Here is a 55,951-nt window from a genome sequence, read left to right as displayed (position 1 = left end):
ATGGCAATTGTGCTTCGCCATGAACATGGTGTTTCTGTAAGCGAACGAGGCGAGGCTTACGCCCCTTCCCCGGTAAGACGCTTCACCATACCGTGACCGCCGGTATCGCACAGGTGCTCCTTGAGCAAAGGCATGGCCTGAGCCATATGCTGGGCCAGGGTGTAAGGCGGGTTGATAATCAGCATGCCGGACCCCGTCATGCCACGGCCAGAGGCGTCCGGGCGCACGCACAGTTCCACCCGCAACAGATCCGGCATTTCCGCCTTGATGAATTCACGCACAAAATGCTCCGTGCGATTCCGGTCCAGCACCGGGTACCAGATGGCATAGGTCGCCGTGGCCCAGCGCTCCATGGCCATCTGCAGGGCAGGCAGCACATCCCGGTAATCGCGTTCCAGCTCATAAGAAGGATCAATCAGCACCATGCCGCGGCGATGCTGGGGCGGCATCATGGCCTTGATGCCCTGCCAGGCATCCAGCTTTTCCACCCGCACCCGCTTGTCGCCGGCGAAACGCTTGTGCAGCAACTCGAAATCCGTGCTGTGCAGCTCGGTACATTGCAGACGGTCCTGCTCACGCAACAGGCTGGCGGCAATGCTCGGGGAGCCGGGGTACTCGCGCAGTTTGCCCACCGGGTTAAGCTGCTTCACCAGCTTCACATACTGGTCGATCACACCAACCTCTGTGCGCTTGTCCCACAGCCGCTCGATGCCGTCCCGGTATTCCCCGGTCTTCTGCATGTGATCACTGTCGATCAGGTAATTGCCTGCCCCACCGTGCGTGTCGTGCACCGTGAAGGGCTTATCCTTCTTTTTCAGGTACTCGATGATGGCGATCTGCACGATGTGCTTGAGGACATCGGCAAAGTTGCCGGCGTGATAGCTGTGGCGGTAGGAAAGCATGGGCAACAGGCCTGGTGATGAAGGTAATGGCATGGGTGAAGGCTTTGGCGTGATTGTAAACCATGAGAGGGCAGTTGACAGTTGATAGTGGACAGTTGACAGCGTCGCGGCCAGTACGCGGTGCAGCTTGAAGGCATGATGCCGCGACCAGGTGATGGGGGCGGGCTCCTTGGGTGGGGAAAAACCGATGCCCGTTCGCGTAGCTGTCAACTGTCAACTCATCCTCATTCCCCTGTCACCGCACGGTCTATCTGCATACAATATCCTCTCAAATCACGTACTGCTGGATTGTTATGAACCTGCGTTTCACCAAAATGCACGGCCTTGGCAACGATTTCATGGTGATTGATGGCATCAATCAGCCACTGCCCGAGAACGGCCTGCCGTTTCCTGCCGACGAAATCCGCCGGCTTGGCAGCCGCCATTTTGGCGTGGGCTTCGATCAGATGCTGATTGTCCAGCCGGCACAGGGCGAGGCGGATTTCCGCTATCGCATTCTCAATGCCGACGGTTCCGAGGTGAGCCAGTGCGGTAACGGCGCCCGCTGTTTCGCCCGTTTCGTCCGAGAGCAGGGCCTGACCCAGAAACAGGACATTGTGGTCGAAACCGCCGCCGGACAAATGACCCTGTCGGTCACCGACGACGAACAAGTCACCGTCGACATGGGCGCGCCTCGATGGGCCCCGGACGCCATCCCAATGACCGCCAAGGGCGAAGCGGACAGCTACTTCCTTGTCTCCGGCACTCAGGCATGGGAAGTGGGCGCGGTGGGGCTGGGCAACCCTCATTGCACCCTGCTGGTGGAAAATGTGGATACCGCGCCAGTAGAGAGCGCCGGTCCGCTGCTGGAATGCCACGAACAATTCCCCGAACGGGTCAATGTGGGCTTCATGCAAGTGGTCAGCCGTGAGGAAATTCGCCTGCGGGTCTACGAGCGCGGCGCCGGGGAAACCCTGGCTTGCGGCTCTGGCGCCTGCGCGGCCGTGGTGATTGGCCAGCGACGGGGCTGGCTGGATAACGCCGTCACCGTGCATCTACCCGGTGGCTCCCTGCACATCGAATATCACGGTGAGGGCGGCATCCGGATGACAGGCCCGGCCAGCCATGTCTATGATGGCAGCATTGATATCAAGACTGACTGATCAGCACAGGACGGACAGATGACGGATCACAGCCCGGCGAATGCCGACCAGGTCGCCGCTTACCTGCGGGACAACCCGGAGTTCTTCGAGCAGCGGCCGGAACTGCTGGAACTGTTGCGTCTGCCTGACTCTAAAGGCGAAGCCGTCTCCCTGCTGGAGCGTCAGGCCTCGATCCTGCGTGAACGCAATACCGAGTTACGCGACCGACTCAACGGCCTGCTGGATGTGGCCCGCGAAAACGACCACCTGTTCGACAAGACCCGTCGCCTCACCCTGGCCCTGCTGGAAGCCCGCGGCGCCGAAAAGCTGTTCCGCAATCTGCTTACCAGCCTTGGCGACGACTTCCGGTGCGACCGGGTGTCGCTGATGCTCTATGACCGGGAAGTGCCGATTCTCGGCGATCTGCGCAACCAGATCCGATGTGTCGACAGCAACGCGTTGCCTCAGGCACTCAATCACCTGCTGCGCAATGGCAAGGCCGTGTGTGGCGCCATGCGTCAGGAAGAGATGGAAGCCCTGTTCAAGGAACATGCGACCGACATCCGCTCCGCCGCCATGGTCCCGCTGGAGTATCAGGGCCGTCTCGGCCTGCTGGCGATCGGCAGCAAAAGCGCCATGCACTTCCGCAGCTCCCTGGGCACCCTGTTCATCACTCACATCGGTCAGGTACTCAGCCGCCGCCTGCACGAAGTGCTTCGTCAGTACCCGCATCAGGCCGCCAAGAAAATCAGTGAACAGTGAATAGTTAACAGTGAACAGCGAAAAAGACGAACCCCAAAAAGCTGTCAACTCTCAACTGTCCACTGTCAACTCGTTCCTTACCCACCTTGAATCGGAGCGGCGGCTTTCGCCGCATACGGTCAGCAATTATCAGCGTGATTTGAAAGAAGCTTCGCGGGTGCTCGGTCAGCAAGACTGGGCCGCTGTCACTGTGCATGACATTCGCTCGCTGGTGGCCACGCTGCATCGTCAGGGCAAGGGCGGCAAGACGATTGCCCGGCTGCTTTCCACCCTGCGTACTTTTTACCGCTACCTGATGCGCGAAGGCATCGCCAGGGACAACCCGGTGGTGGATGTGCGCGCCCCCAAGAGCGGCAAGCGCCTGCCCAAGGCGCTGGATGCGGATCAGGTGACACAGCTGCTGGATGCCGGGGTCGACAAGGGCGACCCGCTCAGCCTGCGTGACCAGGCCATCATGGAACTGTTCTACGCTTGTGGCCTGCGGCTTGCCGAACTGCTGAGCCTGAATATGGACAGCATCGACATGACCGCCGCCCAGCTGCTGGTCACGGGCAAGGGTAACAAGACCCGTCAGCTGCCCATGGGGAAACCGGCCGTCACCGCGCTCAAGCGTTGGCTCAAGGCGCGCCCCCTGTTCGTCAAGGACAGCAGCGAAAAGGCCATCTTCCTCAGCAAGAACGGCAAGCGCCTGTCACCGTCCAGCGTACAGCAACGCCTCAAGCGCCATGCGCTGGAGCGCGGCCTGGATGACCATCTTCACCCGCACAAACTACGCCACTCTTTTGCCACGCACCTACTGGAATCTTCCGGCGACCTGCGCGCGGTGCAGGAGCTGCTCGGCCACGCCGATCTCGCCACCACCCAGGTCTATACCCACCTGGACTTCCAGCACCTGGCCCAGGTGTACGACGGCGCCCATCCCAGAGCACAGCGCCGCAAGGACGATGACGAGTCCTCGTGAGCCTCGACTCCGCCCATGCGCTACAATGTCTCCCATGAGCAATCTCAAGCTGATTACCTTTGATCTGGACAACACCCTGTGGCCGGTGGATGAAGTGATTCGCCAGGCAGAGAAGGCGTGCAGTCTGTGGATCGCCGAGAATCACCCCGATGCCGCCGCCGCTCTGAGCGCCGAGCGGGTGCGGGCGGTTCGCACCTCCTTGCTCAAGGAAAAACCGGAGTATCTCGACAACCTGACCGCCCTGCGCCAGGACGCCATGAGTCGTGCCTTTGTTGAGCACGGTTTCGGCAAAAACGAAGCCCGTCGCATTGCCCTGGCGGCTTTTCAGGTATTCCATGAAGCCCGTAACCGGGTCAGTTTTTTTCCCGGAGCCCTGGAGGTACTGGAGCAGCTGGCCGACAGTTATGTGCTCGGCGCCCTTACCAATGGCAATGCCGATCTGAGAATGATCGGGATCCATGATCTGTTTGCCTTTCACCATTCCGCGGAAACCATCGGCAAGCGCAAGCCCGCCCCCGACATGTTTGCAGCAGCGTTACGTTCCGCCGGCGTTAGTGCCAGCCAGGCCGTACATGTGGGTGATCACCCGCTGGAAGATGTGCACGCAGCCCGGGAGCACGGCATGCATACGGTCTGGGCCAATCTGGTCGACATGGACTGGCCGGTTGAACTGGCCAAACCCAGTCACCATATCCATAACCTCCGCGAAATCCCTGACTTGGTGCCCCTGTTCGATGAATGACGCTACGACGAAAAAACACACCGCCCTGCTCAACCTGCTCGATGCCCTGCAAACCGAGCTGGATGCCCGGGATCTGTGGTCTACCCAGCCGCCCGCGCCGTCCGCCTTCGAGAGTCAGACGCCTTTCTTCGCCGACACCATGAATTTTAGTGAGTGGTTGCAGTGGGTCTTCGTGGCCCGTTTTCGCGCCATTCTGGATGCCGGCACACCCTTGCCCGCCAGCTGTGATGTGGCCCCCATGGCAGAAGAAGCGCTCAAGGAAATGGAGCAGGATGTCAGCGAAGTGATTCGTCTGCTGAAAGCCTTCGACGACCAATTCTGAACACCAAACTAATCCGCGATGAACCCAAAAAAGGGGGCCTTCCCAGCCCCCACCTTTTCGCCTTTCAGTCCGTCGCTATCGAATCACGCTATCGCGTAACAACTCCCGCCACGAGGCCTCTCCCTCGCCGGCGGAGAGCGTCCACAGCCAGTCACCTTGTTCATCCAGCGCTTCCAGCGCCGTCACCACCTGACCCTCACCCGGTTTACGCAAGCGCCACAGGCTGTGCATCTGCGACATATCCAGCGATACCAGCGCACCATTGTGGGCAAGGTGGCAGTGATTACCCTGCCAACGCGGCGATGACCAGGGGGCCGTCATACATAAGCGTACGCCCTGGTTACCGATACACAAGGTGGTCGCCGAATCCCGGCTGGCGGCCTCCCCCAACACGGCGGGCAGGGTTTCCGCCCGCACCTGACAGGCGAAACTGTCGCGCACAGACTCATACAATACCGAACGTTGATCGTGGCAGCGCGCCAGCAACTGGGTGAAATCTTCATCGTCATGGCTGCCGGCCCAGTCGCGCTCCAGCTCACTCAAAGGGCCCAGCTTGCTGCGCAGCAGGCGCGGAAACCCGCAGGGCAGATTCAGGGATTTCTGATCGGGGTGCAGCATGGCGCAGACCAACTCTTCAAATGCCAGGCCGCCACTGTCTGGCGCCACCGCCACCTGCTGGAGCGGCTGGCCCTGGCGATCAAGAAACAGCAGGCTGCGCGCCGGTAACGGCCCCGTGGGCTCCAGCACCGCCAACACCGAGTGCCATTGGGCGGGCTGCAGGCTCTGGCGAAGGCGACATCGATCCCCCACCGATTCCAGCCACCACTCGCCATCACTGAACGCCGGGTAGTGCATATTCTGGGAGACTTTCGAGCCCGCACTGAAGGTGGTCACCACCAATGCGCCCAGCCGGTAAAGGGCTTTGAGAATGGCCAGCGGTTCATCCTGTAACCGCAGAACCCGGTCGCCGAGAGCGGCGCCGCACTGTCGTAGCAGAGGAGAGGCCGCCGGCGCCGAGGGCCACGTCATCACTGACATGCTGCCTCCAGTTCGCCACCCGGCGGAGCGTCGTGTCCGTCCGGGCATGATATTAGGTGTGGAAAGCTGGCGGCGGCTGGCGATCCACGTCAGGGAGAAAGGGTTGAGAGTGGCGGCACACCACCACCCCCGTGCCGGGCCCCAACGGGGGGCCCAGCGACATTCACTTGGTCAGGATCAAACGGTTGTTGGACGTGCGACGCAGCAGGTAACGTTCACCGGCGTGCTCGATCCACAACTTGCCCTGATGGTTCAGCAGCAGACTGCTGGCAACGCTACTTTCCGCATTGATGGAAACACGACGGGTGGTAGTGGTCACATTCTTCTTGAGCTGGGACATGCTGGCCTCCTTGTCTGTATATGAGAATCATTATCATTATTGATTGGACAGACGTCAACGGTCTTTTCTGTTTTTCTGAACCGGGTCGCATTTCTGTGTGCAAAGGCCGCAAAAAAGAGAACGTAAAAGGTAACGAAAACCTGACCGGGGTTTGCATTCCCGACACTCGAAAGCCCCTGTTTTTGGGGGTAGACTGAAAACCATGAATACCGCAATGGCACAACCCATGACCGAAACCCCGCAGGAGCGTCTGGCCGCTATTCTCGACAGCCACCAGCCACGCTCCATCGTCTCTGTCAGCCTGAATCCCATCCCCGTCGTCAGTCAGTGGTGCAAAGACCACGACTGCGAACTGATCGAAATCCAGGAACAAAACCCGTTCAAGGCGCTGGAAGACATCCAGCGGATTGATATGGCGATTGTTGCCGATCAGCTCGAATACATGACGCACCAGGAGGGTGAAGCGCTGATGGGATTGCTGCGTAACCTGCACACGGATTCCGTGGTGGCGGTGTACCAACCCGCCCTGGCCCCGCAGAAACTGCGCTGGCCCAGCAACGGTTTCCTGGCACTGGGCTGCCGGCAGCAGGGACACTTCGCTCAGGACGGCCGCTCCCTGGACATCTACAGCTATGACCTGGACGACTACAACTTCCAGCGCAACTGGAATAACCCCCGGTTCTGGGCCAACCCGGAGAACTGGGGCAAGTACTGGTGGTAACCAGGCCTCAACCGCGAGGCCGGTAGTCTGGTAAAGGCTTCAACGCTGTCGTATGGTGGCGCCACCTTTTCTGTCGACTGAATCGGCGGCGAACCATGCTTGGTCAACGTTTTCGTGAAATCCTCTATTTCTGGTGGCACAACCTTGGGCCACTGTTTCTGGTCACCGCCCCCTTTGCCTTGATGGGCGAGGCGGTGCAGTGGCTGTTTGGGGTCACCCTGGCACTGCCGGAAACCGCCGACGGCGCTCTGCAAGTCAGCGGTATCAGCTTGGCGCTGGTATTACTGATGCGCCCCTTGGCAGAAGGCACCGTCATCAGCCAGATCGCCGCTGCCCGCACCGGCAAACCGGCCGGTCTGGTCGCCTGCATGGCTCCTCCCCTGCTCATGTTCCCGGCTCTGCTGGCCACCTACGCGATCATGGCCATTGGCGTCGCACTGGGCTGGATGGCCTTCTTCTTCCCGGCACTGTGGGTCTACACCCGCCTCAGCTTTGCCCCGTATCTGGTGGTACTGCACCGGCACAACCCGATTCAGGCAATCCGGCAGTCCTTCATCATGACCGAGCGCCAGCAATGGCCCCTGCTGCTGATGGTCGTGGTGGTCTTTCTGGCATACCTGCTAGCCAGCAGCAGCCTGGCACAACTGATCAGCGCACTGGTCAGCCACAGCGCCGCGGCCAACCTGCTGATTGCCCTGCCCGTCAGCCTGCTTGCTACCGGCATGAATGTGGCCGTTTTCCGCTACTGGGAACTGTCTGGCACCCCCGAAGCATAAGGACGCACCAAACCGTTACCATTGCGCACAATTGCGGCCATGGCATTCCCCCGGATTAGTGGCATACTTTCAGGAAATGCATTAACCGGGGAAGATTCGTGCCGCAACATACCATGCACCTGAGCTGGAGCGATCACGGCGACCAGGACCACTACCAGTGGCACTTGGCCGACGGCAATGAGGTACGGGTGGTGGATGGCCATCATGGCCAGCAGGAATTCATGGAACCGGAAGAAGCCTTCATCGCTGCACTGGCGAGCTGTCATCTGCTGTCATTCCTGACTGAAGCTGCCCGTGAAGGGCTGGCCGTAGCCAGCTATGATGACGATCCGCAGGCCATCCTTGGTCAAAATGATCAGGCAAAAATCTACGTGAAGCAGGTCACTCTGCAACCGCTGGTCACATTCAAAAACGCCCAACCCGACAGCGCCACCATTCAGGCGCTACATCAAAAAGCCCATGAGAAATGCTTTATCGCGCAGTCGATCAAGAGTGAGGTTGTGATTGAACCTCGGGGGTGAAGGCAGGAGGGCCCGGGGCAGGAGTGATGTTGGGTTTGGGGTTTGAAATAGGGTTCTGGGATCCGGGCCTCGCTTAGGCTCGGTTCGCCATGCAAGCATAGTTATTCGCTTCGCTCACCCCTTCGGGGCCGCCCTGCGTGCGTTACTCCGCTTCGCTACGTTCCTACCTGGTGCCCCGGTTATTGATTGGCGCCGAACTCAACGATCTGACAGTCTTTTCTGTTCTTCGGGAAACCGGGGAACCTTTTGACCTTTCCCATTCCAATCACTTGCGTGTTGCTATTGTCTTTCGTAGACGACAAACGAATAGTCGTAGGGGTTGGGGCCTTCGGCGGCGAAGTCTTCGCGGGCGATTTGCTGCCACTCGGACGCATCGTATTCCGGGAAGAATGTGTCGCCCTCTACATTGGCATGTACCTCGGTGAGATACAGACGGTCTGCCTGCGGCAAGGCCAGTGAGTAGATCTCCGCACCACCCATGATCACCGCCTCTTCCTGGCCCTCGATGAAGGCCACGTTTTCCGCCATGGCCACTGCGTCATCCAGGGTCGCGACCACCTTGGCGCCGTCGGCCAGATAATCCGGCTGGCGGGTAATGACGATGTTGGTCCGGCCGGGCAAGGGCCCCTTGAGGGATTCCCAGGTCTTGCGCCCCATGATCACCGGCTTGCCAAAGGTGACCTGCTTGAAATACTTGAGATCGTTGGGCAGATACCAGGGCAGCTTGTTGTCCCGGCCAATCACGTTGTTACTGGCCTTGGCCACCATCATGGAAAGTCGAATGGACATAGTGAAATCCGTCTGACGTCTGACGTCTGATGTCGGACGTGGAGAGTGTAGTCGTCTGACGTCAGACCTCCGACGTCAGGCCCGCCTTAGATCGCCACCGGCGCCTTGATATGGGCGTGAGGGTCGTAATCACTCAGGGTGAAATCCTCGAAGGTGAAGGCAAACAGGTCTTTCACCCCGGGATTAAGAGTCATGGTCGGTAGAGCACGGGGCGCACGGGCCAGCTGGGTATCGGCCTGCTCCAGATGATTGGAGTACAGGTGCGCATCCCCCAGGGTGTGCACAAAGTCACCGGGCTCGAGGCCGCAGACCTGCGCCATCATCAAGGTCAGCAGCGCGTAAGAGGCAATATTGAAAGGCACGCCCAGAAAGATGTCTCCGCTGCGCTGGTATAGCTGACAGCTCAACTTGCCGTCCGCCACATAGAACTGGAACAGGCAGTGACAGGGCGGCAGCGCCTGCTTGCCCGCCGCGGCATTGGCATCCGGGGAAATGGCCGGATCTGGCAGCACCGCCGGGTTCCAGGCGCTGACCACCAGACGACGGGAATCCGGGTTGCGCTTGATCTCGTCCAGTACCTGGGTGATCTGGTCGATAACCTGTCCATCCGGGGTTTTCCAGCTACGCCATTGCTCGCCGTACACTGGCCCCAGCTCGCCGTCGGGGGTCGCCCACTCATCCCAGATAGAGACGCCATTTTCTTTCAGGTAACGGATATTGGTGTCACCGGACAGAAACCACAGCAGCTCGTGAATAATCGAACGCAGATGCAGTTTCTTGGTGGTGAGCATGGGGAAACCCTCGCTCAGGTCATAGCGCATCTGGTAGCCGAACACCGCATAGGTGCCAGTGCCGGTGCGGTCTTCCTTGAACATGCCGTGGTCACGCACATGGCGCAGTAGGTCAAGATATTGCTTCATGCCGTCACCCTTTCACCATCGCCTGGCGATCGTCGGTTCGATACGCCCATACCATCATGGCGATACCGAGAATAATCATCGGAATGCTCAACAGCATCCCCATGGTCAGCCACCCGCCGGCCAGATAGCCGATATGGGCATCTGGCTCGCGGAAGAATTCCACAAAGGTCCGTGCCGCCCCGTAGCCGACCCCAAACAGGCCCGTCACCGCCCCGGCCGGGCGCGGTTTTGCCGAGTAGACCCACAGCACGATAAACAGCACCACACCTTCCAGCAGGCACTCATAAAGCTGGGAAGGGTGCCGGGGAAGACGATCCGGGTCGGTCGGAAACACCATGGCCCAAGGCACGTCACTGGTCCGGCCCCACAGCTCGGCATTGATAAAGTTGCCAAAGCGGCCGGTAGCCAGCCCGATCGGCACCATGGGCACCATGAAATCGGCCACGGTAAAGAAACGCTTGTCGGTCTTGCGGGCAAACAGGGCAAACGCTACCAGCACACCGATGGCGCCACCGTGGAAGCTCATGCCGCCATCCCAGACCTTGAACAACCACACCGGGTCAGCCAGAAACTTGCTGAAATTATAGAAGAATACGTAGCCCAGACGACCACCCAGAATGACCCCCATGGCGCCATAGAACACCAGGTCGCTCACCTGATCCCGGGTCCAGCCCGAGTTCGGCGCCTTGGCACGCACGGTGCCCAGCCACCAGGCCGCCGCGAAGCCGATCATGTACATCAGCCCATACCAGTGGACCTTCAACGGGCCGATGGCGATGGCCACCGGATCAATCACAGGAAATTCCATAGCGTCCTATCCAAAGGCCAGATTCACACCCAACACAAACAGCACCACCGCAAATACCCGCTTCAGGGTCGCGGACGGCAAACGGTGACTGAGTCGGGCAGCCAGCCGGGCAAACGGAAAACTGGTGAGCACTATACCGGCTGTGGCGGGTAAAAACACATAACCGAGCGCCCCCTCAGGCAGATGACGCTCATCCCAGCCGGCCACGGCAAAGCCCACCGTCCCCGCCACCGCAATAGGCAACCCGCAGGCCGATGAGATAGCCACCGCCTGCTGCATTTTCAGGCGACACCAGCTGAGAAAAGGCACCGTCAGGGAGCCACCACCAATACCGAAAATCGCAGAGCCCGTGCCGATCAGCACCCCGGCGATCCCGAGCCCCACCGCCCCGGGGACTCGCTCCGGCAAGGACGCATCGACCGCCTTCTGCCCGACCAGCAACATCTGCAAGGCGATCAGCATGGCAAACAGACCAAACAAGCGGGTCAGCAGTTCCCCTTTCATGGCATCAGCAATGAACGCACCGGCAAACGCCCCCAGCACAATCCCCACCCCGAGCCGGAACGCCACCGGCCAGCGGACAAAGCCCGCCTTGTGATGAGTACGCACCGCGCTGATGGAGGTAATGATGATGGTGCTGAGAGAGGTCGCCACGGCCATCTTGGCGACCAGATCATCTGCAAAGCCCAATCCGTGGAACAGGAAAATCAGCGCCGGCACGATCACCACCCCACCGCCCAGCCCCAGGGCTCCGGCCAGCAAGCCAGCCCCCACCCCGACCCCCAGACAGATCAGAAACAATTCCAGCACCCGCTCTCCCATTCACTGCCAATGATTTTCGAGACAGGTATGCTAGCAGGCCCGAAACCGGAAGGCCCGACTATGTGTATCGTGCTATTTGACTGGCAGCCCGACAGCCCGACCCCGCTCAGGGTGGCCGCCAACCGCGATGAATTCCATGCCCGCCCTGCACAGGCGGCACGCTGGCGAGGGGATATTTTTTGCGGCCTGGACCTGACTGCCGGGGGGACCTGGCTGGGCATCCATCGCAACGGTCGTTTTGCCGTGGTCACCAACTATCGCGAGCCCATCACCGACCGGCAACCCGGCGAACGCTCACGGGGTCTGCTACCCACCGCCTTTCTGGAATCCCGGCAAACACCAGAGAATTTTGCCCACGCCCTGGCGTCAGAACAGGCCCATTACGGCGCCTTCAATCTGTTGGTGGGTACACCAGACAGCCTTTGGTATCTGGGCAACCGCGGCGCACCACCCCAACCTGTGGCACCCGGCCTGCACGGCCTCAGCAACGGCCTGATGGACGACCCCTGGCCCAAGGTGCTACGAGGCAAACAACGGCTAGCAGACGCCATTGCCTCTGGCGGCACGCTGGAGCAGCTGCTGGGGGTGGTTAACGATCGACATCAACCGGACGATACGGTGCTACCGGACACCGGCGTGGGCATGGAACTGGAGCGCCTGGTCGCCCCTGTCTTTATCCAGTCTTCCGCCTACGGCACCCGCGCCAGCAGCGCCGTGGAGATCAGCCGTCAGGGCGAACCGGCCATGCTGGAGCAGGTCTGGCAGCCAGACGGTCAACCGGCCACAGCGGTGAACTCCTCCTTCGCTAGCGACTGATCACCAGCCATACCCCGCAGGCAAAGGCGAACAGGCCTGCGGGAATCGCCACCACTGAAATCCGGTCGATCACATTCGAATAATGGATCACGCGCGGCAGGTCACCACGATCAGCTGCCAGCTTGCGGCACATAACCGGCCACAGGCACAACAGATTGCCACTCACCGCTACCAACCCTGCCAACACCTTGAGCAGATACACACCGGAAAGCTGTTCCACATCCAGCAGCAACAACCCGGTTACCAGCACCAACAGGAAGGCCGGCATCTCCAGGCACAGGTCGATGCGCTCATGCAATCGCGCGACCAGATAGCCATGCTCACGGCTTAGCGCCCGGCGTCGCTCCAGCAAAAACTCCACGCCGACGACTCCCAGCCAGAATGCCACCCCGAACAGATGCAGCTTGAGAACGATTGCGCTATTCATGGTTTCTTTTCTCTCCTGAAGGAACAGAACCGGACGGGAGCCGCTCCGGGGCCAGCCGGCAGTAGCAGCCTTCTGACAGCCAGTTATACACTCTGCCCGAGGCCTGCCCCTGATAGGCGGCGAGCGGCGGTGAAAAGTCCGCTTCCTGTGAACACAAATTACCTGTGACCAACGGCCCCACATAGATCAACTCTCCCGCCCTCACTACCAAGGCGGTCGGCAGCGCCGGCATAAACCGGATCAGAGAGGAAAGTTGATATGTTTCCTGCTCAGCCATCACAGGACCGTAAGCGTCAAAAACTCTGACAGGCACCGTCTCCGCCAGCGCCTGATGCAGTTTCGCCAACACTGGCTTGGCGCAAGGGCACTGGCTATCCGTCATCACATACACTGCGTCGCCCTGCGCCTGCACCGTCATCAGCCAGCGTTTCGCGGCATGCTCGAAAGCCTCATCAAAGTAATCGCTGCGGGTCTCCCCCCATGGCACATACCAGGTATCCAGAGAGTAGTACCACTTGTAGAGCAGCATCGGCACCAGAGGCACCACCACAATGCTGATCAACAACAGTCGATCGTAATGGCGGGAGAACCAGGGCATCAGCGCGGATACAGAATCATCTGCGTACAACGAAACAGAGCAATGGTCTTGCCGCTCTCACGATGACGCACTTGCGCATCCCAAATCTGGGTAGTACGCCCGCGGTGTACCGGCGTCGCTCTGCACTCCACCTCACCCTCCCGGGCGGTACCCAGAAAATTGGATTTCAATTCGAGGGTTGTAAAGCCGGTCGCGCCTTCCGGCAAACTTGCCATCGTGCCATAACCGCAGCACGAGTCCGCCAAGGCAATCACCGAGGCGGCATGCAGAAAACCATTGGGCGCCATCAACGCCGGAGTCACAGGCATTACCGCATCCACACCGCTCTCGCCTATGGCGTGAACCGTCATTCCCACCAGCCCCGGCAAGCCGCTCTCGCCGGCCTGGTTAAACCGTGCGGCATTCTCTTCAGGCGTCATCATTCAATCCTTCCTTATCGCGTTCTTAATCAACATTTCCAGCTGCCGTGACACCTGATCCAGAGGCTTGACGCTGCGCTGGGCTCGGCACAGGGCGATCGTGCCTTCCACCGACGCCACCACCAACGTGGCAATCTGCTCGGCCTGTGCCTTACTGACACCCTCTTCCCGCAACGCCGCCGCCATCAGATGCATCCAGTCATTAAACACGGCGTTCGCCACCAGCAAGGCGGCCATTTCGTCCTCACCCGCCGGTTCCTCAACCGCCACAGACAGGACAGGGCACCCCGCACGAAATTCGGAACGCACCACCTCTTCTCGCCAGATCGCCAGAAAGCCACGCAGCCCACTGACCGGACCCGCCTTAAGGGAATGAGCCAACCCCGCCGACACCTTGTCGCCAATAAACTGTATGGCCTCGGTTATCACCTGCTGTTTGCCGCCCGGAAAATAATGGTACGTGGACCCCAGCGGTGCCCGGGAGTGTTTGGCCAACTCCCGGATACTGGTGCCATTCATGCCTTTTCGACTCAACAGATCCGCCGCTCCTGCCACCAACCTTGCTCTTGCCACCTTCTTGTCTGACTGGCTCATTTCACACCCTTGCTATAACGACTGTCATAGTCTAGCATCCCCTCAAGATTTATAACAACCGTTATAGGAATTCACATGGAAGCCACACAACGTCACTACACCGTGTTCAAAATGCTGCTCTGGCTGACACTGGCAGGCTGCACCCTTCACTTCTTCGACAATGTCATTTTCTTCGATCAGTACCCGGAACCAGCCTGGCTTAATGCCCCGATTGTTGCCGCCCTCTGGTTTCCGCTGGCGCTGGCGGCACGGCGGGCGCACACCACGCTATCGGGCAGCCAGCCTGATCGGGTCTACACACTGATTCAGGGATTTGTGGTGGGTAACTGGCTGTCTTTTGGCCATTACCTCTTTGCCAACCCCGTGGATGTTCTTCCGCGCATCAACGCCATCATTGCCATCCAGACCGTGCTGGCTTCCGCCTTGTTCGTGTACTCCCTATGGATGCAAGTGCGCTTCCATCCCGACTCCCTGCCCTATTTCCGCAGAATCTGGATCAAGCTGGTGGCGTTCTACGGCATCACCATTTTCGCGCTGGAGTGGGCATGGCCCTCGGACTTTCAAACCTGGTGGCTGTAAGAGGACGTAGAACATGCGCACTGCAATAGCAAACGACGCGAGCCCCTGCGTAGAGGTCAAACAGACCGGGCCTGTCACCGTAATTGTCATGAAACAACCGGAACGTCTTAATGCCTTGTCACCACAGCTGCTGATCGATCTGCATCAGTCACTGTCCATGGCCGCGCAGGATCCGCATTGCCGCTGCCTGATATTGACCGGTAGCGGCAGGGGATTCTGTGCTGGCGCAGACCTGTCCCACTTCAATGGCTCAGACAATCAGGAGCAGGCCACCGACCTTGCTGCCACCCTGCATGAGACCTATCACCCCATCATCCGCCTGATTCGCGGCATGGAAAAACCGGTCATTACTGCCATCAATGGCGTTGCCGCCGGCGCCGGTTGCAGCATTGCTCTGGCTGGCGACATCGTTCTGGCAGGCCGTTCGGCCAGCTTCATACAGGCCTTTATCAAACTGGGGCTGATCCCCGATGCCGGCAGCACCTGGTTTGTGCCACGCGCCATTGGCCGCGCTCGTGCCTTGCAATGGATGATGAGTGGCGAGCCACTGGATGCTCAGACGGCGGAGCAATGGGGGCTGATTAATGCGGTTCATGACGATGACCAGCTAATGGGGGCCGCCATGTCCCTGGGCTGTCAGATGGCCGCACAAGCCACCCGGGCGCTCGCAGGAATCAAGGCGCTGATCGACCACAGCAGTGAACAGGATCTGGACGAGCAGCTGGGTAGTGAAGCCAGGCTTCAAGGCATGCTGGGCTATGGGCAGGATGGCCGGGAAGGAATCAGCGCCTTTCTTCACAAACGCCCGGCGGTCTTCAGCGGAGACTGACCGGATCGCACGACGCGGCCTTACTGCGCAGCACCAGAGGAGAGCAGCCCCAGATAAAAGCGGACCATATCCGGATACTGGTCACGGGCCAGGCGCTCGTTGGGACCGTGGAAACGCGCGATATCCTGTTGCTGCAGCGACACGGGCAGAAAACGCAGCACGTTTTCCGAAAGCGCCTGGTAATGCCTGGCATCACTGCCCGCGATCATAAGGAACGGGGCCGGCAGTGGGTCGCCGGGCAGGGCCTGCGCCAGGGATGCCACCCGCTCAAAGGCGTCACTGTTCGCTGGGGAGATGCGGGATGGCTCGGCGAAGAACCCTTCCTTGATGGAAACAGACACCCCTTCGGGCAAGTGACGCTCTACCCAATTGAGCAAGCTTTCCTGAGTTTCACCCGGAGCCAGCCGGAAGTTGATTACCGCACTGGCCGTGGCTGGCAGCACATTGTCCTTCACTCCGCCACTGAGCATGGTGGGCGCCATGGTGGTGCGAATCAGTGCATGGGTTTCCGGATTCCCCGCCAGCTGACGCACCACCAGTGGCTCAAACAACCACAGGTTGGCAAAGACCAGGCGGCGGGCAAACGCCTGTTCAGGAGCGACGGTTTCCAGCATGTAGCGGGTCGGCAGGCTCAAGCCCGCAGGGCGGGGATTCGCCTGCAGCCGGGCAATGGCAACCGCCAGGTCACCAATGGCCGTCTGCGCGGGCGGGCGCGAGGAATGCCCGGGCTCCCCGTGGGCCTCCAGCGTTACACTGATATAACCCTTCTCGGCGATGCCGATCAGCGCCACCGGCTGCTGGATGCCCAGGGTGGCACCTGACAACACCATGCCGCCCTCATCCAGCACCAATTCAAACCGCACACCCTGCTCTTGCAACCAGGCCGCCATTCGCGCTGCGCCCTGGGCACCGCCGGTTTCTTCATCGTGGCCAAATGCCAGCCACACATCACAGGCAGGCTGCCTGCCTTCTGCCAGCATGGCTTCCACCGCTTCCAGAATCGCCATGACGCTGACCTTGTCATCCAGGGTACCGCGCCCCCAGATGAACTGCTCATCCACCACCCCGTCAAAAGGAGGATGTTGCCACTCGGCCATGGCCGACACCGGCACCACATCCTGATGTGCCAGCAGCAACGTTGGCGCACAATCATGCCCACTGTCCCAATGGTAAAGCAGACTGTGACCGAAGGGCCTCAGTGACAGGGTCTCATGCGTGAGGGGAAAGGCCTCTGCCAGAAAGGCATGAAACGCGTCGAAGGCATCTGGCCGGTCGGCCAGGGTGGGAAACCGGATCGCCTGGGCCAAGCGCTCAACCTGCGCGTCGCGGTCTTGTTCAGGCAGAGACGGCAGCACTCTGGCAGAGAGGGCTGGCGCTGGCAGCACAAGCGCCCTGACCACCAGAACCAGCAGCAGTAACGCCAGCAGCGTCAGGACAGCAAGCAGCCCACGCTTGAACATGTCAGTTGATGGCCTTGCGGTTTCGCAGCAAGTCACCGAGGCCGGCCTTGTCCAGCTGCAGGTCCACGTAGGCGGAGATCACTTCACCGTTATCCATAGCCAGCACTTCACTGAGCAGTTTGCGCACGAAGGAAATCTTCACCCGGCGAATCGCGGCTTTCACTTTAAGCAGGTTGGAGGCGTTCATGGACAACGCATCCACCCCCATGGCCATCAGCAACAATGCCGAGGCAGGCTCGCCAGCCATTTCCCCACACACCGAGACGGTTTTGCCTTCTTCTTTCGCCTGCTCGATCACATGCAGGATCGCGTGCAGCACAGCGGGGTGATAGGAATTATAGAGCGAGGCCACCTGCCGGTTATTACGGTCCACGGCCAACAGGTACTGGGTGAGATCATTGGTGCCGATCGAAAGAAAATCGACCCGCTGGGCCAGCGCGCGGGCCTGGTAGACAGAGGCGGGCACCTCGATCATGACCCCCACTTCCGGCATGGGGATGTCCAGCCCTTCATCGCGGACTTCCAGCCAGGCACGGTGGATAAAGTGCTGGGCGTCCTCCGCCTCGATCACGCTGGTGACCATGGGCAGCATGATGCGCAGGTTATCCAGCCCCTCGCTTGCCTTGAGCATGGCCCGCACCTGCACCATGAAAATTTCCGGGTGATCCAGGGTAACCCGCAAGCCCCGCCAACCCAGAAACGGATTGTCTTCCTCAATCGGGAAATAACTCAGCGACTTGTCGCCACCCACATCAAGGGTGCGCATGGTCACCGGGTGAGGCGCAAAGGCCGATAGCTGTTCGCGGTAAATCACCCGCTGCTCTTCTTCAGACGGGAAACGGTCTCGCACCATGAAAGGAATTTCGGTGCGGTACAGGCCAACGCCTTCTGCGCCCCGCTCCAGGGAACGATTGATATCGGTCATCAGCCCGGTGTTCACCTGCAAGCGGATTCGGGCACCATCTTCCGTTTCGGCGGGTTCATGACGCAGTTTTTCGAGACCGGCCTGCAGCGTCGCTTCTTCGCGGATAATTTCCTCGAACTGCGCCTTGAGCTCCGGTGACGCGTTGGCCACCACCCGGCCACGGAAACCATCCACGATGATTTCCTTGTCATCCATTTGTTTGAGCGGCAGATTCTGGGCCCCCACCACAGTAGGGATCCCCATGGCACGGGCGACAATGGCCATGTGTGAGTTGCGCGAGCCCCGTGTGGTGACAATGCCTCGAATGCGTTCGCGAGGCACCTCCATCAGCATCGGGGCTGAGATATCCTCGCCCAGCAGGATGCACTCATCCGGGAATATCACCTGCCGGCGCCCTTGCCTTTGCAGCTGGGCCAGCACCCGCCGCCCCAGGTCACGGACATCAGCAGCCCGCTCGCGCAGGTACGGATCGTCCATCATTTCAAAATTGCGAACATGCTGGTCTACCACATCCCGCAAGGCACCCTGTGCCCATTGCCCTTCCCGGATCTGTGCAATCACCTCCGCAGGCAGCGCATGCCGATCCAGCATCCGCAGGTAGACATCGAACAGCGCCTGCTCTTCTGCCCCCAGCGACTTTGAGGCGCGCTCGGCCAGATCCCGCACTTCCTGACGAGTGCGCACCAGCGCATCATCGAGGCGGGCAATTTCATCACCCACATCCTCCACCTGGCGGTCCGGCACCGATGCCAGATCCGCTTCGGGGAACAACAGGACACCATAGCCAATGGCAGCCCCCGGACAACCGGGCAAACCGTCATAGAAACTGGGCAGGTCCACCCCACCGGTATCCAGCTGGTCAAACAGCACACCGGAGGCGTGGGCGTGGGCAATCACCGCCGACAACTGGGCCGAGATGGTCACCAGAAACGCTTCTTCACTCTGGTCAAAGCGGCGCACGTCACGCTGCTGGACGACCATGACCCCGAGCACCTTGCCGTGGTGCATCACCGGCACACCCAGAAACGCATGGAAGGGATCTTCCCCGGTTTCCGCCAGGTAGTGGAATCGGGGATGCGAGAAAGCATCTTCCAGGTTAACCGGTTCTTCACGCATGCCGACCTGGCCAATCAACCCTTCCGACAATCCCAGGCTGACATTGCCCACGGCTTCCTGTTTCAAGCCCTCAGAGGCCATCAACACATAGCGCTGGTCATCTTCGTCGCGCAAGTAAATGGAACAGACCTCGGTGCCCATGGCGTCGCGCACGCGCTTCGCCATCAGATCCAGCGCGGTACGAATGTCCGGCGCATTATTCACTTCCTGAACAATACGACGCAGGGTATCAAGCATCAGAGGCCCCTCCGGGTTTCGCCGTCCGGGTACACTGTCGCGTCCCTTTCTTGCCCGACAGCGACCCAACCTCTTTCTTCAGGGCCGGCGCCAACTCACGCAACGCGCGGGCATACACACCGCGCTTGAAATGCACGACCTTGCGAATGGGGTACCAGTAGTTGACCCAGCGCCAGGCCTTGAACTCCGGGCTGTCAGTCGCAAACAGGTCAATCGCCTCTTCGGCAGCCGTCAGGCGCAGCAGAAACCACTTCTGGCGCTGACCAATGCAGTGCGGGCGACTGTCAGGACGGTTGAGCGGGCGACGCAGAAAACGGCGCGGCAAACGGTAGCTGAGCCAGCCTTCGGTGCTGGCAATGATTTCCACGTGCTCCGGGCGCAGGCCAACTTCCTCTTCCAGCTCACGGAACAGAGTCTCTTCCGGGGTTTCACCGGGCATCATGCCACCCTGGGGGAATTGCCAGGCATCGCGATTGCCCATGCGGCGGCCCCAAAAAACCCGGCCGTCCCGGCCGGCAATAATGATCCCGACATTCAACCGGAATCCGTTGTCATCAATAATGCCTGTCATGATCTCTCTGGCGTCAGGCTCGAATCCCCATGCGTTTCATGGGGATTAATCCGAGTGTCATTGCCCCATTAAACCTTGTCGGGCAACCTGCAATCAATTCGCATTACTGCAACTTTCATACCTTTTACGCTTGCCCGCCGTTTTCGGTCGCTATGACTTGTCATCCGCATCCCCTAGAATGAGCCCTCATCTGAGGAGAGGCCATGACACTCGCGATTTTTGACCTGGACAACACCCTTATCGGCTGCGATTCCGACCACCTGTGGGGCGACTGGCTGGTGGAAAAAGGCATTGTCGACGCCGAGCACTACAAGGAAACCAACGACCAGTTTTACGTGGACTACCAGAACGGTCGACTGGACATCATGGCCTACCTGCGGTTTTCCCTGAAAGTGCTGGCGGATAACGACATGGCCCAACTGCACTTCTGGCGCGAACAGTTTCTGGCAGAAAAACTCGATGACATGTGGCTGCCCAAAGCGGCAGAGCTGGTAGAAAAGCACCGGCAGCAGGGTCACACCCTGATGATCATTACCGCCACCAACGATTTTGTCACCGCACCGCTGGCCGACCGCTTGGGCATTGAACACCTGATTGCCACCGTGGCCGAGCGCCGCAAGGAACACTACACCGGCGATATTGATGGCACCCCGAGCTACCGGGAAGGCAAGGTAACCCGCTTACAGGCATGGCTGGAAAGCCACGACGAAACCCTGGACGGCAGCTACTTCTATAGTGACTCCCACAATGATTTGCCACTGCTGGAACAGGTAGCCAACCCGGTGGCCGTGGACCCGGATGCCACCCTGGAACGAGAAGCTCGCGAACGGGGCTGGCCGGTCATCAGCCTCAGATAACGAATAACCAGCGGCTGTTAACAGGCCCTAATACAAACGAAGGAAAAAGTGGGAACCATGCGTTACTTGCTGGCCAGTCTGCTGGCCTTGCTTCTGGTTGCTTGCGAACAGCCCGACAACACCGAAACCGCTGAGACGGAACACCATGACACCCTGCTCCCCGGTATCCCCGTGGCTGACTGGCAACAGGCCAGCAGCGATCAGTTCGAACAGGCCGCCAGCCAATGGCAGCAGACCCTGACCCAGTTTGGGCAGGCACCAGAACAAGACTCGCTGGACGCGCTACGCGTCACGCTAACGCAGTGGTACGCGACCCTGGCAGGGCAATACCTGCTACCCGCCGCCCGTGCCTGCCAGCTGGAGCAACAAATCATTCTCGAACGTCTGGATAGCTGGCCATTGTACCCCGGTTATATCGATGCCCTGCCGGAGTGGCCCGAGTCTGGTCTGATCAGTGACCCGTATCTGGAAATGACGCGCAAGACACTACGTACCCAGCATGGCGCCACTGACAGCGCCGAGGCCAGCCTGGGGTTCGCTGCACTGTTCGTGGTGCTGAACGGCACCGCGGATTCGCCCAAACCGTTGACCGCGTTCACCGGTGAAGAGGACAGCGTAGTCCGCCGCCAACAGTGGCTTGCACTTGCCAGCGAGCAACTGATTGCGGATTACCGGACACTGGTCAGCGACGCCACTCTGACCGCCGCTGATCTGCACTGCGGTGCAAGGACCCTGCTAAGCCGCCATCAAAAACTGGCACTCGCTCTGGAAGACAACGAACTGGTTATTCCTGAGGGCACGAGAAACGGGCTCGACAGCCACTTGCTTACCGGGCTGCAGGCGCTGCCGGAGACCGTCATGGACGAATGGGAAAACAGCCAGCCCGGCATTCGCCAGGCGCTGGAGCAAAGCCACGGCAGCGGCTGGGAGCCCATTATCCAGTGGCTGGAAACCACCACCCTGTAGACGGCTTATGATCACGCCGCCTGCACAATAAGCATAAAAAAGGTTGATCGCAGGTTTGCAGGAAAAGCCCGATTGACTCCTCCTTGCTTGCCGTAGGAGGGTGCTGCAAACCATTTCCTCAGAACCTAAAAAAGCCCGCCGGGGTTACCCGGCGGGCTTTTTTATGCGCCAACAACAACCGGTTTAGAAGTTGTAGCGGCCAAACACACCAATGGAATCACGGTCGCTGGCAACAACAACCCGGGCACCGAGATCCACGGCAGGCGTCACTTTAAACAGACCCTCACCGTAAACACCCAAGTCGTCGTCATACAGATCGATATACGTCAGACCGCCGGACAGCTCGACTTTTTCCGTTGTGGCATGACGTACACCACCACGAATTTCGAACCCCACATCATCGTCATCGCCAACACGATAATCACGGTCATCGTAGATGATGTCAGCACTGGTCACGAAATCCAGGCGTTGCTGCAGCGGGGTGTGAAAACCAATACCGGCAGACAGCTGTTTGCCATCAATGTCGTAGTCACCATCATAGAAACGCAGGGCACCACGCAGAAACAGATGCTCATCCAGGCCGAAGCTACCTTCAGCGCTCAGCGCATCCGCATCCCAATCGCCATCGAAGTCCCAACGGTCATAAGCCAGCTGGCCGTAGGTGTAAGAAAGCCCATTGTCACGCACGGAAGAAGTGCGCTGCTCAGCCATGGCCGGAGCGGAAACAGCCAGTGCAATACCTGACACAAGCAAAGTTTTTTTCAACATAAAAAGTCGTCCTCGTTCGCAATTGAATCAACGGCATCCAAAGTTGCCTCAGTGTAGTGTTTCTATTGAGAGCATTTCCCCGGATCAGTTCCGTTATTTCCGGTGTTTTATAAAAATTTTCAATGCCGGCGCGGCGTTATAGCATGGCTTGACCTTGGGGTTACCCCCGAGTTCGACAATTTGTGACAGAGACCCACTTCATCAGGGAGAACACCCGTGTCACATCACATTCTTCCCATTGCCGGAGCGACCTGTCAGGGGTGCGCCAACAAGATTCGCCGCGCTCTGCAAACCCTGCCGGGGGTTCGGGATATTGAGGTGGACCTGGAGACGCAACAGGTACAGGTGCATCAGCACGACGACCGTACCAGCAAAGCGCAGCTGCAGGATGCCATTGCAGAGGCAGGCTATGCCCCTGCGCAGACTCCGGCATGCCATACGACCTCACAGGCCACCCACCCTCCCGCCGAACCCAGCGACGCTGCCGACATCATTCTCAACATTACCGGGGCGACCTGTGCGTCCTGCGTACGCACCATTGAAAGCGCCCTGCGCAACACCCCCGGTGTCGATCAGGCGGACATGAACTTTGCGGATCGCACTGCCCGCGTCCGCGGCCACGCCCGTCCCGACACCTTGATACAGGCCGTCGAGGCCGCCGGTTATGGCGCCAGCGAAGCCAATGAGGGCGACGATGAGGCTCAAGAGGCCCAGCAACAGGCGCACTACCGCCAACTGCTGCGCCACATGTGGCTGGGGCTTGGCCTGGGCGTCCCCCTGATGGCCTGGGGCCTGCTTGGCGGTGACATGATGGTACGCCCGGGCGAGCCCAGTCAGTGGATCTGGCTGGCGATCGGCGTTGCCACTCTTGCGATCCTGGCAACCGCCGGGCGCCACTTTTTCATCGGCGCCTGGAAAGCCTTCCGCAATCACAACGCCAACATGGACACCCTGATTGCCCTGGGCACCGGCGCCGCCTGGTGGTATTCCATGGTCGTGGTGCTGGTGCCAACCGCCCTGCCTGAGGCCGCCCGGCATGTGTACTTCGAGGCCAGTGCCATGATCATCGGCCTGATCAACCTCGGTCAGGCATTGGAAGTCCGCGCTCGTGGCAAGACCAGCGCGGCCGTGAAACGACTGCTGGATCTGGGCGCCAAGACGGCGCGGGTGATGCGTGACGGCAAGGAAACCGACATCCCGGTGGAGCAGGTGCAAACTGGCGATCTACTGCGCGTGCGCCCCGGGGAAAAAATTGCCGTGGACGGCGAGGTGCAGGAAGGCCAAAGCCGTATTGATGAATCCATGCTCACCGGTGAACCTATGCCCGTGGAGAAGACACCAGGGGACCGGGTCAGTGCCGGCACCCTGAATGAAGGCGGCACCCTGCTGTACAAAGCCACTGCCGTGGGGCGCGATACGGCGTTATCGCAAATTGTCGCGCTGGTAAAAAAAGCCCAGGGCAGCAAGCCCCCCATTGGCCGGCTGGCCGATCAGGTCTCCGCGGTCTTTGTCCCCACCATCATGATCATTGCGGTGATCTCGGCCTTGGTCTGGTTCAACCTGGGGCCCGACCCGCGCATCACCCACATGCTGATCAGCGCCACCACGGTACTGATCATTGCCTGCCCCTGTGCGCTGGGTCTTGCCACGCCCATGTCGGTAATGGTCGGCGTCGGCAAAGCGGCCGAGCATGGCATCCTGATTCGTCAGGGGGAGGCCCTGCAAACCAGCAGCACCCTGGACACCATCGTCCTCGACAAGACTGGCACCATTACCGAAGGCAAACCCGCGGTCACCGATATCGTCTGTGCTGACGGCCAACAGGAAACGTCTGTGCTACAGCTGGCGGCCAGCCTGGAAAGCGGCTCGGAGCATCCGCTCGCCATGGCCATCCTCAACGAGGCCGCACAGCGACAGCTGTCACTGGATAGCGCCAGCCAGTTTCAGGCACTCAACGGCAAGGGGGTCACCGCCACGTTGGCAGGCAAGTCGTACCGACTGGGCAATCGTCGCTGGCTGGAAAGTGAGGGGGTCAGCATCACCCTCGACAGCCAGCCCCTGACCGACAAGGGAGCCACCCCGTTGTTTCTGTCCGAAGGCAACACCCTGTTAGGCATCATCGGTGTCGCCGATCGCATCAAGGACGATTCCCGGGCGGCCATCGCACGCCTGAAAGACGCAGGGCTGACCGTCATCATGATCACCGGCGATATCGAAGCCAGCGCCAGAGCCATCGCCAAACAGGCCGGTGTCGATGAGGTCATGGCCGAGGTACTGCCGGAAGACAAGGCGAAGAAAGTCCTGGCCCTGCAGCAGGAAGGTCGCACCGTGGCCATGGTCGGCGACGGTATCAATGATGCCCCGGCACTGGCCCAGGCGGATGTGGGGTTTGCCATCGGCACCGGCACCGACGTGGCCATCGAATCCGCCGCCATTACCCTGATGGGCGGTTCCCTGCACGGGGTGGCAGATGCCATGGCGATCTCCACCGCCACCGTACGCAACATCAAACAAAACCTGTTTGGCGCCTTCGTCTACAACAGTCTGGGGGTACCAGTTGCCGCCGGGGTGCTGTATCCCTTCACCGGCAGTTTACTGAGCCCGGTGATTGCCGGTGCGGCCATGTCTCTCAGCTCCGTCACTGTGGTCACCAATGCCAACCGGCTGCGTCTGTTCACCCCTCGCAAGGAACCCAAATCATGACGCCCGAACAACTCGCCGCCCAGTTACGCCAGCCCTCAGGCGCCGACGGCGCCACCGTGGCGGGCAACATGAACACCAGCAATCAACCGATCATCGCCAATACTTACGCCGCGTTGACGCTGCAGGGTGCCGAACGGCTGCTGGAAATCGGCCCCGGCAGTGCCGGGCATTTACCCACGTTGCTGGCACAAGCCCCGGATCTTGATTACACAGGTCTGGACCTGTCCGCCGACATGGTGAAGGCCGCCGATGCCCAGCACGGCTTCAGGCCCGGAGTACGTTTTACCCACGGTGATATTCGCCAGGCGCCCCTGCCGGAAAATCACTACCACGGCATTCTGGCAATCAATGTGGTGTATTTCTGGCAACCTCTCGCGCCTGTCCTGCACGCGATTTACCGACACCTGAAGCCAGGCGGCCAACTCTGCCTTGGCTTGCGGGACCGGCAAAGCATGTCGACCCTGCCCGTGTTCGAGCATGGCTTCCTGACCTACGAAGGACCGGACCTGATGCAGGCACTGGCCGATGCCGGCTTTGAACAACCCGCGATGACCCGCCACCCGGAAGACAGCGTCAGTGTTCTCGGCCAGGTCATGCACAAAACCGGGTTGGTGGTCACCGCCCGAAAACCGGAGAGCCAACCATGACCCTGCTGATCAATCTTGCCGGCCTGCTGCTGATCGCCCTGATCATTGGCTGGTTCTGGCTGTCACAACCCGGTGGCCGCAAAACACGCTCGCAGAAAATCGTCAGCGAAGCCACGGTGATCGTGGATAACGGCGTCTATGATCCTGCCGTCATCCATGCCCGGGCCGGGCAACCGTTGACCCTGCATTTCCAGCGCAAGGATCCCTCCCCCTGTGCGGAACAGGTGGTCTTTCACGGGCTGGACGTGAGTGCCTTTCTGGACACCGGCAAAACCACCACCATCACACTGGATAATCCCGCCGCCGGCGAATACCGTTTCACCTGTCAGATGCAGATGTATCAGGGCAGACTGGTTGTGGACTGACTGCAACACGCAACACGCAACACGCAACACGCAACACGCAACACGCAACACGCAAACAATGATGAGGACTTGCCGTGAAAAAAATACTGGTTGTTTTAACTGCTCTGTTGATGGCTGCCTGCGGCGAACAGGAACCCGCCCAGCCAGAAACCCGCGAGCCGGCCAAGGCCCAGCAACACGCGTCCGCCGACGACAAGGTCGGCAGCAAGCTGCTGGAAGTGTACAAGTCGCCCACTTGCGGTTGCTGTGGTGACTGGGTGGATCATATGAAAGAGCACGGCTACACCGTGGAAGTGCACGACACCGACAACATGCAGGCCATCAAGGAAAAAGCCGGCATTCTCCCCGGTGGCGGCTCCTGCCACACCGCCTTTATTGATGGCTACGTGATCGAAGGCCATGTCCCCGCCAGCGACGTGGACCGCCTGCTGGCCGAGCGCCCTGAAGGCAAGGGCCTGACCGTTCCTGGCATGCCCGTAGGTTCACCGGGCATGGAGATGGGCGACCGCGTGGATACCTACGATGTGTTGTTGTTCGATGAAGACGGCATGGCAGTCTTCAGCCACCATCCGGGGAATTAACCCAAGTTAAAAGTTCAAAGTTGAAAGTTCAAAAGCGCGAGAAAGGGCCAGCCCACTTTTATGCCCTGCCCGCGCCCCTATACGTTGAACCGCGAAGTCCCAAGTCGCCAATCAGTCACGGGCATCAACTTCGCGTTTCAACTTTAAACTTTCAACTGCTTGCCGCCCAATCGCATCTCACTGCTGCGCTGCTCTTCAACCTGTCACACCAACCCGTTACAGTGCCCGCTTTCACCTAACGAGACTCTGAATGCTGCCGTTACACGACTGGCTGTTGCTCGCCAGCATTTGCGCCCTTGGCGCCATGACGCCAGGCATCAGTCTGGCGGTGATTACCCGACACACCCTGCATGGCGGTGCCCGGGCCGGCGCGATTGCCGGCCTCACCCATGCCCTGGGCGTAGGCATCTGGGCAGCCGCCACCGTGGCGGGCATGGCGGTGCTGTTCAAACGCTACCCGGGACTGGAATTGGCCTTCAGCTTGCTGGGGGCCCTCTTTTTGTTGTGGATGGCTTGGAAAAGTTGGCAGGCCAGCCGCCAATCGCAGGCTCCGGCACACACCTCACCCCCGTCCAACGTGATACATGGCGCTGCCTGGGACGGTTTTGCCGTGGCCTTCCTGAATCCCAAAGTGGCACTGTTCTTCCTTGCCCTGTTCAGCCAGTTCCTGTCATCGGAGATGGGCCAGCCCGCCCGAATCCAGATTGCGCTCACCGCCATGATCATCGACGGTGGCTGGTACGTGCTGGTCGCCCTGTTACTGGGTCGCAGCCGCTTTTTACCCTGGTTGCGCGAACACCATCACTGGGTGGAACGGGGCACCGCCGTACTGCTGGTGGTGATTGCCTGCAGCGTCGTCACTCAGACGCTATGGCTAGATCCGCCAGCATTGACCTGGGGGTAACCCCCCGGTTCATAATGCCTGCCATGATGTTGTTCCTGCGTTGCCACACCCGCACCAGGGCCCTGGTCGCCCTGCTTGTCACCGCCCTGATGCTGGTGACGGGTAATGCTGTGGCAACGGCAGGGAGCATGGCACCGGGGCCCCATCCGCCCTCCGGCGCGATGATGATGGATCACAGCACCCTGACCCATTGCCACCATCAGGCATCACCCGCCGCTGCCAGCCCCTCGGAGCACAGCCAACACGCCCTGCACCGACCGGCTCCCAAAGACAACCGCCCCCACTGCGAAGACGGCGACACCTGCCAGTGTCTGACGCTGTGTCAGGTCAGCACCGCCTTGCTGCTGCATTTGCCTGCCAGCCAGGAACCTCCCGCCCTGCGTTTTGACTCTGCAACGACCCCAAAAGAGTTTCCCGGCATCCACCGTCTCCCCCTTCGCCCACCGTCCCGGAAAGTTTGAGCCCGTTTTTCCTCAAACCTTCTGGAGACCAACATGGAAAAGAACCGATTTTCCCTGCCGCGCCGACGCTTCGTGCAGGGACTCGCGCTGGGTACCGCCGGCCTGGGACTGGGCCTTGCCCCCCGGCAACTGCTGGCCCGTCAGGGCCATACCGGCGCCCCTGAACTGCGCGGTGACACCTTTCACCTGACCCTGGGCGGCGCCGATGTGAACCTCACCGGCAAGACCCGACCGGCTACCACCATCAACGGCGGCATCCCCGGGCCGACCCTGCGCTGGCGCGAAGGCGACACCGTCACGCTGAAGATCACCAACCTGCTGCCTGAAACCAGCTCTATTCACTGGCACGGCCTGCTGCTGCCCTATCAGATGGATGGCGTTCCCGGCCTGTCTTTCGATGGCATCAAACCGGGGGAAACGTTCACCTACCAGTTCCCGGTAGTACAAAACGGCACTTATTGGTACCACAGCCACTCCGGCTTTCAGGAACAGACCGGCCTCTATGGTTCCATCATCATTGACCCGAAGACCCCGTATCCCCACACGGTTGACCGCGAGCAGGTGGTGCTGCTGTCTGACTGGAGCGACGAAGACCCGCAACAGCTCTACGCCACGCTCAAGAAACTGAGTCACTACTACAACTTCAACGAACGCACCGTGTTCGACACCCTGCGGGACTTTCGCGACAAAGGGGTGATCCAGACGCTCAAGGACCGGCACATGTGGAATAGCATGCGCATGAGCCAGAGCGACCTGGCCGATGTCACCGGCTATACCTACACCTACCTGATGAACGGCCAGACCCCAAACGCCAACTGGACCTGCCAGTTCAATCCCGGTGAACGCATCAAGCTGCGGTTTATCAACGCCAGTGCCATGACCTTCTTTGATATCCGCATCCCCGGCCTGGACATGACTGTAGTTGCCATGGACGGCCAGCCGGTTACCCCGGTGCCTTTTCATGAAGTGCGACTGGGCGTGGCAGAAACTCTCGACGTGATCGTCGAGCCCGACGCTCACCAGGCCTACACCCTGTTCGCGCAGAGCATCGACCGTTCCGGGTATGCCCGCGGCACCCTGACCCCGGCCCCGGGCCTGACCGCCAAGGTGCCGGAGATGGATCCGCCGCCCCTGCTCGGACACACAGAAATGGGGATGGGAGCCATGCATGGCGAAAGCGGCCATGGCGGCATGCAGCACGGCAACGGGGGCAAGATGGACGGAATGGATCACAGCGCCATGGGCCATGAGCATCATGGCGCCAAAACATCAACGCCCCCGCCGCCCCCCTTCGCCGTCGACAACAGCAACCCGGACCTGCCCCCACGGGGTAGCGCCATCGAGCATCCTCCCAGCGAATACGGACCCGGCGTGGACATGCGCGCCATGGCCCCCGGCGACATGCTTGCCGACCCGGGCATCGGCCTGCGCGACCGGCCGTGGAAAGTGCTCACCTACGCGGACATGACCACCCTCGGCAGCACCGTCGATAACCCTGTCGACAGTCTTCACGCGGACCGTGAAATCGTGCTGCACCTGACCGGCAACATGAGCCGCTACATGTGGAGCTTCAATGGCATTGCGTTCGCCGACGCCGAGCCCCTGGAGCTGTACCACAACGAACGGGTGCGCATCACGCTGGTGAACGACACCATGATGACCCACCCCATCCACCTGCATGGCCTGTGGAGCGACCTGGAGCTGGGCAACGGCAAGCTGTTGCGCAAACACACCATCACCGTCAAACCCGGCGAAAAGCTCAGTTATCTGGTCCGCGCCGACGCCCTCGGCCGCTGGGCCTACCACTGTCACCTGCTCTACCACATGGAAGCAGGCATGTTCCGGGAAGTACGCGTGGTACCCGCCCCCCACCCAAACGCAGCAGGCGAGCCGCCCGACGATCCCCACGCCCGGCATGGAGGACACCACTGATGAAACGTTTTACCTCGTTACTGATGCTGGTGGGCTTGAGTGCGACCAGCCCCGCCCTGTATGCCATGAGCGAACACCCCCAACGTTTCGGCCGCGTCATGGTTGATCAACTGGAAGCCCGTGACAGCGACGAAGGCCGCGTGATGGGGTGGGAAGTGGGAGCCTGGTACGGCGGCGACATCAACAAGCTGTTCTTTTCCAGCGAAGGCGAACGGCTCATGTCACCGGAACACGACGACGAGCGCCCCGCCACTGAAAGCGCGGAAACCCGACTGGCCTGGAGCCGCGCCTTTGCGCCCTTCTGGGATTGGCAGCTGGGCGTACGCCGGGACTGGCAGCCCGATGATCCCAACCGGGACTGGGCCAGCATTGGCCTGCAGGGCGTCGCACCTTATCAGTTTGAAATGGACACCAATCTGTTCATCGGCGAAGACGGCCTGACCGAACTAAGGGTCGAAGCCGAATACGAGCTGATGCTGACCCAGAAATGGGTGCTTTCACCCAGTCTGGAGGCCAGTGTCTACGGCAAGGAAGATGAGGAGCTACGTGTAGGCAACGGACTCACCCGTCTGGAAGCCGGGCTCAGGCTGCGCTACGAAATCCGCCGCGAGATCGCACCCTATATCGGCGTTCACTGGGAAAAGCGCTACGGCGACACCGCCGACCTGGCCCGCGCCAGTGGCGAAAAAACCGAACAAGGCATGCTGGTGGCGGGACTGCGCTTCTGGTTTTGAGGGACAGGACACGCTAAGGGGCGGTGAAAACAGCGGGAGATGCGGGATGTCTGGCAACAGCAGCTGAACACGAACAGGCAACCTGCATCGCCCGGCTGATCCCTCCACTATCACCCCGCCGCAGGAGCTATGCTTGCATAGCGATAACGCGTCTCAGTGAGGCTGGCACACCCTCTTGGCATACCCGAACCCGTTCGGTCAGTACCATGTTGCGGTTTTTCTGCGGCATTTTGAGAGGGGGGCGGGAGCTGGAACGATTGCCTCGCTTGGGCTCGGATCGCCATGCGAGCATAGCTCCTACCGGGGGCTCAGGATATTTATTGGCGCCGAACTCAACGAGCTGAGAGGTTTTTCCGTTCTTTGAGGAAGCTCGGGAGGGATGGATTTCCAATCCGTTGGGGTGCAGGGCGGCAGCATTGCCGCCCTGCGGCTTCATCAGCTGGAGCAGCTGCCGTATTCATCTGCTTCCAGGGTACGCAGCTCCTGGTTGCCCTGAATCTGGATATCCAGATCACGCAGGCAGCCATCGCCAATACCGTAGATCCAGCCATGAATGGTCAGCGGCTGATCACGACGCCAGGCTTCCTGGACAACCGTGGTGTTGGACACATTGATCACCTGACGGGCGACATTCAGCTCGCACATCTTGTCCAGGCGCGCCTGGTCATCCGGCAGCTCCGCCAGATTCTTGCGATTGCGCAGGTACAGCTCGCGCACCTGGCGCAGCCAGTTGTCGATCAGGCCGTGAGGGGCGTCTTCCATGGAGGCCTTGACGCCACCACAGCCGTAGTGGCCCACCACCATGATGTGCTTCACCTTGAGCACGTCCACGGCAAATTGCAGCACCGACAGCAGGTTCAAGTCAGTATGGTTGACCAGGTTCGCCACGTTACGGTGAACAAACAGCTCACCGGGCATCAGGCCCACGACTTCGTTCGCCGGCACCCGGGAGTCTGCACAGCCAATCCACAGATACTCCGGGCTCTGCTGCTCGCCCAGCGCCTTGAAAAAGCCAGGGTGCTGCTGCTCAATCTCGTGACGCCACTTTTCGTTGTTGGAAAACAGTTCAGGCAGGGATTTCATGGTCTCTCGCTTATTCCGTATTTAACCGCCGGTCATATTCATGAATCGTACCAGCTGCTCACCCGGATCCAGGGTGAAGTCATGGCGCTCGGGCTTGATGGCCATGGCATCGACAATGGCATTGCGAAGGGGAGTATCGTCGTCCGGGTGGGCTCGCAGCACCGCGCGCAGGTCCACGCTGTGCTCATGACCCAGGCACAAAAGCATACGCCCCTCAGCAGTGATCCGCACCCGATTACACAAATGGCAAAAGTTTTGTGAGTGGGGGGAAATAAAGCCAATGCGACTGTCACTTCCCGGCACCTGCCAGTAACGTGACGGGCCGCCCGTTTTCTCCGCCAGCGGAACCAGATTCAGCCTCTGCGACAAGTCATCTCGCAGCTCCTCGGAGGATACGAACTCCAGCCCCCGATCATGCTCGGTGATCTGCCCCAGCGGCATTTCCTCGATAAACGCGATATCCAGCCCTTTCTCCAGGACGAAGTCTGCCAACGCCGGCACCTCGTCGTGATTGCGGCCACGCAAGATAACGCTGTTCAACTTGATCCGCTGGAAGCCCGCCTGCCGCGCCGCATCAATGCCTCTGAGTACCTGCGCCAGATCGCCGGTGCGGGTCAGCTCGCGAAAACGGTCCGGGTTCAGGGAATCAAGACTGATATTGATACGATCCAGCCCGCCCGCCTTTAGCTCGGAGGCAAACCGGTCCAGCCGCGAGCCATTGGTGGTCAGATTCAGTTCACGCAGCCCAGAAATTGCACCAATATCGCGCACCAGATGCGCTACATCCTTGCGCACCAGCGGCTCCCCCCCAGTGAGGCGAATGCGTTTGACCCCCAGTGCCACCAGCACCCTGGCCAATCGCCCCATTTCTTCCAGGGTCAGCACCTGCGCCCGCGGCACAAAGGTCATATCCTCCGCCATGCAGTACACACAGCGAAAGTCACAGCGATCGGTGACCGACAGCCGTACGTAGTCGATGGTGCGTCCGAAACGGTCCTCAAGGACCGGGGACGAAGGGGAATCCGGATGCGTCATGGCCCCTACTTTAGCAAACCGCATGCCCGACCGTCGTGGCCGCGTTTATCGGTTCAGCGGCCCCCCGGTTGGTCAGCCCCGCCGTGCTGTTGTTAGAATGGCCGTCTTTCCGGGTGTAGGGGCGTTGTCATGGCCCTGCATTCCAAATTCATCTACCCCAAAAGGGTTTCCATGCAAATCTCTGAAAATGCCGTAGTGTCCATCCACTACACCCTGACCAACAACGCCGGCCAGACCATCGACTCTTCTGTCGAGCGTGGTGAACCCCTGGCCTACCTGCACGGTGCCGGCAACATCATCCCGGGCCTGGAAAAGGCGCTGCTGGGCAAGCAGGCTGGCGACAAGCTGGATGTGACCGTCACCCCGGAAGAAGGCTACGGCGAGCGTCACGAACAACTGATCCAGCAGGTGCCGAAAACCGCCTTCGAAGGCAACGAAGACAACCTGCAGCCGGGCATGCAGTTCCAGGCCCAGACCGAAGCCGGTCCGCGCATCTTCACCATCACCGCCGTGGAAGGCGATGAAGTCACCGTAGACGGCAACCATCCGCTGGCCGGTGAGACCCTGAACTTCGCCGTGGAAATCACCGAAGTACGCGAAGCCTCAGCCGAAGAAAAAGAACACGGCCACGTACACGGCCCGGGCGGTCACGATCACTGATCGTTGATGGCTTCGCAAAAAGGCTCCCAATGGGAGCCTTTTTTGTTGAATCCGATCAGCCGAGAGTCTAAACAGAATCAGACTGCCGCACCGTTCCACTAAACACCCCCATACATCCCACCGCTTTTACCGACACAGTGTCGAGGCGACACTCCAGCTCATGTCTGAGGCCTGCCAGGGAATCTCCCGCATTATTGAAAACCCCCTTGGCGTTATAGAGCGCCATCAACCCCTTCGCCATCACCGATCGCTCAACTCCGCCCTGCAATAACGTCGCCCCGAACACCGTCGCTCCCGGGTTCATCAAGGGCAGCAAATTATCCAGCGCGCAGGCTTTATCGCTCATCTCGCCCGGCAGACAATGCAGTAAAAGATTCATGCCCAGCGAGCCAAACCGTTCACCGGGAAACGTCACAGGCTCTAGCACATTGCACTGGTGCGTTACCGGTTGATAACGCCGGATTCGTTTTGCGCACGCAGACAGGCTGTCTGGATTCAGGTCCATCAAGGCAATTCTCGGGGCTCGCCCGGAGAACGAGACCTTGTCCAGAAAATACCCCGTACCTACACCTACATCGAGGTGATCAGGACGAATATGACGCTGATAATTGGCCAAAAACTCGTGAGAAGGGCAGCGCCACAACCCGCGACAAGACACCCCCAACACCGCCTGATCGTAGAGCGCCAGGGTCAGGGGTGTATAAATGGCCTGACCGGCATGTGCAGCATCCTTGTGCATGAAGGTTTCTCCATCCTGAGAAAACCCTCAGCTTAGCTCAGCGCGTCAAACCCTGCCTGCAGCCTTTCTGTTTTTTCCTTCAACAAGGTCATATCCATATGCCCCTCCAGCATGTCGGCCAACCGATCCAGCTGCTGCTCGCGATGCATGGCGTAGTCAACACTCGCGTTTGCATCCAGCCCTGCCCAGGCAAGCATGGCATCGGTACTTTGCGGCGAATCAAACAGGCCATGGAGGTAGCAACCCATGACGGCGCCGTCGTCGGAAACGGCACCATCCTCATGGCCATCCAGCCGCAGCATAGGGGACTGCAGCGCTTCGCCCCCCGTGACGCCGTTATGAATTTCATAACCGCGAATGGGCGTACCGGCGAGCAGGAATTGCCCCTGCACATTGCGTAGCTGCTTGCCGGGTACCAGTCGGGTTGTCATGTCCAGCCAGCCGAGCCCTACGCTACTGCCTGACTCACTCTCCAGTCCGTCCGGATCATCAATACGCGCACCCAGCATCTGAAAACCACCACAGATGCCAAGCAGCTTGCCGCCATAACGAAGGTGTCTTTCGATGTCCCGATCCCAGCCCTGTTCGCGAACAAAGGCCAGATCCGAACGGGTAGCCTTGCTGCCGGGCAAAATCACGAGATCCGCCGGTGGCCAGGCTTCACCCATTTTCACAAAGCGCAGGTTCACGCCAGGGTGCAGACGCAGCGGATCAAAGTCGTTGTGATTGCTCATGCGCGGCAGCATCGGCACCACCACATTGAGCGCATCGTTTTCATGGCCACCCTGTTCATCCACCGCATCTTCGGCATCGAGGGTCAAGCCATGCAGGTAAGGCAGCACCCCGAAAACCGGTTTACCGGTGCGCGCTTCCAGCCAGTCCAGGCCACCCTGCAATAGCGACAGGTCGCCCCTAAAGCGGTTAATGACAAATCCCAGCGTGCGCTGTTGCTCGCTTTCCGACAGCAGATCCAGCGTACCGGTGAGATGAGCAAAGACACCGCCGCGATCAATGTCTGCCACCAGTATCACCGGGCAATCCACCATCTCGGCAAAACCCATGTTGGCAATGTCGTTGTCACGCAGATTGATTTCCGCCGGACTCCCCGCCCCTTCCACAATGATCACATCAAAACGGGACGATAAATCCTGCCAGGCCGCCAGCACCGCATCGCGCGCCGTTTTTTTATAAGCGTGATAATCCAGCGCCTGCATATTGCCCAGCACCTGACCGCGAATAATCACCTGCGCACCCATATCGGTTTGCGGCTTGAGCAACACCGGGTTCATGTCGCTATGCGGTTCAACACCACAGGCCAACGCCTGCAAAGCAGTAGAACGCCCGATCTCCCCGCCATCCACCGTCACCGCACTATTGAGCGCCATGTTCTGCGGCTTGAACGGCGCCACCGAATACCCACGCCGTGCAAACCACCGACACAACGCTGCCACCACCGTGCTCTTCCCCGCATCGGAGGTACAGCCCTGAACCATCAAACTCAGCATGGCGAAGACCCGGAGTTGAAAGTGGAAAGTTCAAAGTTGAAACGCGATACGGCGCCTCCCGTAATCACAGCAACGTGGCCGCGCCCACACATCAAGCCGCGATCGCAGCCCCAAATAAAGGCAGCACTTTGTGCTTTTTTTATTTTTAAACTTTGAACTTTCAACTTTGAACTTCCCGCCACTACTTCACACCTATCCAGTTCGGGTTTTCGCTATTCACTGTTAACTGTTAACTATTCACTAAAGTTCGATGCCCTTCTGCGCCCGCACCCCCTGATCCTTGAACGCATGCTTCACCACTTTCATTTCCGTGACGGTGTCGGCCAGCTCGATCAGTTCTTTGGGGGCATAGCGTCCCGTCACCACAGCATGCTGCATGGCAGGCCGGTTTTGCAGATCATCCAGTACCCGGTCCAGGTCGAGGTACTCGTAGCGCAACGCGATGTTCAGTTCGTCGAGCAAAATGAGATCATAGTGGTCGTCCTTGAGCATCTTCGCGGCGATATCCCAGGCGGCATTGGCGGCGGCCACATCGCGCTCGCGGTCCTGAGTATCCCAAGTGTAGCCTTCGCCCATGACGTGATAATCCACGCTGGGCAGGTCACGAAAAAAGGCCTCTTCGCCGGTGCTGAACGCGCCCTTGATAAATTGCACGACCCCCACCTTCATGCCGTGCCCCAGCGCCCGTGCCACCATGCCAAAGCCGGAACTGCTCTTGCCCTTACCGGGGCCAGTGAGCACCAGCAACACCCCCTGGTCCTTGTCCGCATTGGCAATGCGCTCACGCATGATTTCCTGTTTTTTGGCCATCCGCCACGCGTGGCGCTCCTGGCTTTTCGGGTCTGGTTTCATGAGATGCCCCGTTGTCTGTGAATTACGATGCGGTCAACCGACCGGTAAAGATATCTGCCACCAGCGAGGGGGCAGACGGGAAATAACCGTGGAAGAAGCTGGCCAACAGATGGCCTTGCCGATAGATCGCTTCTCCCCCGGTGCCGGATTGTTTTTCACTGTGCCAGGTGGGAGGCAATGCGGTGTCCACCACGGCGTGATGAAAGGTGTGGCCGCGTAGCTGAACACCGCCATGATGCCAGGCGTGCATGCCCAGCCCCTGTAATTTCCGGGTCAGGGTGGCGGTACCCGGCAGCAAACCGAATCCGGCATGCTGACGCCCCTCACCGTCCACCAGGGTTGTCAGGCAGGCCATCAAGCCACCGCACTCTGCCAGCAGGGGCTTGCCCGCCTGGTGGTGCGCCTGCAAGGCATGGCGCATGGCGACATTGTTCGCCAGCGTTTCCCCGTGCAGTTCCGGGTAACCGCCCGGCAACCACACCGCATCCACAGCGGGCAGGCGGCTGTCCGCCAACGGCGAGAAGAACACCAGCTCCGCCCCCATGGCGCGCAGCAGGTCCAGGTTGGCGGGATACAGGAACGCGAAGGCCGCATCCCGTGCGATACCAATGCGGCAGCCTGCCAACAGGGCAGGGACCGGTTCCGGCGGCGGAGCGGAAAAGTTTACCGGCGCGGGCAACCGCCCCAATCCGGCCTGTTCAAGTACCGTGGCCGCCTCATCCAGCCGAGTCTCCAGATCGCTCAATTCTCCGGCCTGTACCAGACCGAGGTGTCGCTCAGGCAGGGTCATGGCTTCATGGCGGGGGATCGCCCCCAGCAGCGACAGGCTCGCGGGCAACCCTTGCGCCAGCAAGGCCGCGTGACGGTCACTGGCCACCCGGTTGGCAATCACTTCGGTCACCTGCAAGGCCTCACGGTACCGGGCCAGCCCCAGTGCCACCGCCCCGAAGGTCTGGGCCATCCCCCAGGCATCAATCACCGGAATCGCCGGGATCCCCGCCAGCACCGCCAGATCGGCACTGGACGGCATGCCATCGAACAGGCCCATGGCCCCTTCCACCAGAATCAGGTCTGCCTCGCTGGCCGCCTGGGCCAGCCGCCAGCGGCATTCCTCTTCGCCGGTCATCCAGGGCTGTAACTGATAGACCGGTGCTCCGCTGGCTACCTCCAGCACCATGGGGTCCAGATAGTCCGGCCCGAATTTGAACACCCGCACACGCCGGCCGGCATTGCGATGCAGCCGCGCCAGCGCGGCTGTCACCAGCGACTTGCCCTGCCCCGACCCCGGCGCACTGATCAGGGCAGCAGGGACCGTTCCCTGAAAAGCAGATGAGGGAGAAGCCGTGGTCATCGTAGGGGTCTCTGTCATGTCGGCACGAACACCGGTTTACCGTTCACCGTGACCACCGACAAGCTCTGGTCATAGAGGCGTTCCAGTGCCTCGGGCACCAGCATGGTATCCGCCGGGCCAAAGCACAGCTCCCCGTCGGGATAGAGCAGCAGAATGTGGTCACACCAGCGCGCAGCCAGATTGAGGTCATGCAGACACAGGAACACCCCCGCGCCGGCCTCCGCCTGCTGGTGCAGCAGCTCCATCACTGCCACCTGGTGATGCAGGTCGAGATGGTTGGTGGGCTCGTCTGCCAGCCAGACCCCCGGTTGCTGGGTAAGGGCCGTGGCAATGGCCACCCGCTGGCGCTCGCCCCCGGACAGGGTGCTGACCAGCCGATCCTTCAAGGTAGACAACGACAAAGCATCCAGCGCTTGATGGGCCAACCGCACATCATCCGCGCCTTCGCGCTGCCAGGGCGACAGAAAGGGGTGACGGCCGATCAGCACGGTCTCCAGTACGGTGGCGGGGAAACTGTCCTGTCGCTCCTGAAACACCACCGCCAAGGTCTGCGCCAAGGTCCGTCTGCGCAGCGATGCCAGCGGCTCGCCATCGACCAGCACCGTGCCGGAACGCGGCGGCCGCAACCCGGCCAGGGTATGCAGCAAGCTGGTCTTGCCTGCCCCATTGGGCCCCAACACTCCCCAGCGTTGCCCGGGAAGGATCCGTGCTGTCAATGGATCGCCACCCTGCCTGCCGGGAATATCCACCACCAGCTCCCGGGCTTCGAGTACGCTCATCAGCGGCTCCGGTACAGAAGGAAGAGGAAGGTCGGCACCCCCAACAGCGCCGTGATGACGCCCACCGGCAATTGCTCCGGGGCCATCAGTGTACGCGCCAGGGTGTCGGCAAAGGTCAGCAGGGCGCCGCCTGCCAGCACGCTGGCCGGCAGAATGATGCGCTGATCGTTGCCCAGCACCAGCCGCAGCATATGCGGAACGATCAGCCCCACAAAACCGACACTGCCTGCGGTGGTCACAGCCACCGCCGTGAGCAGGCTGGCCAGCCCATACACGCCCCACTCCAGCGGCTTGACCGCCACGCCCAACGCCGCCGCCTGTAACGGCCCGCGGGCAAGCACGTTCAGGCTGCGCCCCAGCGGCAGGGTCAGCAACACCGCCGGCACCAACACCAACCAGGCCACCTGTGGCGAATCCGCATAGCTGAGGTCACCCATCAGCCAGTACAGCATGCCGGGCAGTTTTTCCGTGGGGCTCAGTGTCAGCATGAAGGTAATCACCGCCCCCCAGCCGGCTGCAATCACTACCCCGGTCAGCAGCAACCGGGTGGGTGTCCAGCTGCCTCGTCCCTGAGCCAGACCAAATACCAGCACCGTGGACAGCAGTGCTCCCGTAAACGCCGAGCCCGACACCAGCACGGTCCCAAGCCCCAGCAGCATGGCCAACAACGCCCCCACTGCGGCACCGCCGGAAATTCCCAGCACATAAGGATCTGCCAGAGGATTGCGTAACAGCACCTGCATCAGCGCCCCAGCCAACGCCAGCAAGCCGCCGGTGGCAAACGCCGACAAGGCACGGGGGGCACGCAAGGAAAACACCAGGGTGTCATGCAAGGCATTACCGCGCCCCAGCAACACGGCCCACAACTCCTGCAGCGACATCGAGACACTGCCCACCGACAGCGCCACCATCAGCGCCAACAACCCGGCCAGCCCCAGTGCCACCAACGCCGGCAGCGGGCGGTGCCTAGTGCCGGGCACGGGCGCTATCCAGGTGACGGCACAGGGTGCGGGTGCCTGCCAGCATCTGCGGAGAGGGCCGCTGCAAGGTGGAAGGAGCCACAAAGAAGAGGTTGCCTTTCTGCACCGCCAGCATCGACGGGAAGGCTTTCCAGGGAGTCAGCCAGGCCGGGTTATCTTCCCCCATTCCGCCCGCCACGATGGCCTGGGGATTTTTTTCCAGCACGGCCTCACGACTGATACGCGGGGCCAGGGCGTCCAGATCCCCGAAGACATTGACGCCGCCACAGATACGAATGGCTTCACTGATCAGGTGGCTGTCGTTGACTGTCATCAGTGGGTCGTCCCAGACCTGATAGAACACCGTCACCGGAGCCGCATCAGCATAACGCTCGCGCAGGGCGGCAATGCCGGCTCGAAACCCGTTTGCCGCACCCTGGGCGGCCGATTCAGTGCCAGCCAGCACTCCAAACCGTTCCAGCGTGGCGCTCACATCCTCGAACTGCCGGGGCTCACTGATGTAGACCGGGAATCCCATGTCCTGAAGTCGCGCCACATCCGCCATGGGGTTGCCACTTCGCCAGGCCACGATCAGGTCCGGCTTGAGGGCCACGATGGCTTCCAGATCCAGCCGCTGATAGCTCCCCACCCGGGGCAACTGCTTCGCCGCGGGCGGATAATCACTGAAGCTCACCGCGGCGGCCAGTTGCTCCCCGGCCCCGGCGGCAAACAGCAGTTCGGTGGCACCGGGGGACAGGGCGATGATTCGGCGCGCAGGCTGCTCCAGGCAGACCCGTTGGCTTGCATCGTCCTGCACACACACCCGGGCTATCGCCGGTAGCGGCAAGCCAAGCAGCATCACCAAACCAATCAACATCGTTCTGCGAAACGTCATCATCACCCTGCAGTCAAAGGCGGAGAGGTATGGTGTCTCCGCCGGTCAGTCCGTTATGGGGTATCGTAGCTGACACTTACCATTACCGAACGCCCGGCGTTGAGATAGTTCCATCCGCTGAAGTTCTGGGCGGTGGCATATTCCTTGTCGAGTACGTTCTCGACGACCACGCGCCCGGTCCAGTGCTCGGCAAATTCCCAGCCCGCACGCAGATCCAGCAGACCGAAGCCGGACAAACGCTGGGTGTTGGCCGCATCGTTATAGCGGTGACCCTGGAAGCTGGCGGTCCCCCCCAGGGAAAACTGGCCAATCTGGCGATCCACATCCACCCGACCCATGCGCTGGGCGCGGCGGGCGATGATGTTGCCCGTCTCTTCGTCTTCCGGCTTGAGCGCAGAAAACGCCAGCTGTGCCCGCCACTGCTGCCATTCCAGGCCCATGGCCAGTTCGCCGCCTTCCACAGTAGCCTTGGCCACATTGAAGGACGAACCGCGGCTGGCATCGTAACTGATCAGATCGTCAATATTGGTGCGATACAGCGCCGCATCCCAGTACCACACACTGTACTGGCCGCGCACACCCAGTTCACCCGTTTCGGAGGATTCCGGTTTCAGGTTCGGGTTGCTGTAGTAGAACGGCGGCGAGTCCGGGAAATACAGGTCGTTGAAGGTGGGCGCCTTGAACGCGGTGCCATAACTGGCACGGAGACGGTGATGGGTATCCAGCTTGTAGCCCACCGCCGCGGCACCGGTCACCTTGCTGCCAAACGCATCGTTGTCGTCATGGCGCAGGCTACCCTGAAGATCCAGCGCACCGAAATTCAACAGCGCCTGGCCGAAAACTGCCTTGTTGTCACGACGGGTTTCATCGTAATCGTTGGAGCTGGTGATTTCGTCACCCTGGTATTCGCCTCCCACAATGAACTGGTGGTCACCTGCCACAAAAACGGTCTGCAGGTTGGCGGTACGAGTGCGGGTATCGAAGATGCCATTGCTCAAACCGTCATCGAAATCTTCGCTTTCATCTTTCGCTTCGCTGATCAGGGCCTTGACCTGCCAACTGTCGGTCAGCCACAGGTCCCCTTTCACCCCGGCCACCTGCAGCATGTAATCGATATCGCGCAGGTCTTCCGGAGTACTGCCTTCGTATTCGGTATTGCCTTCGGTACGGAAACCGAACACCCCTACGCTACCCTTGTCGCCAAACTGGTGGCTGAGCTTGAGCAGTCCGGAGGCATTGTCATAACCACGGTCGTCACTGTTTTCTCGCAGCTCGGTGCCATCGGTATCAAAGTAATTTGCGCCTACGGTGGCCGTGGTGCCACCGTGACGGATAGAACTGCCGGCGCCCAGATTCCAGCTGTCGAAACTGCCTCCGCCCATGTTCAGCCAGGTCCCTTCATCGCGGGTAAAAATCTGCACCACACCGCCCACGGCATCCGCACCGTAGAGACTCCCCCGCGGCCCACGCACAATTTCTACCCGCTGCATCATTTGCGGTGGCAGGTACTGCCAGGCCGGGCTCCCGGCGGTCGCCGAGCGCAGACGCACCCCATCTACCAGCAACAACGTGGCATCACTGGAGGTCCCGCGAATGAACACGCTGGCATTCTTGCCAAAGGAACCATTGCCCGTGGTATCCACGCCAGGCTGCCCGCGCAGCAGGTCAGCCATGTCTGTGGGCTGCTGCTCGCGTAGCGTCTTTTCATCGACCACGGTCACCGAAGACAACGACGCGTCGGCCGTTCGGCTGGCGAGAGTGGGCGTGACCACCACCGGATCCAGCATGGCAACCCGGGTCGGACTATCCGAGGATTGAGAGTGTGCTGCCAGCGGCAACAGGGAAAAGGAAACAGCTGCACCGGCAGCCAGAAAGCGAAACGTCATGGAAGTGATCCCCTCTGCCGTGCCCACCCGCACGGCCTGAATTCAGCCGCGGCAGACACAACATGGGGTTGGCGATAGACACGCCATGATTCCCCGCCATCGCCCGCCGCAACGCCTGGTTCCAATTCGGCCGGTCTCCGGGCTGATGAGCGAGGGGACACCTCTCAACAATCGCCTTCCCATGCATAATGCACAGTGGCACTTCGACTGTCGTTGACTCAATCACCGTTGCGGGGGCAGCGTCGGATTCCACCAGATGGCATCACCGACTTCCCGTTTACCCCATCCCGTGTTCAGGGCGGGCACCGAAAAGGTGGCGCGAAATTACCAATGGTGAGGGGATTTGGCAATCAAAAGCCGCCAACTTGAGGGCAACTCATAACGAGTTGAGCGAGATATCAGCCTCTATCCTGAACTCCAACAGCGCGATGAACATAAAAGGTTCATCGCGGATTTGAGGGAATAGGCCAATTGTCGCCCCCAGTTTGCCGTAGGAGCGTCGCTCGCGGCGCGATTCCTGGCCTGGATCAAAAGCGTTTTCATCACAGAAGGCACAGGGTTCACTGAGGAAGACGGTTTTCCTCTGTGGGCCCTGTCCTCCCTGTGGTAAATCAGTCTTTAACGACGTGGGTTATCGCGCCGCCAGCGACGTTCCTACGGCAAGGGGGTTTTCTGTAGACGATTCCCGTTAATCCGCGATGGACCCAAAAAAGGCCACCCTGTTTCCAGGGCAGCCTTTTGATCTTGCCGGATCGGTGATCAGGCTCCCAGCAGGGAGGCCACCAATCCTTTTTTCCTGGCCGGTTTACGGTCAGAAAACTCCAGCACCCCGTCTTCGATGGCGCCAGCTTTCAAGCGTGGCAGATCGTAGAAGTAGTTCTGCACCACCTGCCACGGCTGGCGGGAGCCTTGGCGTGGCAGTTCGTTGGTGGCGCGCTGAATGTAACCTGACTGCATTTCCAGGAAGTTGTTATCCGTCTCACAGCCCTCGTTGTCACGCGGGGTGGCCACCTGGATTCCGGTCTTGTCCATGTGGTTGAGCAGACGACAGACATATTCGCACACCAGATCCGCCTTCAGAGTCCAGGAGGAGTTGGTATACCCGAAGATCAGCGCCATGTTCGGCACATCCTTCAACATCGCCCCTTTATAGACCATGGTGTCCTGCGGGTTGACCGGCTTGCCATCAACGGTGCCTTGAACGCCACCCAGCATCTGGATGTTGAGGCCCGTGGCCGTGACGATAATGTCCGCCTCCAGCTCTTTGCCGGACTTCAGCAGGATGCCTTTCTCGGTAAAGGTGTCGATATGGTCGGTGACCACTTCCGACTCACCCTTGCGCAGGCTCTTGAACAAATCGCCATTGGGCACTGCACACAGGCGCTCATCCCACGGGTTATAGCTGGGACGGAAGTGGGTCATATCAAAATCATCACCCAGTTGACGACGGGCGGCCGCCAGCAGAGCACGGCGCACCAGCTTCGGGCGCTGCTTGGCCAGCTTGAATATCATCCGCTGAAGGCCAATATTGCGCGCACGCGCTAAACGATACACCGCCATCTCCGGCAGGAAACGGCGCAGCCCGGCAGAAATGGGATCCAGCTCTGGCACGGTGGCTACGTAGGTTGGCGAGCGCTGCAGCATGGTGACTTTCGCCCCAAGCTTGGCCATGGCCGGCACAAGGGTGACCGCGGTGGCACCAGAACCGATTACCACGACCTTCTTGCCCTGACATTGCAGATCCTCGGGCCAATGCTGCGGATGAATGATCTGCCCCTTGAAGCTGTCTTCCCCCGGGAAGTCCGGACGGAAGCCCTGGTCGTAGTTGTAGTAACCGGTGCAGGAGAACAGGAAGTTGGCCGTAAAGGTTTCGGTTTCACCACTGTCTTCATGAGTGGTTTCCACCGTCCAGCGTTTGTCAGCACTGGACCAGTTGGCGGTCACGACCTTGCGTCCGAAACGAATATGACGGGTTACGCCGTATTCTTTTGCCGTGTCTTCCACGTAATTACGGATGGATGCGCCGTCGGCAAGCACCTTGGATTCGGTCCAGGGACGGAAGCTGTAGCCGAGAGTGAACATATCGGAGTCTGACCGGATACCGGGATACTTGAACAGATCCCAAGTGCCACCAATGCGCTCACGGCGCTCGATAATGGCATAGGTATGATTCGGGCACTTGCGGGTCAGGTGGCACGCTGCGCCAATGCCGGAAAGGCCGGCACCAATAATCAGGACATCAAAATGGTTGTTGGACATATCGTTTACCTCTGGCAACAGGCTGCCTGGTCTCAGCCGCGCAAACATTGACATTGATCAATGTCACAATTAACAGGAGCCCAGAATAGCCCTACCCGGCAGTAGGTAAAAGCCCCGAACGGGACAGTCGATTGGCTGTGGAGCCCGGTTTCCGTGCCGCTGCGGACCGTGGACAGGCGTAAGCGACAGATTTACTGGGCTTTGAAAGGCTTTCCGGGTGGTCAGATCAGGCCACCCGGTTGTCGGACAAGACTCAATAGCGGCCCTGATTCTGCTCCAGGCACTCCTGCCGGTAGGCTTCGGTCATGTAGCCGAGCAAGCGACGCTGGTTGGCATACTCCGGGTAGGCCCATAACCGCCGGTCGTTAGCGACCCGACGCGGCTGGTAGCTGATCCCCTTGCCACGGAGCAAGGTATCGCTGAGAGCATCTCGTTGCCCCGCACTCATGCCACTGCCAAGTTGACGCACACACCCTTCATAACCGGATATCAGCGCAAACTGCTCAAGAGAATAGTTGAAATCTGCCGCCTGCACGGCAGCGGCGAGACAGAACAACACCCCTGCCAACAACCCTCTCATGGGATATCTCCATTCCTGGTAGGTGAAAGGCAATGCCTGTTGCCCTCATAGCAAGGATGCATTTTTGCCTCGTTAACAATGCCGTTACATTCCCTGCTGCGTTGTGGCCGGGGGGGTTCACCAACGTCCAGACAGGAACAATTTCGATGCTACTGAATGACTGGTGGAGTACCGCCACCCTTCACCCTTGGCTGCTTGCGCCCCTCATTTTTTCCCTGTTAACCAGCACGGCGATCTGGTTCGGCCGCTTCCCCCGCCGCACCGAGAACTTTCTGCTCATGGCCTTGCTACTACCTTCCCTTCAACTGGCGTTACTGGGGCCGCTGGCGATCATGGCCGGCAACATGCTGACAGAACAGCTGACGCTATCTTTTTAGGGTTCATCGCGGATTAGCGGGAAAACAGGTGGGACAGACGTCTGAAGTCGGACGTCTGACGCGAAAGGCCAAAACCTGTCACCCCAAACTCGCGAACCACCTTACTCAATTGACCTGCTACAACACCACACCTGCATTACAAGCTCGGTGTTCCGTACCCAGGCGGGTTTGGTTAGTGCGTCAGACTTCCGACGTCTGACCAGTACAGTCCTCGCAAGCCTTCCTCAAAGCTGAAAAAAACTTTTTAAGGTCTCCCTTTTCAGTTTTTTTCGTATTTCTTATTCCCGTTTTTTCATAAAAAAGCTGGCACGCTCGATCCAATGTCAGGACGCCATCATGGAATTGTGATCAACGGCACACTGGCGCCACAAAAAGCTCCTGCATACTGCGCAGGACTCTCTGGGGGAGAGTCCTGATAACCATGAAAAAAAGAATAAAGAAGGGAACTGAATTATGGAGCTTGCCACTCTCTGGACGGTGACCACCGAGCACCCCTGGCTCACCCTCCCGCTGACCTTTTCTGTGCTGCTGTCTGTGCTGTTGTGGTTTGGCCGCATCCGCCAGCCCGCCGCCGTCAACCTGATTGCCATCGGCCTGATCATGCCCTGCATCAACCTGAGCATGATTGCCACCAGCGCGGTAGTCGCCTCTGACAATCTGACCGGCAGCTTTCTGTCCCTGCTTGCGGGCTAACCCTCGCCGGCCAAGCCTGCCAGAAACGCCAACTGATCATTCAGGCTAACAGCGCGCGCGTCTCCTTGATAAACATCAAAGTGACCCACCGGATAACGTTTTACCGTGGGTTGCGCCATAGCCAACACGGCCTTTTCTGCTGACGAAGCCGGGGCTACGGTATCTTTCTCACAGATCAACACCAGTGCCGGGCAGGTCACCTTGCTGGCCTGCATAACCGGACGGAACAACGGCAGTACCAACGCAATGCGCGCAGCCACCTCGTTAGGCACCTCGCCGGGCATCAGGGCGGTATACCCTTCCCAGGCATCATGGCTGCTCATGGCCGCCAGCTCCCCCGGTTTGCCTGCTGAGGGAATCAGGTGCGGCTCCATCCCTACCGCGCTACGAGCAACATCCAGCAGCCCCGCCCCAGTCAGCTTCAACGCCTGACCAATACCGGCATAGCGAATCACTTCCAGTACCGACGCCAGCCCATCCATCATCGGGCACTGAGCAATAATGCCTGCGACCGGCTCTCGCCCCGCCACAGCCGTCACCAGTCCGCCACCGAAGGAGGTCCCCCAGAGCACAATGCGCTGGTTATCCACCTCCGACTGCTTGCGCACACAGGCCAGCGCGGCTTGCCAATCTGCTACCTCCCGGTTTGGCATCAGTACCTGCCGAGGCACGCCCTCGCTTTCACCGAAATGACGGTAATCAAACAGGAACACCGCGTAGCCGGCTTCAACGAAAGCATCCCGAAACGGATCCAGACCACAGGCCTTGGTCAGGCCAAACCCGTGCCCCATGACCACCGTCAGGAAGGGCCCCTTCCCGGAAGGGAGATAAAGATCCCCGCGACAGGACTGACCCGCGCTGACAAATCGCAGCTCACGCTTTTCACTCATGGCTTGCTCCATATTCAGGGCAGATAACACTGCTATCCACAGAGACCACAGAGTTCACCGAAAAAAGAAAAACACGAAGGGCTCTTCCCTGTGCTTTCAGTGACCTCTGTGATGCACACTAACCTTCAATCGCAGGGGCAATAAAGCGCCATTCTTCTACGCTCTGGCCCAGCACCAGGAAGAACGGATTGAGAATATCTTCCTTGTTGTACTGCAGCGGTTCGAATGCGGTATTCACCACCACACCGCCAGCGGCCGTCACCACCGCATGGGCCGCGGCGGTATCCCATTCACTGGTCGGCGCCAGTCGCGGGTAGATGTCTGCGCTACCCTCGGCCACCAGGCACAGTTTCAGCGATGAGCCCATGGAGGCACGCTCCACCTCACCCACTTCTTCACGAATGAAGGCTTCCAGTTTTTCCACCGCTTCACCGCCATGGCTGCGGCTGGCCACCATGACCACCGGCGTAGTGCGGGCACGACAGGCAATCGTTTTACGCTCACCGGCGTCTTCCTTGAAGGCGCCCACGCCTTCACCACCCAGGTAGGTCACACCAGTCACCGGCACATGCACCACTCCCAGCACCGGAGTGTCGGCGCGAACCAGCGCAATATTCACCGTGAACTCGCCATTGCGTTTGATGAACTCCTTGGTGCCATCGAGCGGATCCACCAGCCAGAACTGTGGCCAGTCCTTACGCTCGCCATAAGGGATATCACCCGATTCTTCTGAGTACACAGGGATATCCGGCGTCAGCGCTTTCAGGCGTGCCTCAATAATTTCATGGGCGGCCTTGTCGGCTTCGGTAATCGGGGACTTGTCATCCTTGGTTTCCACGCCCAGGTCATCCCGCTCGTACACTTCAAGGATGGCTTGTCCCGCCTCACGGGCGATATCGGCAAGCGGGTTCAGCAGGGCATTAAAGTCGGTCATTTTCTGGTTTTCCTTTGTTCAAGTTCATGTCTGAGCGGCAAGCTTCAAGCTGCAGCGCGGAGCCAATAGTTTTCAGTCCGTGCCGGGCTCATCTCCGCGTTGCCGCTTGTAGCTTGTAGCTTGTAGCTTGTAGCTTGTAGCTTGTAGCTCAACGCTCACAGCTATCTCTTCTCCAACAACCGCTTTGTCATCAGCAACGCTGCGATCACACGCGCCTCGGTCACATCATCCCGCTCGATCAGTCGGTCCAGTTCAGTGAGCTTCCAGGGCACCACTTCCAATTCCTCAGGCTCGTCGCCAGGCAGGGATTCCGCGTACAGATCCTCGGCCAGCACCACCTTGATACGGTGCCCCATGTATCCCGGCGACAGGGTCAGCTCTTTCATCAGGGTAAGTTTGCGGGCGCCGTAACCGGCCTCTTCCTTTAATTCCCGGTTAGCCGCATCACGCCAGTCTTCACCATGCTCGTAAGCCCCCTTGGGCAAGGTCAACTCATAGCTTTCGGTGCCGGCACCGTATTCACGGATCAGTACCACCGTCTCGTCATCCAGCAACGGGACCATCATTACCGCCGCGATTGGCGGCGTGCGCAACCGTTCATAGGTCCGCTCCACCCCGTTGCGGAAGCGCAAATGCAGCTCCTCAATCCCGAACAGACGACTCTTGGCCACCAGCCGGGTGTCGAGAATCTCCGGTTTCTCATCCATAATTACCTCAGAACGACGACACCTTCCGGACGGCAAGACTAACCCGAACCCGCAGGAAATTCATGATTGACTGGCATTCTGTCGACACTGTGTTACTGGATATGGACGGTACCCTGCTGGATCTCCAGTTCGACAACTGGTTCTGGCAGCGCCACGTACCCTACTGTTACGCCCGCCAACTGGGCCTGGACCAGGAGGAAGCTGACCGCATCATCCACGACTGGATCGCCAGCCATCAGGGCACCCTCAACTGGTACTGTCTGGATTTCTGGACTGCTGAGCTCGGGCTGGAAATCGCCCGCTTGAAAAGAGAGGCCCGTGACCGCATCTCGGTGCGACCCGGAGCGGAAACCTTTCTGCAGCGGTTGCAGGAGTCCGGCAAGCAGATCGTCATGGTGACCAATGCCCACCGCGACGCCCTGGACGTGAAGCTGGAACAGACCGGCATCGACCGTTATTTCCATGAGCTGGTATCCAGCCACGACTATGGCCACCCCAAGGAAGCCCAGTCGTTCTGGCAGCATTTGCAGCGACACTTGCCGTTCGATCCGGCCAAAGCGCTGCTGGTGGATGACTCCCTGCCAGTGCTGCACAGCGCGCAGCTATACGGTATCGGGCAACCGGTCAGCATCTTGCACCCGGATTCCAGCCTGCCACGGCGCGAGCACACCGACCCGTTTGTGGCCATTGATGACTTTGCGTCGGTACTTCCCTGAATACACCGGCCTGACAGAGAGACGGATGGAAAGCGTACGCATTGATTCCTGGCTGTGGGCCGCCCGCTTCTTCAAGACCCGCACCCTGGCCAAAACCGCCATTGAGGGCGGCAAGGTTCATATCGACGGCAGCCGCACCAAGCCCAGTAAGGCGGTGCAGCCCGGTCAGACCGTTACCATTACCAAGGGCACTGAACATTTTGAGGTCATCGTTCGCGACCTGAGCAGCAAGCGCGGCCCGGCCAAAGTGGCCCAGACCCTCTACGTGGAAACCCCGGAGAGTGTGGCCAAACGGGAAATGAACAGCGAACAGCGCAAACTGGCCCGGGCAGCCGCAGCCGCACCCGACCATAAACCCAGCAAGAAGGAGCGCCGGGATATCCAGCGCTTCCGACGAGACAATCTGGAATAACCTTTTCGCGGCGGCCTCCCCCGTGAAAACCCGACTCAGGACAGCAACATGCAAGACCACAAGCAGCGCTTTCTTTTCCCTGACTCCGACATCCGCGGAGAACTGGTACAGGTAGAAAGCAGCGTCAGCCGGATTATTGAAGGGCACAACTACCCACTGCCCGTGCAAGGGCTGATCGGTGAAGCAGTGGCCGCCGTGGCCCTGCTGGCCAGCACCCTCAAGTTCAAGGGGCGCCTTGCCCTGCAGGCCCAGGGCCATGGCCCGGTATCCCTGCTGCTGGCCGAATGCACCAATGAGGGCGAGCTGCGTGCGGTGGCCCGCCACAGTGATGGTCAGGACTGGAGCCAGGGCGATGTCCGTACCCTGATCGGCGACGGCAACATGGTGATCACCATCATTCCCGAGCAAGGCCAGCAATATCAGGGCATCGTCCCGCTCACCGGCGACACCCTGGCCCAGTGCCTGGAAGCGTACTTCCGGCAATCCGAGCAGCTGCCCACCCGGCTGTGGTTGGCCAGCGGGAACAATCGCGCCGCCGGACTATTGCTGCAGCGCCTGCCCAACCAGCTTGCCGGCACCGATGCCAACGCCCAGATGTGGGAGCACCTTGAGGCCCTGGCCACCACCCTGACGCTGGAAGAACTGCTCAATCTGGACGACCAGACCATCCTCCATCGCCTGTTCCACGACACGCCGCCCCAGCTCCCGGACGCCCAGGCCCTGCAATTCGGCTGCACCTGCACCCGCGAACGCAACCGTAACGCCCTGCTGTCCCTCGGCAACCAGGAACTGCAGACCCTGCTGGACGAAGACGGCGAGGTCACCCTCACCTGCGACTTCTGCCGCCACCAGGAAACCTTCGATGCGGTGGATCTGGCGGAGATGATCAGGGAAAGCAGTTAATAGTGAACAGTGAAAAGCGACGCGAACCTCGTCCAGGGGTTCCCAACCCCGGAGGCCGCGCCCACTCATCGGCGTGGCCTCCGGCATTTCAGGGCCTGACGGCCCAAAACCGCGCACTATTCACTGTTAACTGTTAACTATTCACTGCCTTTAGCGCGTGACCCATCAGTCCGAAGGGGAATCGCCACTAATTCTCTTTTCTGGCATAATCGCGCGCCTGTGCTGACTGGTGGGGTCCCATCAGTCCCTTTTGGTCTTGCCCGGTGGCAGTCACGGGCACGAGACCGGCACTGTTACCCGCAATGCGAACCCGGTGTGGCACACCTCGCCCACCACGGCTACGAGCCCAGGAATGACCATGACCGACCCGATTGTTTATAACGACCTCAGCCCGGCCCAGCTGGTAGAGCTGGCTGTCCAGCGTAACGAAGGCCGCCTGTCCGATACCGGCGCCCTGGTAGTGGAAACCGGCCACCGCACAGGTCGTTCCCCGATGGACCGTTACATTGTCGATGAGCCCAGCACCAGCGAGCACATCCACTGGGGCGCCATTAACCGCCCGTTCCCCGCTGACAAGTTCGACGCCCTGTGGGACCGTGTCGCCGCCGCCACCGCGGAAACCGACACCTTTGTTTCCCACCTGCACGTGGGTGCCGACGCGGATCATTACCTGGCCGTAAAAGTGACTGCGCAAACCGCGTGGCACAATCTGTTCGCCAATACCATGTTCATTCGCCCGGAGAAGTACAATCCGCGCAGCAAGGAAGAATGGCAGATCCTGCACGCCCCGCAGTTCCAGTGTGAGCCGGAGCGTGATGGCACCAATTCCGATGGCTGCGTGATCCTCAACTTCGCCCAGCGCAAGATCCTGATCGCCGGCATGCGTTACGCCGGTGAAATGAAAAAAGCCATGTTCTCCGTGCAGAACTTCCTGCTGCCGGAAAAAGACGTACTGCCGATGCACTGCTCTGCCAACGTCGGCGAAGACGGCGACGTGGCCCTGTTCTTCGGCCTGTCCGGCACCGGTAAAACCACCCTGTCCGCCGACCCGGCCCGTTATCTGATCGGTGACGATGAGCACGGCTGGGGCAAGGATGTAGTCTTCAACATCGAAGGGGGTTGCTACGCCAAGTGTATCGACCTGAGCCAGAAGAACGAGCCGGTTATCTGGGATGCCATCAAGTTCGGCGCGGTACTGGAAAACGTCATCATCAATGACGAAACCCGCACTGCCGACTATGCAGACGTCTCCCTGACCCAGAACACCCGTGCGGCCTACCCGCTGGAAAACATCGACAAGAAAGTCGATGAAAACCGTGCCGGTGAGCCCAAGCACATCATCTTCCTGACCTGCGACCTGACCGGCGTACTGCCGCCTGTCTCCAAGCTGTCCAAGGAAGCCGCGGCCTACCACTTCCTGAGTGGCTACACCGCACTGGTGGGCTCCACGGAAATGGGCTCTGGTGGCGGCATCAAGAGCACCTTCTCTACCTGCTTCGGCGCACCGTTCTTCCCCCGTCGTGCCGGCGAATACGCCGAGCTGCTGATCAAGCGCATGGAAGAATTCGGCTCTACCGTCTACCTGGTGAACACCGGCTGGACCGGCGGCCCCTACGGTGAAGGCGAGCGTTTCAGCATCCCCACCACCCGTGGTGTGGTCAACGCCATCCTGTCCGGCGAGCTGGACAATGCCGAAACCGAGCACCTGGACATCATCAACCTGGACGTCCCCAAAGTCGTCCCCGGCGTCGACAGCAACCTGCTGCAGCCCAAGAACACCTGGGCCAACCCGGAAAACTACGAAGCACGCGCCCGCGACCTGGCCGAGCAGTTCGAAAAGAACTTTGCCGACAAGTACGCGGATGTGTCCGACGAGATCCGCGCCGCTGGCCCCAAGGCCTGAGTGGTGTGAATCGCTGAAAAAGCCCGCCACCGGCGGGCTTTTTCATTATCGCCCGGCACACAGACCCGTGTGCACGGGAAGATAGGGAATTTTCCGGTCTGGACCGAAGCACCACGCTGGCTCAGACTTTGCATTTCCGGCACAGGGAAGGTCTGCGCCGGCCGCCCCACAAGGGCCTGCCTTTGAAGAATAATTCAGAAACGACACATGAATTTGACTGGCTGCTCCACGCTAACCGGAGAGCCCGACAGGAGCTTCAATGAGCAAACCCAAAATTGTTGTCGTTGGCGGCGGTGCCGGCGGCCTGCCTCTGGTCACCAAACTGGGCCGCAAGCTCGGCCACAACGGCACAGCGGACGTCACCCTGGTGGATTCCTCCAGCATCCATGTCTGGAAACCGCGCTTCCATGAAGTCGCCACTGGCGCCATTGACGCGGACCTGGATGCGGTGGACTACCGCGCCCACGCCCAGCTTAATCATTACCGCTTCGAACCTGGCACCCTGACCCAGGTGGATGCCGCCGGTCAGCAGCTGACCCTGGCGCCGCTGTTTGATGAACACGGCAAGGAAGTGCTGCCCGAGCGGACTCTCGACTACGACTACCTGGTGCTGGCCACCGGTAGCCAGAGCAACGACTTTGGCACCCCCGGGGTACGGGACAACTGCCTGTTCATGGACAGCCGCGCCCAGGCCGAGCGCTTTCGCGAGCGCTTCCTGAACGCCTGCCTGCACGCCAACTACGAAGGCAAGCCGGTGTCGGTTGCCATTGTCGGTGGCGGCGCCACCGGCGTGGAACTGGCCGCCGAGCTGCACCATGCCGTGTCCATGCTCAACTTCTACGGTCACGAGAAGCTGGACCGCAAGCACCTGCAGGTCGACATCATTGAAGCCGCCCCACGCATCCTGCCGGTCCTCAGTGAGCGGGTCTCTGCCACCGCCACCGAGCGGCTGGAATCCCTGGGGGTGAAAGTGCGCACCGGCGTCATGGTGTCCGAAGCCACGGAAGAGGCGTTCGTGCCCAAAGATGGCGACCCCATCAAGGCCGACTTGCTGGTCTGGGCGGCTGGCGTGAAGTGCCCGCAATGGCTGGGACAGATTGAGGGCCTGACCACCAATCGTATCAACCAGGTGGAAGTGGAGCCGACACTGCAAGCCAAGGGCCACAAGAACATCTTCATCATTGGCGACGCGGCCTTCCTGATTCCGGAAGGGGCAGAGCGACCGATCCCCCCGCGAGCCCAATCCGCCCAGCAAATGGCCCAACACGTGGCGCGCAGCCTTCAGCAATTACTGATGCACCGCGAGCCCCGACCGTTCGAATACAAGGATCACGGCTCGCTGGTCTCCCTGTCCAACTACAGCTCGGTGGGCATGCTGATGGGCAACCTGAAAGGCGGTAACTTCTTTGTGGAAGGCTGGCTGGCCCGGATGATGTACATCAGCCTGTACCGGATGCATCAAGCCGCGCTCTACGGCTGGCCACGCACCATCATGTTGCTGATCGCCGGTCGCTTCAACAAACTGGTACGCCCGCGACTCAAGCTGCACTAAAACCCCCACGCTCCTTCGGCCTTACACACCTTGCCGTAGGAGCGTCGCTGGCGGCGCGAAACCTACCCAGGATCAAAAACACTTTAGCCACACCGCACACAGAGAAAACCCATTTTCCCTCGGCGAACTCTGTGTCCTCTGTGGAGACATATTCTTCTAACGCTTTTTATCGCGCCGCCACCGAGCGTAGCGAAGGAACGCCCGCAGGGCGGCCCGAAGGGTGAGCGGAGCGAATAACCGGCTCCTACGGTGAAATCTTGGCAGCCGTCTCTCCCCCCCGCTACACTGCCCAAGGTTCATGGACGACGGTGGCTCGATGAAAGACACTCTTCTCTACTGGTTCGGCATTCTCAAACGCAGCGCCACCCTGTGGCTGGAGGGCAATGCCGGCAGTTACGCCGGGTCACTGGCGTTTTTCACCCTGTTCTCCATTGCCCCGGTCATTATCCTTGCCGTCAAAGTCATTTCACTGGTAATGACCAGCGACGCGGCCATGACAGAAATCCTGTCCCAGCTGGAAAGCACCATCGGCCCCGCCGCCACTGCAGAAGTCCGCAACGCCATCGCCAATACCCAGACACCCCGCCAGGGCATGCTGGCAGGGTTGCTCAGCCTGCTTGTGATGGTAGTGGGGGCCACCACCGTGTTTGCGCAAATGCAGCGTTCCATGAACTCCATCTGGGAGGTCATGCCCAAACCTTCACGCAATACCATCATCGCGCTGATCAAAAGCCGGCTGCTGTCACTGACCGTGGTGGTGTCATTGGGGTTCGTGCTGCTGGTGTCGCTATTGCTGAATGTGGTTGTGCAATCCCTGCTGGTCTATGCCGAGCACTGGCTGCCTTTTCACGGTGGCCTCGCGGTGGCCCTGGAAATGCTGGTATCTCTTGGTGTCATCGCCTTGCTGTTCGGCACCATGTTCCGGGTGCTCCCCGATGTGGTACTGGGCTGGCGGGATGTGATGCCAGCGGCCCTGATCACCGCGGTGCTTTTCTCCGTAGGTCGCGCCCTGATCGGGTTGTATCTGGCACACACCGCCACCGCCTCCACCTACGGGGCTGCAGGCTCATTGGTGGTACTGTTGATGTGGGTTTACTACTCCTCAATGATCCTGTTGTTTGGCGCCGCCCTGACGCGCGCCCATTGCGAGGCACGGCAGCATCACGTCAAGGCACGCAGTACCGCTATCCGGGTCAAACGCGAATGGGTGCAGTAGCAAGGGAACCTCTGAATAACTCCTTGCATGC

60 protein-coding genes and 1 riboswitch are annotated in these 55,951 nt (G+C 60.1%); of the genes, 30 read left to right on the top strand and 30 right to left on the bottom strand.

Annotation, left to right across the window (positions count from 1 at the left end; all coding sequences use genetic code 11):
- Positions 1-56: 56 nt before the first annotated feature.
- A complete protein-coding gene (locus A15D_RS08280) occupies positions 57-935 on the bottom strand; it encodes a 23S rRNA (adenine(2030)-N(6))-methyltransferase RlmJ (RefSeq protein WP_233192170.1) in 879 nt (292 codons plus the stop codon).
- Positions 936-1,195: 260 nt separating this feature from the next.
- On the opposite strand from A15D_RS08280, the gene dapF reads away from it, so the two are divergent.
- From dapF to A15D_RS08255, 5 genes are read left to right on the top strand one after another with little or no spacing between them, the layout of a single operon-like run.
- On the top strand, positions 1,196-2,044 hold the full coding sequence (gene dapF, locus A15D_RS08275) for a diaminopimelate epimerase (protein ID WP_022984720.1): 849 nt from the start codon (positions 1,196-1,198) through the stop codon (positions 2,042-2,044).
- A gap of 18 nt (positions 2,045-2,062) precedes the next feature.
- The gene (locus A15D_RS08270; RefSeq protein WP_102791539.1) at positions 2,063-2,785 is read left to right on the top strand and encodes a DUF484 family protein; all 723 of its coding nucleotides are present in this window, start codon (positions 2,063-2,065) and stop codon (positions 2,783-2,785) included.
- A gap of 55 nt (positions 2,786-2,840) precedes the next feature.
- Complete coding sequence (xerC, locus tag A15D_RS08265; RefSeq protein WP_199175831.1) at positions 2,841-3,746, top strand: tyrosine recombinase XerC; 906 nt, start codon at positions 2,841-2,843, stop codon at positions 3,744-3,746.
- Between the two features lie 34 nt (positions 3,747-3,780).
- A complete protein-coding gene (locus A15D_RS08260; RefSeq protein WP_102791583.1) occupies positions 3,781-4,488 on the top strand; it encodes an HAD family hydrolase in 708 nt (235 codons plus the stop codon).
- Positions 4,481-4,810, top strand: coding sequence for a YqcC family protein (locus tag A15D_RS08255; RefSeq protein WP_102791537.1), 330 nt, complete (start codon positions 4,481-4,483; stop codon positions 4,808-4,810). The genes A15D_RS08260 and A15D_RS08255 overlap by 8 nt, the downstream gene beginning before the upstream one ends.
- 75 nt (positions 4,811-4,885) lie before the next feature.
- On the opposite strand, the gene A15D_RS08250 is transcribed toward A15D_RS08255, so the two are convergent.
- Together A15D_RS08250 and hemP are read right to left on the bottom strand one after the other, a co-directional pair.
- Complete coding sequence (locus A15D_RS08250; protein ID WP_102791536.1) at positions 4,886-5,848, bottom strand: hypothetical protein; 963 nt, start codon at positions 5,846-5,848, stop codon at positions 4,886-4,888.
- Positions 5,849-6,011: 163 nt separating this feature from the next.
- The gene (gene hemP / locus A15D_RS08245) at positions 6,012-6,188 is read right to left on the bottom strand and encodes a hemin uptake protein HemP (protein ID WP_022984714.1); all 177 of its coding nucleotides are present in this window, start codon (positions 6,186-6,188) and stop codon (positions 6,012-6,014) included.
- Between the two features lie 202 nt (positions 6,189-6,390).
- On the opposite strand from hemP, the gene A15D_RS08240 reads away from it, so the two are divergent.
- The 3 genes from A15D_RS08240 (at position 6,391) to A15D_RS08230 (ending at position 8,206) form a co-directional block, all read left to right on the top strand.
- On the top strand, positions 6,391-6,909 hold the full coding sequence (locus A15D_RS08240; RefSeq protein ID WP_031226165.1) for a DUF6231 family protein: 519 nt from the start codon (positions 6,391-6,393) through the stop codon (positions 6,907-6,909).
- A gap of 95 nt (positions 6,910-7,004) precedes the next feature.
- Positions 7,005-7,685 carry a hypothetical protein gene (locus A15D_RS08235; RefSeq protein WP_102791535.1) on the top strand — a complete coding sequence of 227 codons (681 nt, stop codon included), beginning with the start codon at positions 7,005-7,007 and terminating at the stop codon, positions 7,683-7,685.
- Positions 7,686-7,783: 98 nt separating this feature from the next.
- The gene (locus tag A15D_RS08230) at positions 7,784-8,206 is read left to right on the top strand and encodes an OsmC family protein (RefSeq protein WP_233192168.1); all 423 of its coding nucleotides are present in this window, start codon (positions 7,784-7,786) and stop codon (positions 8,204-8,206) included.
- Positions 8,207-8,485: 279 nt separating this feature from the next.
- Here A15D_RS08230 and A15D_RS08225 read toward each other — a convergent pair whose 3' ends face one another.
- The 4 genes from A15D_RS08225 to A15D_RS08210 form a co-directional block, all read right to left on the bottom strand.
- Positions 8,486-8,995, bottom strand: a complete 510-nt coding sequence (locus A15D_RS08225; protein ID WP_102791534.1) for a dihydrofolate reductase — start codon at positions 8,993-8,995, stop codon at positions 8,486-8,488.
- 86 nt (positions 8,996-9,081) lie between these two features.
- The gene (locus A15D_RS08220; RefSeq protein ID WP_102791533.1) at positions 9,082-9,915 is read right to left on the bottom strand and encodes a thymidylate synthase; all 834 of its coding nucleotides are present in this window, start codon (positions 9,913-9,915) and stop codon (positions 9,082-9,084) included.
- 4 nt (positions 9,916-9,919) lie between these two features.
- Positions 9,920-10,723: a prolipoprotein diacylglyceryl transferase gene (gene lgt / locus A15D_RS08215; protein ID WP_022984708.1), complete on the bottom strand. Its 804-nt coding sequence runs from the start codon at positions 10,721-10,723 to the stop codon at positions 9,920-9,922.
- 6 nt (positions 10,724-10,729) lie between these two features.
- Positions 10,730-11,533 (bottom strand): sulfite exporter TauE/SafE family protein, encoded by an 804-nt coding sequence (locus A15D_RS08210; protein ID WP_102791532.1) that lies wholly within the window; start codon positions 11,531-11,533, stop codon positions 10,730-10,732.
- A gap of 39 nt (positions 11,534-11,572) precedes the next feature.
- Here A15D_RS08210 and A15D_RS08205 point away from each other — a divergent pair, with 39 nt between their 5' ends.
- Entirely contained in the window at positions 11,573-12,361 is a 789-nt protein-coding gene (locus A15D_RS08205; protein ID WP_233192166.1) for an NRDE family protein, read from the top strand.
- Here A15D_RS08205 and A15D_RS08200 read toward each other — a convergent pair.
- Genes A15D_RS08200 through A15D_RS08185 form a run of 4 tightly spaced genes read right to left on the bottom strand, consistent with a single transcriptional unit; the run spans position 12,351 to position 14,399 of the window.
- Positions 12,351-12,788, bottom strand: a complete 438-nt coding sequence (locus A15D_RS08200; protein ID WP_102791530.1) for a hypothetical protein — start codon at positions 12,786-12,788, stop codon at positions 12,351-12,353. The genes A15D_RS08205 and A15D_RS08200 overlap by 11 nt on opposite strands.
- A complete protein-coding gene (locus A15D_RS08195) occupies positions 12,781-13,386 on the bottom strand; it encodes a DUF6436 domain-containing protein (protein WP_102791529.1) in 606 nt (201 codons plus the stop codon). The genes A15D_RS08200 and A15D_RS08195 overlap by 8 nt, the downstream gene beginning before the upstream one ends.
- Entirely contained in the window at positions 13,386-13,808 is a 423-nt protein-coding gene (locus tag A15D_RS08190) for a PaaI family thioesterase (RefSeq protein WP_022984703.1), read from the bottom strand. The genes A15D_RS08195 and A15D_RS08190 overlap by 1 nt, the downstream gene beginning before the upstream one ends.
- Positions 13,809-14,399, bottom strand: coding sequence for a TetR/AcrR family transcriptional regulator (locus A15D_RS08185; protein WP_102791528.1), 591 nt, complete (start codon positions 14,397-14,399; stop codon positions 13,809-13,811). It abuts the gene before it with no gap.
- Between the two features lie 75 nt (positions 14,400-14,474).
- On the opposite strand from A15D_RS08185, the gene A15D_RS08180 reads away from it, so the two are divergent.
- Positions 14,475-14,978, top strand: coding sequence for a hypothetical protein (locus A15D_RS08180; protein WP_022984701.1), 504 nt, complete (start codon positions 14,475-14,477; stop codon positions 14,976-14,978).
- A 13-nt stretch (positions 14,979-14,991) separates the two neighbouring features.
- Positions 14,992-15,807 carry an enoyl-CoA hydratase-related protein gene (locus tag A15D_RS08175; protein ID WP_102791527.1) on the top strand — a complete coding sequence of 272 codons (816 nt, stop codon included), beginning with the start codon at positions 14,992-14,994 and terminating at the stop codon, positions 15,805-15,807.
- Between the two features lie 20 nt (positions 15,808-15,827).
- On the opposite strand, the gene A15D_RS08170 is transcribed toward A15D_RS08175, so the two are convergent.
- The 3 genes from A15D_RS08170 to A15D_RS08160 are packed head-to-tail and all read right to left on the bottom strand — an operon-like array spanning position 15,828 to position 20,116.
- Positions 15,828-17,267, bottom strand: a complete 1,440-nt coding sequence (locus A15D_RS08170; protein ID WP_102791526.1) for a M20/M25/M40 family metallo-hydrolase — start codon at positions 17,265-17,267, stop codon at positions 15,828-15,830.
- A gap of 1 nt (position 17,268) precedes the next feature.
- Positions 17,269-19,545 carry a phosphoenolpyruvate--protein phosphotransferase gene (gene ptsP, locus A15D_RS08165; RefSeq protein WP_102791525.1) on the bottom strand — a complete coding sequence of 759 codons (2,277 nt, stop codon included), beginning with the start codon at positions 19,543-19,545 and terminating at the stop codon, positions 17,269-17,271.
- Entirely contained in the window at positions 19,538-20,116 is a 579-nt protein-coding gene (locus A15D_RS08160) for an RNA pyrophosphohydrolase (protein WP_369825830.1), read from the bottom strand. Before A15D_RS08160 ends, ptsP begins: the two co-directional genes overlap by 8 nt.
- Positions 20,117-20,319: 203 nt before the next feature.
- Between A15D_RS08160 and A15D_RS08155 the strand changes: the two genes are divergently transcribed.
- Together A15D_RS08155 and A15D_RS08150 are read left to right on the top strand one after the other, a co-directional pair.
- A complete protein-coding gene (locus A15D_RS08155; protein ID WP_102791524.1) occupies positions 20,320-20,973 on the top strand; it encodes an HAD family phosphatase in 654 nt (217 codons plus the stop codon).
- Positions 20,974-21,030: 57 nt separating this feature from the next.
- Complete coding sequence (locus tag A15D_RS08150; RefSeq protein WP_102791523.1) at positions 21,031-21,939, top strand: hypothetical protein; 909 nt, start codon at positions 21,031-21,033, stop codon at positions 21,937-21,939.
- Between the two features lie 183 nt (positions 21,940-22,122).
- Here the strand turns inward: A15D_RS08150 and A15D_RS08145 are convergent, their stop codons facing one another.
- Positions 22,123-22,707, bottom strand: coding sequence for an outer membrane beta-barrel protein (locus A15D_RS08145; RefSeq protein ID WP_102791522.1), 585 nt, complete (start codon positions 22,705-22,707; stop codon positions 22,123-22,125).
- A 216-nt stretch (positions 22,708-22,923) separates the two neighbouring features.
- Between A15D_RS08145 and A15D_RS08140 the strand changes: the two genes are divergently transcribed.
- The 8 genes from A15D_RS08140 (at position 22,924) to A15D_RS08105 (ending at position 31,034) form a co-directional block, all read left to right on the top strand.
- The gene (locus A15D_RS08140; RefSeq protein ID WP_102791521.1) at positions 22,924-25,410 is read left to right on the top strand and encodes a heavy metal translocating P-type ATPase; all 2,487 of its coding nucleotides are present in this window, start codon (positions 22,924-22,926) and stop codon (positions 25,408-25,410) included.
- Positions 25,407-26,057, top strand: coding sequence for a class I SAM-dependent methyltransferase (locus tag A15D_RS08135; protein ID WP_102791520.1), 651 nt, complete (start codon positions 25,407-25,409; stop codon positions 26,055-26,057). Before A15D_RS08140 ends, A15D_RS08135 begins: the two co-directional genes overlap by 4 nt.
- Positions 26,054-26,422 carry a cupredoxin domain-containing protein gene (locus A15D_RS08130; protein ID WP_102791519.1) on the top strand — a complete coding sequence of 123 codons (369 nt, stop codon included), beginning with the start codon at positions 26,054-26,056 and terminating at the stop codon, positions 26,420-26,422. Before A15D_RS08135 ends, A15D_RS08130 begins: the two co-directional genes overlap by 4 nt.
- Before the next feature lie 74 nt (positions 26,423-26,496).
- A complete protein-coding gene (locus tag A15D_RS08125) occupies positions 26,497-27,003 on the top strand; it encodes a DUF411 domain-containing protein (RefSeq protein ID WP_233192164.1) in 507 nt (168 codons plus the stop codon).
- A 250-nt stretch (positions 27,004-27,253) separates the two neighbouring features.
- A complete protein-coding gene (locus tag A15D_RS08120; protein WP_102791517.1) occupies positions 27,254-27,907 on the top strand; it encodes a LysE family translocator in 654 nt (217 codons plus the stop codon).
- A 14-nt stretch (positions 27,908-27,921) separates the two neighbouring features.
- Positions 27,922-28,368 (top strand): hypothetical protein, encoded by a 447-nt coding sequence (locus A15D_RS08115; RefSeq protein WP_102791516.1) that lies wholly within the window; start codon positions 27,922-27,924, stop codon positions 28,366-28,368.
- Positions 28,369-28,401: 33 nt separating this feature from the next.
- On the top strand, positions 28,402-30,300 hold the full coding sequence (locus A15D_RS08110; RefSeq protein WP_102791515.1) for a copper resistance system multicopper oxidase: 1,899 nt from the start codon (positions 28,402-28,404) through the stop codon (positions 30,298-30,300).
- Positions 30,300-31,034: a copper resistance protein B gene (locus A15D_RS08105; RefSeq protein WP_102791514.1), complete on the top strand. Its 735-nt coding sequence runs from the start codon at positions 30,300-30,302 to the stop codon at positions 31,032-31,034. The genes A15D_RS08110 and A15D_RS08105 overlap by 1 nt, the downstream gene beginning before the upstream one ends.
- 435 nt (positions 31,035-31,469) lie before the next feature.
- Here A15D_RS08105 and can read toward each other — a convergent pair whose 3' ends face one another.
- Both can and moaA read right to left on the bottom strand, forming a co-directional pair.
- Positions 31,470-32,117: a carbonate dehydratase gene (can, locus tag A15D_RS08100; RefSeq protein WP_022984685.1), complete on the bottom strand. Its 648-nt coding sequence runs from the start codon at positions 32,115-32,117 to the stop codon at positions 31,470-31,472.
- Positions 32,118-32,138: 21 nt separating this feature from the next.
- Complete coding sequence (gene moaA, locus A15D_RS08095) at positions 32,139-33,152, bottom strand: GTP 3',8-cyclase MoaA (RefSeq protein ID WP_102791513.1); 1,014 nt, start codon at positions 33,150-33,152, stop codon at positions 32,139-32,141.
- Between the two features lie 171 nt (positions 33,153-33,323).
- Between moaA and A15D_RS08090 the strand changes: the two genes are divergently transcribed.
- Positions 33,324-33,812 (top strand): peptidylprolyl isomerase, encoded by a 489-nt coding sequence (locus A15D_RS08090; RefSeq protein WP_031226154.1) that lies wholly within the window; start codon positions 33,324-33,326, stop codon positions 33,810-33,812.
- A gap of 67 nt (positions 33,813-33,879) precedes the next feature.
- Here the strand turns inward: A15D_RS08090 and A15D_RS08085 are convergent, their stop codons facing one another.
- The 10 genes from A15D_RS08085 to A15D_RS08040 form a co-directional block, all read right to left on the bottom strand.
- Complete coding sequence (locus A15D_RS08085; protein ID WP_102791512.1) at positions 33,880-34,551, bottom strand: class I SAM-dependent methyltransferase; 672 nt, start codon at positions 34,549-34,551, stop codon at positions 33,880-33,882.
- Positions 34,552-34,583: 32 nt separating this feature from the next.
- Entirely contained in the window at positions 34,584-36,056 is a 1,473-nt protein-coding gene (locus A15D_RS08080; protein ID WP_102791511.1) for a cobyric acid synthase, read from the bottom strand.
- 240 nt (positions 36,057-36,296) lie between these two features.
- A complete protein-coding gene (gene cobO / locus A15D_RS08075) occupies positions 36,297-36,908 on the bottom strand; it encodes a cob(I)yrinic acid a,c-diamide adenosyltransferase (protein WP_102791510.1) in 612 nt (203 codons plus the stop codon).
- A gap of 22 nt (positions 36,909-36,930) precedes the next feature.
- Complete coding sequence (locus tag A15D_RS08070) at positions 36,931-38,277, bottom strand: cobyrinate a,c-diamide synthase (protein ID WP_233192162.1); 1,347 nt, start codon at positions 38,275-38,277, stop codon at positions 36,931-36,933.
- A complete protein-coding gene (locus A15D_RS08065; RefSeq protein WP_102791508.1) occupies positions 38,274-39,038 on the bottom strand; it encodes an ABC transporter ATP-binding protein in 765 nt (254 codons plus the stop codon). The genes A15D_RS08070 and A15D_RS08065 overlap by 4 nt, the downstream gene beginning before the upstream one ends.
- A complete protein-coding gene (locus tag A15D_RS08060) occupies positions 39,038-39,949 on the bottom strand; it encodes an iron ABC transporter permease (RefSeq protein ID WP_102791581.1) in 912 nt (303 codons plus the stop codon). Before A15D_RS08060 ends, A15D_RS08065 begins: the two co-directional genes overlap by 1 nt.
- 55 nt (positions 39,950-40,004) lie before the next feature.
- Positions 40,005-40,892 (bottom strand): cobalamin-binding protein, encoded by an 888-nt coding sequence (locus A15D_RS08055; protein WP_233192161.1) that lies wholly within the window; start codon positions 40,890-40,892, stop codon positions 40,005-40,007.
- A 53-nt stretch (positions 40,893-40,945) separates the two neighbouring features.
- The gene (locus A15D_RS08050; protein ID WP_102791506.1) at positions 40,946-42,778 is read right to left on the bottom strand and encodes a TonB-dependent receptor domain-containing protein; all 1,833 of its coding nucleotides are present in this window, start codon (positions 42,776-42,778) and stop codon (positions 40,946-40,948) included.
- Positions 42,779-42,888: 110 nt separating this feature from the next.
- Positions 42,889-43,103: riboswitch (cobalamin riboswitch) on the bottom strand.
- Positions 43,104-43,537: 434 nt separating this feature from the next.
- Complete coding sequence (locus A15D_RS08045) at positions 43,538-45,037, bottom strand: NAD(P)/FAD-dependent oxidoreductase (RefSeq protein WP_102791580.1); 1,500 nt, start codon at positions 45,035-45,037, stop codon at positions 43,538-43,540.
- Between the two features lie 253 nt (positions 45,038-45,290).
- Positions 45,291-45,617, bottom strand: a complete 327-nt coding sequence (locus tag A15D_RS08040; RefSeq protein WP_102791505.1) for a hypothetical protein — start codon at positions 45,615-45,617, stop codon at positions 45,291-45,293.
- 146 nt (positions 45,618-45,763) lie between these two features.
- Here A15D_RS08040 and A15D_RS08035 point away from each other — a divergent pair, with 146 nt between their 5' ends.
- A complete protein-coding gene (locus A15D_RS08035; protein WP_102791504.1) occupies positions 45,764-45,994 on the top strand; it encodes a hypothetical protein in 231 nt (76 codons plus the stop codon).
- Between the two features lie 453 nt (positions 45,995-46,447).
- Positions 46,448-46,687 (top strand): hypothetical protein, encoded by a 240-nt coding sequence (locus tag A15D_RS08030; protein ID WP_102791503.1) that lies wholly within the window; start codon positions 46,448-46,450, stop codon positions 46,685-46,687.
- Here the strand turns inward: A15D_RS08030 and A15D_RS08025 are convergent.
- The 3 genes from A15D_RS08025 to nudE form a co-directional block, all read right to left on the bottom strand.
- Positions 46,684-47,577: an alpha/beta hydrolase gene (locus tag A15D_RS08025; protein ID WP_102791502.1), complete on the bottom strand. Its 894-nt coding sequence runs from the start codon at positions 47,575-47,577 to the stop codon at positions 46,684-46,686. The genes A15D_RS08030 and A15D_RS08025 overlap by 4 nt on opposite strands.
- A 118-nt stretch (positions 47,578-47,695) precedes the next feature.
- Positions 47,696-48,511: a 3'(2'),5'-bisphosphate nucleotidase CysQ gene (gene cysQ / locus A15D_RS08020; RefSeq protein ID WP_102791501.1), complete on the bottom strand. Its 816-nt coding sequence runs from the start codon at positions 48,509-48,511 to the stop codon at positions 47,696-47,698.
- A gap of 161 nt (positions 48,512-48,672) precedes the next feature.
- On the bottom strand, positions 48,673-49,218 hold the full coding sequence (gene nudE / locus A15D_RS08015) for an ADP compounds hydrolase NudE (RefSeq protein WP_102791500.1): 546 nt from the start codon (positions 49,216-49,218) through the stop codon (positions 48,673-48,675).
- A gap of 62 nt (positions 49,219-49,280) precedes the next feature.
- Between nudE and yrfG the strand changes: the two genes are divergently transcribed.
- From yrfG to A15D_RS07985, 6 genes are all read left to right on the top strand, one after another.
- On the top strand, positions 49,281-49,934 hold the full coding sequence (gene yrfG / locus A15D_RS08010; protein ID WP_102791499.1) for a GMP/IMP nucleotidase: 654 nt from the start codon (positions 49,281-49,283) through the stop codon (positions 49,932-49,934).
- Between the two features lie 25 nt (positions 49,935-49,959).
- On the top strand, positions 49,960-50,346 hold the full coding sequence (locus tag A15D_RS08005; protein ID WP_102791498.1) for an RNA-binding S4 domain-containing protein: 387 nt from the start codon (positions 49,960-49,962) through the stop codon (positions 50,344-50,346).
- Positions 50,347-50,394: 48 nt separating this feature from the next.
- Positions 50,395-51,249, top strand: a complete 855-nt coding sequence (hslO, locus tag A15D_RS08000) for an Hsp33 family molecular chaperone HslO (RefSeq protein WP_102791497.1) — start codon at positions 50,395-50,397, stop codon at positions 51,247-51,249.
- A 358-nt stretch (positions 51,250-51,607) separates the two neighbouring features.
- Positions 51,608-53,152 carry a phosphoenolpyruvate carboxykinase gene (locus A15D_RS07995; protein ID WP_022984664.1) on the top strand — a complete coding sequence of 515 codons (1,545 nt, stop codon included), beginning with the start codon at positions 51,608-51,610 and terminating at the stop codon, positions 53,150-53,152.
- Between the two features lie 259 nt (positions 53,153-53,411).
- Complete coding sequence (locus A15D_RS07990; protein ID WP_102791496.1) at positions 53,412-54,704, top strand: NAD(P)/FAD-dependent oxidoreductase; 1,293 nt, start codon at positions 53,412-53,414, stop codon at positions 54,702-54,704.
- 316 nt (positions 54,705-55,020) lie between these two features.
- Entirely contained in the window at positions 55,021-55,920 is a 900-nt protein-coding gene (locus tag A15D_RS07985) for a YihY/virulence factor BrkB family protein (protein WP_102791495.1), read from the top strand.
- The last annotated feature ends 31 nt before the right edge of the window (positions 55,921-55,951 follow it).

This window comes from Alcanivorax sp. MD8A (assembly GCF_002888555.1).
GTDB lineage: Bacteria > Pseudomonadota > Gammaproteobacteria > Pseudomonadales > Alcanivoracaceae > Alcanivorax.
Note: the sequence above shows the minus strand (reverse complement) of the source record. Positions and strands in the feature narration are given on the sequence as shown.

Bases quoted from the DNA above. Each gene is read 5' to 3' on its own strand.
- A15D_RS08280 (WP_233192170.1), bottom strand. From the start codon at position 935: ATGCCATTACCTTCATCACCAGGCCTGTTGCCCATGCTTTCCTACCGC.
- dapF (WP_022984720.1), top strand. From the start codon at position 1,196: ATGAACCTGCGTTTCACCAAAATGCACGGCCTTGGCAACGATTTCATG.
- A15D_RS08270 (WP_102791539.1), top strand. From the start codon at position 2,063: ATGACGGATCACAGCCCGGCGAATGCCGACCAGGTCGCCGCTTACCTG.
- A15D_RS08260 (WP_102791583.1), top strand. From the start codon at position 3,781: ATGAGCAATCTCAAGCTGATTACCTTTGATCTGGACAACACCCTGTGG.
- A15D_RS08255 (WP_102791537.1), top strand. From the start codon at position 4,481: ATGAATGACGCTACGACGAAAAAACACACCGCCCTGCTCAACCTGCTC.
- A15D_RS08250 (WP_102791536.1), bottom strand. From the start codon at position 5,848: ATGTCAGTGATGACGTGGCCCTCGGCGCCGGCGGCCTCTCCTCTGCTA.
- hemP (WP_022984714.1), bottom strand. From the start codon at position 6,188: ATGTCCCAGCTCAAGAAGAATGTGACCACTACCACCCGTCGTGTTTCC.
- A15D_RS08240 (WP_031226165.1), top strand. From the start codon at position 6,391: ATGAATACCGCAATGGCACAACCCATGACCGAAACCCCGCAGGAGCGT.
- A15D_RS08235 (WP_102791535.1), top strand. From the start codon at position 7,005: ATGCTTGGTCAACGTTTTCGTGAAATCCTCTATTTCTGGTGGCACAAC.
- A15D_RS08225 (WP_102791534.1), bottom strand. From the start codon at position 8,995: ATGTCCATTCGACTTTCCATGATGGTGGCCAAGGCCAGTAACAACGTG.
- A15D_RS08220 (WP_102791533.1), bottom strand. From the start codon at position 9,915: ATGAAGCAATATCTTGACCTACTGCGCCATGTGCGTGACCACGGCATG.
- lgt (WP_022984708.1), bottom strand. From the start codon at position 10,723: ATGGAATTTCCTGTGATTGATCCGGTGGCCATCGCCATCGGCCCGTTG.
- A15D_RS08205 (WP_233192166.1), top strand. From the start codon at position 11,573: ATGCTAGCAGGCCCGAAACCGGAAGGCCCGACTATGTGTATCGTGCTA.
- A15D_RS08200 (WP_102791530.1), bottom strand. From the start codon at position 12,788: ATGAATAGCGCAATCGTTCTCAAGCTGCATCTGTTCGGGGTGGCATTC.
- A15D_RS08195 (WP_102791529.1), bottom strand. From the start codon at position 13,386: ATGCCCTGGTTCTCCCGCCATTACGATCGACTGTTGTTGATCAGCATT.
- A15D_RS08190 (WP_022984703.1), bottom strand. From the start codon at position 13,808: ATGATGACGCCTGAAGAGAATGCCGCACGGTTTAACCAGGCCGGCGAG.
- A15D_RS08185 (WP_102791528.1), bottom strand. From the start codon at position 14,399: ATGAGCCAGTCAGACAAGAAGGTGGCAAGAGCAAGGTTGGTGGCAGGA.
- A15D_RS08180 (WP_022984701.1), top strand. From the start codon at position 14,475: ATGGAAGCCACACAACGTCACTACACCGTGTTCAAAATGCTGCTCTGG.
- A15D_RS08175 (WP_102791527.1), top strand. From the start codon at position 14,992: ATGCGCACTGCAATAGCAAACGACGCGAGCCCCTGCGTAGAGGTCAAA.
- A15D_RS08170 (WP_102791526.1), bottom strand. From the start codon at position 17,267: ATGTTCAAGCGTGGGCTGCTTGCTGTCCTGACGCTGCTGGCGTTACTG.
- ptsP (WP_102791525.1), bottom strand. From the start codon at position 19,545: ATGCTTGATACCCTGCGTCGTATTGTTCAGGAAGTGAATAATGCGCCG.
- A15D_RS08160 (WP_369825830.1), bottom strand. From the start codon at position 20,116: ATGACAGGCATTATTGATGACAACGGATTCCGGTTGAATGTCGGGATC.
- A15D_RS08155 (WP_102791524.1), top strand. From the start codon at position 20,320: ATGACACTCGCGATTTTTGACCTGGACAACACCCTTATCGGCTGCGAT.
- A15D_RS08150 (WP_102791523.1), top strand. From the start codon at position 21,031: ATGCGTTACTTGCTGGCCAGTCTGCTGGCCTTGCTTCTGGTTGCTTGC.
- A15D_RS08145 (WP_102791522.1), bottom strand. From the start codon at position 22,707: ATGTTGAAAAAAACTTTGCTTGTGTCAGGTATTGCACTGGCTGTTTCC.
- A15D_RS08135 (WP_102791520.1), top strand. From the start codon at position 25,407: ATGACGCCCGAACAACTCGCCGCCCAGTTACGCCAGCCCTCAGGCGCC.
- A15D_RS08130 (WP_102791519.1), top strand. From the start codon at position 26,054: ATGACCCTGCTGATCAATCTTGCCGGCCTGCTGCTGATCGCCCTGATC.
- A15D_RS08120 (WP_102791517.1), top strand. From the start codon at position 27,254: ATGCTGCCGTTACACGACTGGCTGTTGCTCGCCAGCATTTGCGCCCTT.
- A15D_RS08115 (WP_102791516.1), top strand. From the start codon at position 27,922: ATGCCTGCCATGATGTTGTTCCTGCGTTGCCACACCCGCACCAGGGCC.
- A15D_RS08110 (WP_102791515.1), top strand. From the start codon at position 28,402: ATGGAAAAGAACCGATTTTCCCTGCCGCGCCGACGCTTCGTGCAGGGA.
- A15D_RS08105 (WP_102791514.1), top strand. From the start codon at position 30,300: ATGAAACGTTTTACCTCGTTACTGATGCTGGTGGGCTTGAGTGCGACC.
- can (WP_022984685.1), bottom strand. From the start codon at position 32,117: ATGAAATCCCTGCCTGAACTGTTTTCCAACAACGAAAAGTGGCGTCAC.
- moaA (WP_102791513.1), bottom strand. From the start codon at position 33,152: ATGACGCATCCGGATTCCCCTTCGTCCCCGGTCCTTGAGGACCGTTTC.
- A15D_RS08090 (WP_031226154.1), top strand. From the start codon at position 33,324: ATGCAAATCTCTGAAAATGCCGTAGTGTCCATCCACTACACCCTGACC.
- A15D_RS08085 (WP_102791512.1), bottom strand. From the start codon at position 34,551: ATGCACAAGGATGCTGCACATGCCGGTCAGGCCATTTATACACCCCTG.
- A15D_RS08080 (WP_102791511.1), bottom strand. From the start codon at position 36,056: ATGCTGAGTTTGATGGTTCAGGGCTGTACCTCCGATGCGGGGAAGAGC.
- cobO (WP_102791510.1), bottom strand. From the start codon at position 36,908: ATGAAACCAGACCCGAAAAGCCAGGAGCGCCACGCGTGGCGGATGGCC.
- A15D_RS08070 (WP_233192162.1), bottom strand. From the start codon at position 38,277: ATGACAGAGACCCCTACGATGACCACGGCTTCTCCCTCATCTGCTTTT.
- A15D_RS08065 (WP_102791508.1), bottom strand. From the start codon at position 39,038: ATGAGCGTACTCGAAGCCCGGGAGCTGGTGGTGGATATTCCCGGCAGG.
- A15D_RS08060 (WP_102791581.1), bottom strand. From the start codon at position 39,949: ATGGTGGCGCTGTCGGTGGGCAGTGTCTCGATGTCGCTGCAGGAGTTG.
- A15D_RS08055 (WP_233192161.1), bottom strand. From the start codon at position 40,892: ATGACGTTTCGCAGAACGATGTTGATTGGTTTGGTGATGCTGCTTGGC.
- A15D_RS08050 (WP_102791506.1), bottom strand. From the start codon at position 42,778: ATGACGTTTCGCTTTCTGGCTGCCGGTGCAGCTGTTTCCTTTTCCCTG.
- A15D_RS08045 (WP_102791580.1), bottom strand. From the start codon at position 45,037: ATGTCCAACAACCATTTTGATGTCCTGATTATTGGTGCCGGCCTTTCC.
- A15D_RS08040 (WP_102791505.1), bottom strand. From the start codon at position 45,617: ATGAGAGGGTTGTTGGCAGGGGTGTTGTTCTGTCTCGCCGCTGCCGTG.
- A15D_RS08035 (WP_102791504.1), top strand. From the start codon at position 45,764: ATGCTACTGAATGACTGGTGGAGTACCGCCACCCTTCACCCTTGGCTG.
- A15D_RS08030 (WP_102791503.1), top strand. From the start codon at position 46,448: ATGGAGCTTGCCACTCTCTGGACGGTGACCACCGAGCACCCCTGGCTC.
- A15D_RS08025 (WP_102791502.1), bottom strand. From the start codon at position 47,577: ATGAGTGAAAAGCGTGAGCTGCGATTTGTCAGCGCGGGTCAGTCCTGT.
- cysQ (WP_102791501.1), bottom strand. From the start codon at position 48,511: ATGACCGACTTTAATGCCCTGCTGAACCCGCTTGCCGATATCGCCCGT.
- nudE (WP_102791500.1), bottom strand. From the start codon at position 49,218: ATGGATGAGAAACCGGAGATTCTCGACACCCGGCTGGTGGCCAAGAGT.
- yrfG (WP_102791499.1), top strand. From the start codon at position 49,281: ATGATTGACTGGCATTCTGTCGACACTGTGTTACTGGATATGGACGGT.
- A15D_RS08005 (WP_102791498.1), top strand. From the start codon at position 49,960: ATGGAAAGCGTACGCATTGATTCCTGGCTGTGGGCCGCCCGCTTCTTC.
- hslO (WP_102791497.1), top strand. From the start codon at position 50,395: ATGCAAGACCACAAGCAGCGCTTTCTTTTCCCTGACTCCGACATCCGC.
- A15D_RS07995 (WP_022984664.1), top strand. From the start codon at position 51,608: ATGACCGACCCGATTGTTTATAACGACCTCAGCCCGGCCCAGCTGGTA.
- A15D_RS07990 (WP_102791496.1), top strand. From the start codon at position 53,412: ATGAGCAAACCCAAAATTGTTGTCGTTGGCGGCGGTGCCGGCGGCCTG.
- A15D_RS07985 (WP_102791495.1), top strand. From the start codon at position 55,021: ATGAAAGACACTCTTCTCTACTGGTTCGGCATTCTCAAACGCAGCGCC.